The sequence below is a fragment of the Pseudomonas sp. 22072 genome, assembly GCF_052046095.1.
Classification (GTDB): domain Bacteria; phylum Pseudomonadota; class Gammaproteobacteria; order Pseudomonadales; family Pseudomonadaceae; genus Aquipseudomonas; species Aquipseudomonas paracarnis.
In genome coordinates this window covers 1-56,655 of the sequence record NZ_JBQEQE010000018.1, presented here as the reverse complement: position 1 = coordinate 56,655, position 56,655 = coordinate 1, and the positions used below count along the sequence as shown (strand labels likewise).

The window sequence follows — 56,655 nt, the reverse complement described above, 5'->3', positions numbered from 1 at the left end:
CGGCGGCCCCCCAAATCACTGGCGGATTACGGGCACACCGAGCCTAGGCGAGGTGCCGAGTGGTGGGGCAAGAGCCCTTTGGTTACTTTGGGGCTTTTCCAAAGTGACCCGCCGTCAGGGCGGAACCCTAAGTGGCCGTTACCGCAGGAATGGATATGTACACAATCCAGCTGCGTTGACTGTGAGGCCGCCTTCGCAGGCAAGCCAGCTCCCACAGTTGGAGCGTGGGGTGTCAGGTTAGCAGGCGTTGACTGTGAGGCCGTCATCGCAGGCAAGGCAGCTTCCACAGTTGGAGCGTGGGGTGTCAGGCCACGTGCTCAGAACGCCAACTTATAACCCACCGCCATCAACATCACCGCCAGGCACGGCCGCAGTACCCCGTCGGGAATCCTGCCGGTCATATGGCTGCCAACGTAGATCCCCGGCAGCGACCCCATCAGCAAAAAGCCCAGCAGATGCCAGTCCATGTTCCCCATGCTGGCATGGCCCAGGCCCGCCACCAAGGTCAGGGGCACGGCATGGGCGATCTCGGTGCCAACCAGGCGCCGCGTGGCCAGGAACGGGTACAGGATAAACAGCGCCACCGTGCCGAGGGCGCCGGCGCCGATCGAGGTCAGGGCCACCATGGTGCCAAGGATCGCACCTGTCACAACAGTGAGCGCATTCAGATTGCGCGGGCGCAGATGGTAGGAGTCGCCAGCATGACGCTGGGCAAAGGCCAACAGGCTTTTCTTGAACAGGATCGCCAGGGCCGTCAGCAGCAATACCACGCCAAGGGCCTGCTTGATCACCGCGTTCATCGCGCTGGGGTCGGTGTGCAGGCTGGCCAGGAACCATAACGTCAGCAACACCGCCGGCACGCTGCCCAGGGTGAGCCAGCCGGTGATGGTCCAGTCGATGTTCTTGTTCTTGCTGTGTACCAGCACACCACCGGACTTGGTGATCGCGGCGTACAGCAGGTCGGTGCCCACCGCAGTGGCTGGGTTGATGCCAAACCACAGCAGGATCGGGGTCATCAGCGAACCGCCGCCCACCCCCGTCATGCCCACGATAAAACCCACGATCAGGCCGGCAACCACGAAACCAATATTACCTACATCCATTCCAGCTACCCGAGGCCTTATAAATTTCTGGCCGCAGGATAGCGATTTTTCTTATAACCACTTATACCGATGCGATCTGAGTTTATGCTTTTTTGGAAATCTTCACTTTTTTCGCAAAGCCCTGCATCCAATGGGCGGGCCTGGGCCGTAGTCATCAACGTAACCCTGCTGTTCTACCCAATGGAGAAACACCATGAACGCTAAAACACTGCTGTGCCTGTCCAGCTTGCTCCTCGCCGCACCGTCGGCGTTTGCCCAGGCGGGCCTGCCGGACAGCATCAAGGTGCCGGATGGCCACAAGGTGGCGATGCAAACCACCGGGGTCGGCGAAATCACCTATGAATGCCGCGACAAGGCCAGCGCTGCCGGCCAGACCGAGTGGACCTTCGTCGGCCCCAAAGCCGTGTTGAACGACCGTAATGGTCAGCAGGTCGGCACCTACTTCGGCCCACCTGCCACGTGGCAGGCCAAGGACGGCTCGACCATCACCGGCACGCAATTGGCCGTGGCGCCGTCGAGCCCCGGTAACCTGCCCTATCAACTGGTCAAGGCCAACCCGGCCGAGGGCAAAGGTGCGATGAGTGGCGTGGCGTATATCCAGCGGGTTGCGCTCAAAGGCGGAGTCGCTCCCGCTACGCCATGCACCACCGCGAACAAAGGCGCAAAGGAAGTGGTGAAATACCAGGCGGACTACATCTTCTGGGCCGCCAACTGAGCAAACTCAGCTACGCTGGCCAGGTAGGCGCGAGCAACCTCGCGCCTACCACGCGTAGACGTCTCCTCAGTGGCAGGAATTCTGGTTTGGCTGAAATCATCTTTGATTATGAAGTGTGCCTGTTAGCCTGCGCCCGCGGCGATCATCGCGCCCTGCACCAACTCTATGAGCAGGACAGCAGCCGTTTGCTCGGTGTGGCGCTGCGCATTACCCGCAACAAGGCACTGGCCGAGGACATCGTGCATGACGCCTTTATCAAGATCTGGCACGGCGCACGCAGTTTCGACCCCCTGCGAGGCTCCGCACGGGGTTGGGTGTTCAGCGTGACTCGCCACCTGGCCCTGGACGTTGTACGCAGCGCCGGTCGTGACGTGCCACTGGACGATCAGTATGAACCGATGGCAGAGCCTGCCCAGACTTTTGAGTTTGCTGCACGCTCCGGGCAGATCCACCAGTGCCTGGAGCGGCTCGACCCGACACGCCGCACCTGCATCCTGCACGCCTATGTGGACGGTTACTCCCACAGCGAAATTGCGCAAAAACTCAGTACCCCTCTGGGTACCGTCAAAGCCTGGATCAAACGCAGCCTCGCCGCCTTGCGGGAGTGCATGGCATGAACGACAGCCTGGATGAACTGGCCAGTGAATACGTGCTGGGGACACTGCCCGCCGAACAGCGCGCTGAGGTGCAACAACGCCTGGCCCATGATGCGGCACTGCGTGCAGCGGTGGATGCCTGGGAGCAGCGTCTGTTGCCTCTGGTCGCGCTGGCACAACCGGTGCCGCCTTCGGCACAGCTGTGGCGGCGCATTGAACGCGGAATCAAAGCCCCCGAAACGAGCGTGGCGTGGTGGAACCTGCTGGCGTTCTGGCGCGGGCTTTCTGCCGCGGGCCTGATGGCAAGCGTGGTGCTGGCGGCTTTATTACTGACGCGCCCGCCCATCACCACACCCAGCTTCGTGGTGGTGCTGATGGCGCCGCAAAGCCAGGCACCGGGCTGGGTGGTGCAGGCCAGTGATAATCAGCAGATCCAGTTGATTCCACTAGGGGTGATCGAGATTCCTGCCGACAAAGCCCTGGAGTTCTGGACCAAGGGCGATGGCTGGCAGGGGCCCGTATCCCTGGGGCTGGTCAAGCCGGGGCAGACCTTGTCGGTGCCGCTGGACAAGCTGCCGCCGCTGGCGCCGAACCAGTTGTTTGAACTGACGCTGGAAGGGCCCAATGGCTCGCCCACCGGCAAACCCACCGGGCCGATCCACGGGATCGGCCGCGCAGTCAAAGTGCTTTGATCACGAAAGGTTAGGTAGCCACACACGAAACCGCGCCCCGCCCAAGGGAGACGCCAAGGCCGTCAAAGTGCCGCCCTGGGCCTCCAGGGCGCGCCGGCTGATCGCCAGGCCCAGGCCAAAGCCACCGGTTGCGCGATCGCGGCTACGGTCCAGGCGGTAGAACGGCTCGAAGATGCGCTCGCGCTGCTCCGCCGGTATGCCGATGCCATCGTCGTCCACCCAGATTTCACAGCCTTTGGGGCATACCCGCACGCCCACCTGGATGCGTTTGTCGCAGTAGCGCGTCGCATTGCGCAGCAGGTTCTGCAAGGCCCTGGCAGTCAGGCGCGGGTCGAGGCTGAAGCGCTCCACGGCACAATCGAGGACCACATCGATGACGATATCGGGGTTCTCCAGCTCATCGTCGACGCTGCCCAACACGCTGTCGATAAACTCGTCGAGCGCCACCTCTACCCGCTCGGGCAATTGCGCCGGGTTTTGCAGGCGGCTGTAAGACAGCAATTCCAGCACCAGCTCATCCAGCTCCCGAATATGCGCCACCAGGCTTTGCAGGCGCTCGCGGCTGGCCGGGGGCAAGTCTTCGGAAAGCGCCAGGGCCAGCCCGAAATCCAGGCGGGTGAGCGGTGTGCGCAGTTCATGGGAGACCGCATTGAGCAAATCGCGCTGCTGGTTCAAGAGGCGCTCGATATCGTCGGCCATGGTGTCGAATACCGCCGCCAGGCCGCCGATGCTGGAGCTGGGTGCGAGCCCCGTACGCGCCTCCAGATGGCCCTTGCCCAATAACGCGGCGGTACTTTTCAAACGCTCCAGGTCACGCCAGTGCGGACGCAGCCACACCAGCAGGCACGCCAGCAAGGCGGCACCGACCAGCACGTTCATCGACCAGTACAGCAGGTTCATGTCCAACGGGTCTGGCGGTACGGTCAGCTTGACCGCGAACTGCTGGTTGATCGGCGAACTGATTTCCTCCATCCAGCCCCATTCGCCCAGGCGGATCACTGGCTTGCCTTGCTCCAGCAGCTGTTCTTCCTCAGGGGTGTAGCGGGCGTCCTGGCGCAGCAACAGTTGCACTTTCAAGGGTGCAAAATCGCGGCTCAACTGGTCGGTCACCTGGGACCAGCGCTCCACCGGTGCGCGCTGGTACTGCTTGACCATGAGTTTTTGCAGGCCGCGGGACTGTTCGATGTTGTAGTCCATGTAGCGGTGTTCGAACAGCTGGATCACCAGCTTGGGAATCAGGTAAATCGCCGCACTGTAGGTGACGATGGTGATCAGGTAGAGGCGCAGCAGTACGCGAAACATGATTCAGCATTCCCACTCGGAACGGCTGAACAGATACCCCTTGCCCCACACTGTCTTGATCTTGCGCGCCTCGCCCGCATGGTCGTCGAACTTGCGTCGCAGCTTGGAGATAGCCACGTCCACCGAACGGTCGGTACCGTTGAACTCGATACCGCGCAGGCGTTGCAGGATCTGATCGCGGCTGAGCACTTCGCCGGCATGCCGGGCCAGCACCACCAGCAGGTTGTATTCACCACTGGACAGCTCGACCGCCTGTTCGCGCCAGGTCACGGTGCGTTCGGACAAATCAATGCAGAGGTTGCCCATGACGATCTGGTCGCTGGCCACCTGGGGTTCGGACAGGCTGCTGCGACGCAGCAATGTGCGCACCCGGGCCAGTAATACGCGCGGCTCGCAGGGTTTGGTCACGTAGTCGTCGGCGCCCATCTCAAGCCCCAGAACCTGATCGTGGCTGTCATCGCGGGCGGTCAGCATCAGGATCGGCAGCCCCGCCGAGTCGGCGCGCAGCAAACGGCACACCTGCAGGCCGTCGAGGCCCGGCAGCATCAGGTCGAGGATCACCAGGTCCGGCGGGCTAAGGCGTGCACGTTCGCGTACATGATCGCCGCGGCTGAGCACGCTGACGTGGTAGCCATTGCGTTCCAGGTAGCTGGCAATCAGCTCGGAGAGTGCGGCGTCGTCTTCCACCAGGAGGATGTTGGGCATGGTGTTTCCAAATAATGCTGTTTGTTGGTGTGTTGCAGGATTGTGCAAGGATATACGCCCCCGACGCCCTGCGCGCCGTACCTTACACTTCTTCACAGACCCGCTACACAGCTTCACAGCACCACGGCGCAGGTGCCCCTAGGATGCGCCAGTCAATATTGGGATAAGAGCATGTCGAAGAATCTATTTGCGCCGTTTTGCCTGTTGGCCCTCACACTGGCGCTGAGCGCGTGTGATCAGTCGGCAGACGAGGCGCCACAAATGCCCCTGGCCAAAGTGCGGATCGAAACCCTGCAGGCCAAGCCCCTCTCAATTACCAGCGAACTGAGCGGGCGCATCGCCGCACCGCGTATCGCCGAAGTACGCGCCCGGGTCGCCGGGGTGGTCATGCAGCGGGTGTTCAACGAAGGCCACGACGTCAAGCAAGGCGACGTGTTGTTCCGTATTGACCCGGCGCCGTTCAAGGCCGACCTGGACAGTGCCCAGGCCAACCTGAGCAAGGCCGAGGCCAATGCGTTCCAGGCGCGCCTGCAAGAACAGCGCTACAGCCAACTGGTCGAAGGCAACGCCATCAGCGGCCAGGAGTACGACAACGCCCGCGCCGCCCTGCGCCAGACCAACGCCGAAGTGGCCGCCAACAAGGCCGCCGTCGAGCGTGCCAGGCTGAACCTGGGCTATGCCACCGTGACCGCACCGATTTCCGGGCGCATTGGCCGCGCCCTGGTGACCGAAGGCGCGCTGGTCGGCCAGAACGAAGCCACGCCGCTGGCGATTATCCAGCAACTGGACCCGATCCACGCCGACCTCACCCAGTCCACCCGTGAGCTGAACGACCTGCGCCGCGCCTTTCGTGCCGGCAGCTTGAAGCAGGTCGGCCAGGACCAGGCCAAGGCCACCTTGATCCAGGACGACGGCAGCCTGTACCCGTTACCAGGCAAATTGCTCTTCGCTGACATCAGCGTCGACCCGGGCACCGGGCAGATCATCCTGCGCAGCGAGTTCCCCAACCCGGACCTCGACCTGTTGCCCGGCAGCTTTGTGCGGGTGCGCGTGGAACAGGCCGTGGACAAACAAGGTATCAGCGTGCCGCAACGCGCCATCACCCGTGACAGCGCCGGTATCCCGATGGTGTTGCTGCTGGACGCCGAGCAGACCGTCAGCCAGCAGCCGGTGGAGTTGGGTGCAGTGGTCGACAATCGCTGGATCGTCACCAGTGGCCTCAAACCCGGCGACCGCATCATCGTCGAGGGCGTGCAACACGCACGCCCCGGTGAAAAAGTTGAAGTGGACGACAGCCCGCTCGTAAAGGAATAACCCGTCATGCCGCAGTTCTTTATTGACCGCCCGATCTTCGCCTGGGTGGTGGCCCTGTTTATCCTGCTGGCGGGCTTCCTGGCGATCCCGCAATTGCCGGTGGCGCAATACCCCAACGTCGCGCCACCCAAGGTGGAAATCTACGCGGTGTATCCCGGCGCCTCGGCCCAGACCCTGGATGAGAGCGTGGTCAGCCTGATCGAGCAAGAGCTCAACGGCGCCGACCACCTGCTGTATTTCGAATCCCAGAGCAGCCTGGGCTCGGCGACCATTACCGCCACGTTCCAGCCGGGCACCGACCCGGAAATGGCCCAGGTGGATGTGCAGAACCGCCTCAAGGTCGTCGAGCCGCGCCTGCCCCAGGCCGTGACTCAGCAAGGCTTGCAGGTGGAAAAAGTCTCCGCCGGTTTCCTGCTGTTGGTCACATTGACGTCCAACGACGGCAAGCTTGACGACGTGGCGCTCAGTGATTACCTGGCGCGCAACGTGATGAACGAGCTCAAGCGCCTGGACGGGGTCGGCAAGGCCCAGTTGTATGGCGCCGAGCGAGCGATGCGTATTTGGATTGACCCGCAGAAGCTGATCGGTTTCAACCTCACGCCGGCCGACGTCAACGCCGCGATCAGCGCCCAGAACGCCCAGGTCTCAGCGGGCAGCATCGGTGACTTGCCGGGCACCCACACCCAGGAGATCACCGCGGCGGTGCTGGTCAAGGGGCAACTGTCCACTCCGGCGGAGTTTGCCGACATCGTGCTCAAGGCCAACCCCGACGGCTCCACCGTGCGCATCGGCGATGTGGCACGGGTGGAAGTCGGCAGCCAGGAATACCAGTTCTCCACCCGCCTGAACGGCAAGCCGTCTACCGCCGTCAGCGTGCAACTGTCGCCCGGCGCTAATGCATTGAGTACCGCAACGCTGGTGCGGGCGAAAATGGACGAGTTGTCGCGCTACTTCCCTGCCAATGTGGAATACAAGATTCCCTACGACACTTCGCCCTTTGTCAAAGTCTCGATCACCAAGGTGGTCTACACCTTGCTGGAGGCGATGGCGCTGGTATTCGCGGTGATGTTCCTGTTCCTGCAGAACGTGCGCTACACCTTGATTCCCACGCTGGTGGTGCCGATCGCGCTGATGGGCACCTTCGCCACCATGTTGCTGCTGGGCTTCTCGATCAACGTGCTGACCATGTTCGGCATGGTATTGGCTATCGGCATCCTGGTAGACGATGCCATCGTGGTGGTGGAAAACGTCGAGCGCATCATGGCCACCGAAGGCCTGTCGCCCAAAGAGGCGACGAAGAAAGCCATGGGCCAGATCACCGGGGCCATCATCGGTATCACCCTGGTGCTGGTGGCGGTGTTCCTGCCGATGGCCTTCATGCCGGGTTCGGTGGGCGTGATCTACCAGCAGTTCTCACTGTCGATGGCCACCTCGATCCTGTTCTCCGCTTTCCTGGCCCTGACCTTGACCCCGGCACTGTGCGCCACCTTGCTCAAGCCGATTGCCAAGGGCGAGCACCATGCCAAGGGTGGTTTCTTCGGCTGGTTCAACCAGCGCTTTGACCAACTCACCAACCGTTACGAAGGTTGGGTGGCCTATGCCCTCAAGCGCAGCGGCCGCTACCTGCTGATCTACCTGGTATTACTGGTGGGCATGGGCCTGTTGTTCAGCCGCCTGCCCTCCTCGTTCCTGCCGGTGGAAGACCAGGGCTACACCATCACTGATATCCAGTTGCCGCCGGGCGCCAGCAAGAACCGTACGGTGCAGGTGGCCGAACAGATCGAGGCACATAACGCAGGCGAGCCTGGGGTGGGTGATACCACCATGATCATGGGCTTCAGCTTCTCCGGTTCCGGGCAAAACGCCGCGCTGGCGTTTACCACGCTCAAGGACTGGTCAGAACGTGGCAGCGATGACTCCGCTTCCTCGATCGCCGATCGCGCGAACATAGCCTTCAGCGAGCTCAAGGACGCGATTGCCTATGCAATCCTGCCGCCACCGGTAGACGGCCTGGGCACTTCCAGTGGTTTCGAGTTCCGTTTGCAGGACCGCGGTGGCGTCGGCCACGCCGGGTTGATGGCCGCACGTACCGAATTGCTGGACGCTGCAGCGAAAAGCCCGATCCTGGCCAACGTGCGTGAAAGCGCCTTGGCTGAAGCACCACAAGTGCAGCTGGAAGTGGACCGCAAGCAGGCCAACGCCCTGGGGGTGTCGTTTGCCGACGTAGGCAACGTGCTGTCGTCGGCGATAGGTTCGGCGTATATCAACGACTTCCCCAACCAGGGCCGTATGCAGCGCGTGGTGGTGCAAGCCGAAGGCGACCAGCGCAGCCAGGTGGCCGACCTGATGAAAATCCACGTGCGCAACAACGCCGGGAAGATGGTGCCGCTCTCAGCCTTCGTCGAAGCCAAGTGGACCCAGGGCCCCACGCAGTTGACCCGTTACAACGGCTACCCGGCCATCGCCATCAGCGGCGAAGCGGCGCCGGGGCACAGCACTGGCGAGGCCATGAACGAAATCCAGCGTCTGGTCAGCCAACTGCCCGCCGGGCTGGGCCAGGAATGGACGGGCTTGTCGTTGCAGGAGCGCTTGTCCGGTTCCCAGGCCCCGCTGCTGTTGGGCCTGTCGCTGCTGATCGTGTTCCTGTGTCTGGCCGCGCTGTATGAAAGCTGGTCGATTCCCACCTCAGTGTTGCTGGTGGTGCCGCTGGGGGTACTGGGTGCGGTGTTGGCCGTGTCGCTACGCGGGATGCCCAACGACGTGTTCTTCAAGGTCGGCTTGATTACCATCATTGGCCTGTCGGCGAAGAACGCGATCCTGATCATCGAGTTCGCCAAGGACCTGTATGACCAGGGCGAGGATTTGATCGACGCCACCTTGAAAGCGGCACGGTTGCGACTGCGGCCGATCATCATGACGTCCCTGGCATTCATCCTCGGCGTGGTGCCATTGGCGATTGCTACGGGGGCCAGCTCGGCCAGCCAGCAGGCGATTGGCACCGGTGTGATTGGCGGAATGATCACGGCGACATTGGCGGTGGTGTTTGTGCCGGTATTCTTCGTGGTGGTGATGAAGCTGGTGCGCAAGCGCCATAAACCAGACTGATCAGTGGGAGCTGGCTTGCCTGCCATGACCGCGGCACAGGCGACATAAGTGTTGCCTGAACCAACGTTATCGCAGGCAAGCCAGCTCCCACAGGGTTATTGATTGCATTCGTGATCAGGTACACCCGAATAAGCTATGGTGCTCACAAATAGTTTATCTGTGAGCCACCATGCCCCTCCTCGCCCGCACCCACCCTCGCCTCTCATCCGCCGCCGTACTGGGCCTTGCGGTCGGCCTCCTGGTGCCGGCCGACACCCTTGCCAGCAAAATCCTGATCGGCTGGAACGCCGGGGTCTGGACCTACCTGATACTGATGCTCTGGTTGACCATTCGCGCCAAGGCCGAAGACGTCAAGCGCATCGCCGAAGTCGAAGACGAGAACGCCGGCCTGGTGCTGTTCATGGTGTGCATCGCCGCCATCGCCAGCCTGGCCACCATCACCTTCGAACTGGTAGGCAGCAAGGACCTGCCCACTTCCGAGCGTCTGCTGCATTACGCTTTTACCGGGCTGACCGTGATCGGCTCCTGGCTGCTGATCGGGGTGATTTTCAGCGTGCACTACGCCAGGCTCTATTACACCTGGCAAGGCAAGGAGCCGGCGCTGCGCTTTGCCGAGGGCTTGCTCACCCCCAACTATTGGGACTTCCTGTATTTCTCCTTCACCATCGGCGTGGCTGTGCAGACCTCGGACGTGGGTGTTGCCACCCGTAGCTTGCGTAAAGTGGTGCTGGGGCAATCGTTGATCGGGTTTCTGTTCAATACCGCGATCCTGGGGTTCTCAATCAATATTGCGGCAGGGTTGTTTGGCTAGGCCTGGCTAAGCGTATGGGTAAAGAAAACCGACGAATGGACCGGCAAACCTGTTAGTTCTGACAGTTGTGCAGCGCGTGCTTATGGCGCTGAATTGAATCGCTCACAACCAACCCATCCAAGGGCACGGGGCTGATCCATGTCAACACAACCAATGAACAGTAACTTGGTGCTCAATGGCAACTTCGCCCATCGTGAACGCTATTGGAACGTTACTGCCACCGCTCCAGGCCGAGTTGATTTTTCCCGCCAGCATTGCGTGATCACGGGGCGAGGCCGGGCGGAACAAGACATATCGGTTTCCGATACCGCCTCCTACTCCTTCAGCCTGTACACGTTGATTACCTATAACGGCGCCGGGTCAGCCCGTCTGGTATGGCAGCCCTCGGGGGCGACTGAAACAATCACGCTAACAGGGAACCATGGCTGGACCCATCATGTGAGCACCTTTCGCCCACCTACCGGCACCACCGGCCTGACGCTACAACTGATGGGTAATGCTGGCGACGTCTGGTTCGATAGCCTCCAACTGGTGGAAGACGGCGGCGTGGTCATCCCTGTCGAGTTGATCCGTAACGGTGATTTCGCCGACAACAGCGATCATTGGATAGCCAACCGGCCAGTGGGCTCCTCCGTGACATTTTCCGACAACGAGTGCCAGGCAAACCAGGGGGGATCCATCGAACAAAAGATCGCGGTCACACCCGGCCAGACCTATGATTTTTCCATCGATGCCATGACGCCAACCGGAGGGCACGGTTTCGCGATGTTCCATATTGCACCCGGTAACACGCCACAGATAGAACTTCGGGGGGGTGGCGACTGGGATAATTACACGTCGTCGCTGACCATCCCTGCAGGCGTGACTGAAATCACCTTAGAAGTGATAGGCACCACCTTCCTCGTGGTTGACAACCTGTCCCTGAAATCAGCCCCCGTGCCAACGATTAATCAAAACCGCCCTCATCGCACACACACGTACCGCCCATCGCAGGAGAACCGTACCATGAGCAATGCCAATGCCCGAAAAGCTGCCCGCCAGAAATCCGCAGAACGTTTTTTTCAAGGTTCGATCGGAAGCGAGAACTTCAAGGCGGACTTTCGCAAACATGAATTGAAAAACAACTTCTGGCTGGCGGAAGGCGCCATGAAGATACCGCCCACAGAAACGTCAAGACAGGTGGTCATTTTCAAGTACCCCACTACCACGGACTCCGGCCGTTATCAGTTGGAGAAAGACAGTGACGAACATCAGTTAGCCGTCATCCTGATGACCATTAATGAAACGCCCCTCCCGGCTTATCAAGCACATCGAGGCACCGTCGAATTCTTTCATAATTCCGACGACCATACGGTCACGGGCGCACTCGACGTCTATCTTATGGATGTCAACAACCAAGAACTGCGTGTGCAAATGCTGTTCAGCCTCGATAGAACCACGCGGCGCAGACCTACCCGTGTCAATACCGTTCAACCTCGATAAACCCCGGCATGAAAGTCAACGCCCCGAACCTCGGGGCGTTTTCAAGCATCGTTGAAATCCAGTGGCACTGCCTGATTACCAGCTATATCGCACGCCGAAATTTGCCCCCCATGGCTGATCCACGTGCTTGCCTTGGCCGTAGTCAAAATCTGCATGCAATTGCATATTTTGGGACAGTGTCAGGGCGACACCCACGCCGACCTCGACACGAGACCCCGACAGATTATTGTCAAATGTCTGGTTATTGACCGACACCTTGTTGCTCTTGGCAAATTCGTGGGCAACGCCACCACGCAAGTAAGGCTGAAGCATACTGCCGTCATCCAACATAAAGTCGCGGCCTACTGTCACCCCCAACTTGCCCTGCACGGAGTCGGTGTGGCTACCCTTGGCTTTGAGACCATTGTCCAGGCTATAGCTCTTGCCTTGTACTGTAACCACGGACGCTTGGGCGAAAGGCTCGATAAAGAAATCATTATCCAGCTTGATATGACGGCCCGCTTCCACAGACGCACCCAAGGCATTTGTACTGTATTTGCCCTTCGCTTGCCTGCCGTCGCTCAAACCGACAGTGGAATCATTGTTCAAGCGGTTGGCTTTGATGACGCCGTCAAAATAGTAACCACTCTCCTCATCCAACCAAGTGGCATACAGACCTGCGTAGTAACTCTGCACACTACCCGAAGTACCCCGACTGAGATCCAGATCAGAAGTACTATGGCCCGCCATTACCCCCAGCAGCCATTGGCCTTCTCCCAAGGGGGTATCCGCCCCCAAGGAGAACCCGCGCTGGCTTTGTTCATAGGCACCCGCATCACCACCACTGACCTCATATTTATTGCCATAGGCACGCAACCAACCACCGGCTGCGGCGCCGTTATGCCGAATCTCTCCCATGCGGCTACGCAAAGATGTCATCTCGCCATACCACACGGTTGGTGCAGTGTTGAACAAGGCCAATACCGACCGGGTGCCTGGGCTGACAGTGCGATTATTCGGGTCAAGGAACCAATCATTACCGTCTTGCCGGAGGCCATAGGACCAGGCCCCAACATCCACATTACCGCCTACCAGCGCAAACTGTGCGTCACCGCCACCCGTGTGAACGATATGCACATCACCTGGGTTTACCGGTTCTGTACCGCTGCTGGTAAGCAACAGGTCGTGATGGCCGGTTGCGTCACCCGTAATATTCAGGAAGTCCGTCAGGCCCTGAGCGAAATCAGTGCCCATGACAAAAGTGCCTTGGCCCGACAAGCTCTTGAGGTCAAGTTGATAGAACGCATCGCTATCCCCAAACTTGACCGTGCTATCGGCAAGGCGCAAATCACCCACCTGGCTATTGCCGGTCATGACCCACATGGATTGCTCGCCAAGACTCAACGACGAAACGTTTTCCAGGCGGCCAGTCAATGAGGCGAGATCAGTGAGCTGAAGGTGAGCCTGGCTACCACTGCTGACAACGACATCGCCCTTGAGCTGGCTATTGGCGATATTCATATTCGCCGTCGAGCCGCCTTTGACTTCCAGCAAGTTGCCATTACCACCGGTGAGCGTCGAACCGTTGCGTACCTCGATATTCGCCACCGCACCCTGGCCCCGAGCACCGTCTACGAGCAACGCAGCACCTGTGGTACCGGTGACATGAGAATCGTCCAGGATAAGGGTATTAGGCCCGGGCGCATGCCGGTCAAACGACATTTCAATACCGTTACGTCCGCCTGAAATATTGCTCCCAGACGCCCGTGCCGCCGAGCTCTCCAACCTCAACCCAAAGCTGTCGGCGCCCGTGCCGATTGACTGACTGCGCACCAACTCCAACGCACTGCCACCAGTAACAACTGCACCACCGGTTGCTCCCACCAGGACACTGCCATTGACCGTCGCGGTGGATATATCGGTTGAGTTTGTAAATTTGCTCACCAGTAAACCATGGTAATCGGCACTGGAAATCATACTGTCGTTGATCTGCGCAGTGCTGCTGAGCAGCGTTACGCCAGTTTCGTAAGCCCCGGAAGCAGTGACACGACTGTTATCGACAGCCACATTAGAGCCGTTCTGAGCGACAACCGTCCCCAGGATCGTACTGTCCGCGCTGACATTCAGGTTCGAGGCATTAGCATAAATGGCCTGCGTCCAGCCCCGTATGACGTTAAGCGTGGCATTTTGCAATTCAAAGGTATCGATATAATCATCGTGCCGGATGGTTTCGGTGCCATTTTCGATCAACCGAGCATGAGCATTTGGCGCCAGAAGCAACAAGGTCACAACAGATGGCACCTGCATCATTGCAACCAAGGGTTTTAATTTAAAGTACGAATTGATCTTCACAAGACACCACTCATTTAACAGGCATTCCAGAACGGAACTGTTCGGCCTATTTCCAGAGGGGTGGAGCCAGGCCATTCAAGGCCGCAAAGTTACAGATCAGGCTTACCCTAATATGTAGGATTAATCCGAACATAAGGGTAGAGATGGGGAGATTAGCTGTGTGAAAGTGCAAAGCGCGTGCAGTGCAACCGAAGGGTGCCGAAGCACCCCGCAGTCCGCAGTCTATTGTTCTACCAGGCCGTCTTCCAATGCAGTGGGTGGTTGCTCCTCGCAAAAAAACCCGTTCAAGTCGGTGAACCGTGTACGGGTCCAGGCTCTTACCGAAGGCTGCTCTCCTTCTCCCGGGATCGGCACAAAATAGTGAAAGTCCACCGAATTGCGCGCCGCTGGCCGAAGGGCCGTATAGGGGATCTTTATGTCGAAACCGTTGGAAACCATATCGGGCGTCAGCGGCAACGAGCTTAGGGCCAGTGTATTGCCCAACTGAGTGTCTCCGGTAATGTCACTGAATACGCGGAATTCGCATCGAACGACCATGTGCTCTTGGAAATACACTGTATTACCAGGAACCCTGACCGTCGCCTCGCGAGTCGCTCGATTGAGGTCGGTACACGCCAAAAATGCGGTCGCCTTGACGAACCTTGGCTCTTCCAATACGACTTTGTTGGCCGCCACAACTACATTCTGCGCAAGTGAGCGCTGGGTATTGTCATTAGTCGGCCATCCCAGCGTATAGAACACTGGGAGCGTTCTATTGCCGACTTCACGAATGATTGACCAAGGCACCGTTCGCGTAAGAGTGTCACCGCCCCCTTCGTTCGTCAGTGTCAACTCATCAAACTTGTGGGCCAGATCCCCCCAATACCATTTGATTATCGTACCCGGCGCGGGAAGAGGGGTGCTCCAAAGCACGGTCTCGATAGTCGCGTCCCTATTGAAGTCAGCGTCTGTGAGCTCATTTTCCTTAGTCGGGTCAACGCCGAAGACCCGCACGCGCGCGAGCAAACTGTTTTCCGGATCTTCACCCGGAGCAGGGCCAGGCGCAGAAAAATCGACATCAATAGTGTGAGTAGGCGCATCGGTTGATGTCCCATTGCGATCAACAAAATAGTCGATGGTCATGGGAATCTCGCCAGCACCTCCACCATAATGGGCCAAAAGAGTATCACTGCCGACAGGCAGCATTAACGGAAAAGGCAGATAAAGCTTAACGTCAAAACGTTCCGGAGCCTGCGTGCCGATGGTCAATTCGATCACGTCAATGTCGGTTAAATTATTTTCATATTCTGGAATAGCAATGAAAACCCCGTTCGGCTCATAAAGGTCTTGTAAATCAAGCAGCCCGTCACCAGGAAGAAGCGCCAACGGCACATAGGCTTCCTGCGGATCAGGGGCTGGTGTCAGGTTCAACTCAATTCGCGCAGGTACCGAGTCTTTGCTGACATTCCCTGCAAGATCCCACAGGCGGTAGAACAAGTAGTTCTGCCCTCCTTTATTACCAGTAATCAGGTTCCACGGCAGCGTAAAACTCAACGAGTCGTCCACAGGAAAGGTGTCAATAGGCTCAGACAGCTGTGAAGAAAATTCCGATGAAAAAAAGACTTCGATATCATCACCGGCGCGCCGAGAGATGGGATAGTCGCGAAATGTACATTCCATCCCGGCTGGGTGATCCTCCACATCCTGCTCAGTAATTTCACCTTTCGACTCCAAATAAGCAGGGAACAAGGGCGCTGCCGGGTGCCTGGGGTCTTCTGGCGGGGTAAGGTCGACCTCCAGGGGAGCACCTCTTAACAATCCCGTCTGCGAGTTACCTTCATGAATGACATAGCCGACCTCATGCTCCCCTTCCACCAAACGGGCCGCCGGAATATCACGGGTGAACGGTTGATCAATAGGCTCGTGGACAGGAGAAGCTGTATTGAAGTCTACCATGTGCATCGGCGCACCCCAGTTCGTTGCGCCTTTACCGCGCATATGCACTGCGAGTCTGGTGATTGCCGGGTCAATGCCTTCGTCATCTGCAAACTGCCCAATATCGAAGGTTACAGTAAGCGGTTTCTTCGACGCCTCCTTGGTAATCAACCCATCATTATTCAACGCATCAAACGTGGGCAGGGGCATCGCCAGCACACCCGCCCTGCGCTGGCACAGCAGTTCTTTATTGGCCTTGCGCGATGCAATGGCGGCCTTTTGTTTCTTACTCAACGTTGCCATCTGTATTCTCCTTTTGCACTGAGTAACACCAAGACAATCGAACAAACACATGCCTTCGAAAAAAGACACGTTTCAAATAGAACAACTGTTGCGCTGCCACTGCCAAACGCTGCAACTTACATCGACGACCAACTACTCAAGTCGGCTTATACCTCTAGTCTTCAGGGCCATCACCATTCGGCCCGCAATAGATATTGCCCACTCTTTTACGATCAATTTTTGCATAGCGTAATCTTGAGGAACCTATCACTCTGTTTTTGCGCCACAACGTATAGATAACCGACACCGAACTTCCCGGGCTCTGGGGATCTGGTGACTTGATGGGTTTAATCTTCTCGTCATAGTTGCGTTGTTCGAAGGTATAACCTTTTTTCGCCTCTTCTTCAGTCAGCCGATGCGTCAGGGTATCCGCAGTTGATGTAATCGCCTGTCCCCCTCCCGCAAACTCTTCATAGCCCTGCCACTCCACGACAAGATCGTCATCTTTGCGAAAGACCGTTTCCGGAAGAATCTGGACAGGTATGTGATCCCACATAGCCGGGTTAGCGTCACAGCCTATAAACATATTGCTATTGGCACTTGGAAACTCAACACGCCTTAATACCTGTGGAGGTACAACATCGACCATGACTTCAGTAAAATTGGAAAGCTGCTCATTAACGCCGTTGAATGTCGAGTAGTACACTCGTAGTTTTTCATCATTCCCTGCATCGACAATCACCTGCCAGGGAATATCACTGAACGTCACGCGTACGCCTTCAGCATCGCCACTACCGGTATCCACAATATAACTTGCCACCGGCTTATCCATACTGGGGAAGCCCCCCCAGAACAACTCCAACACCTCACCATCACGAGGCTGGTGATAAAGCAGGACGCTGGCATATACGCGCTGATCCTTATCACGTATATCAATATGGTTGTCCGTCTTCGAGCCCTCGCCAAACACAGTCACTGTTGGCAAGTCGAGGTTAAGCAACGCGGGGGCGTTGATATGGTCTTGCCCTGCCACCCTGAAGTCCCAACGGATTAACGTAGGGGGGCTGGGCAACGTGGGCGTATTGCTGCCGTACCGTGTAATGGTGTAGGTGGCCGAACCTTCTGCAAACCCCATGCCCATCGCTATCAACTTCGACCACGGGATACCGGCGCCGAACGGCATCTCGGTAACCTCCTGCGCATCAAGCAGGGTACTGCCCCACCGAATGGTGACAAGATCGCGAGCATTCCAGTTGTCATACTGAACGTTGGCCACCACACCAATCCGTGCATCGTGCCGATTGATCAAGCCACTTGCCATGGCAGGGATGACAAGAGGTTTGAGGTCTGAGGGTGCTTCCTTTAATCGGACTTCAACGGGCGACTGGTCGGACCTGGGGCCTCGATTACCGGAGCGATCTTGAAGGCGCAGGTGAACGTATTGAGTTCCGTTGCGGTACAGGCGAAACAAATCCACAAGAATGGGAATAACAAGTGGGCTATTTTCGTCGGGAAACTCTACATAGCCACTCGGAGCACTATCAGGTGGAGGACTTTGGTCCGAAATATAATAATAAACCCTGTCATAAGCCCGCCGGCCGAGGTAAGCAGACAATACCAAATCGACTGTGCGATGCCGGGCCGCGTAGTCCTCATCTATCGTACCCACCGGGAAGGCCGGCGTTGGCGGCGTAACGTTATTGTTTGGCGGCGTCCGGTCAATTACCAGGGTACGGAAGTCCGAGGTTGTGGGTATACCGGTTTCGTCGGTGATCCGATAAGCCAGCCGGACGGTACCGTCATTTTCCAGATAGTCGCGCGGCACGGTGACGGAAAAAGGGAAAGGCTTGGTAATGGGGCCATCCCACCGCTCCTTGAAAGGAGGGACACCTTCGCCTCCGCTGCGTGACCAAACGATTTCGACAATATTGAATTCACCGGCCTGCGCAGCGTCATCCCACAGTTGCGGAATGCGCACAACAAGATCGGTATCAAGATATTGATGAGGTATATAACCCTCAGGAATCGGCGGATTAGCATCATCCAGGATGGGCACCTCTATATCGACCAATCGGAAAATGCCGTTGCGTGAAAGTCTACTTCCAGTGGTTTTTTGAGCGCTCATCAGACTCTCCCGTCAGACCGCTTGTACCTACACCCCAAAGGCGTGCCTGTGACCAATTAAACGCGCAATCTGCGGTATCGAATACTGTCAGAACTAACAGGTAGGCACTGCCATTCGTCGCTTGGTAGCTGATTCCACCCACATCGGATGCTTGACGAAACGGTTGACTTGAGGTTTCCTGAAACCGGTTTCAGCCCGGGTATTCCCGACTGAGGCCCAGAAAACTCCAATAAAAAAGGCCCGCGACCGTGACTCCTTTTTCCGCCGCCCAGCGCACCCGTGTCACCATGCTCGACGTCGCCCAACGCGCCGGCGTGTCCAAAGCCAGCGTGTCGCGTTTTATCGGCGATGACCGCGCCCTGCTCTCCGACGCGATCGCGCTGCGCATCGAGCAAGCCATCGAACAGCTTGGCTACCGCCCCAACCAGATGGCCCGTGGTTTGAAACGTGGCCGCACCCGCCTGATCGGCATGCTGGTGGCCGATATCCGCAACCCCTATTCCATTGCCGTGATGCACGGCGTCGAAACCGCCTGCCGTCAGCACGGCTACAGCCTGGTGGTGTGCAACACCGACCGTGATGACGAGCAAGAGCGCCAACACCTGGCGGCGCTGCGCTCGTACAACATCGAAGGCTTGATCGTGAACACCCTGGGCCATCACCTCGACCAACTGCTGGAACTGCAGCGGGAAATGCCTCTGGTGCTGGTGGACCGCAAGGTCGAGCCGCTGCGCAGCGACCTGGTGGGCCTGGATAACCCGGCGGCGGTGCACATGGCGGTGGAACACCTTGAGCAGCAGGGTTACCGCGACTTGCTGCTCGTAAGCGAGACCACCGACGGCACCAGTTCACGTTTGGAGCGCCTGGAGAGTTTCAATCACGAAATTGCCAAGCGCCCGGCGTTGACAGGCGCCGTGGTTGAACTGGATGGCAACCTGGAAAAGCGTCTGCAAGCCTTTCTCGCCAAACCTGGCCCCAAGGCACTGTTTTGCGCCAACGGCGTGGCCGCACTGGCCTGCACCCGGGTGCTCAAGGCGCTGGGCTGCGACCTGTTCGGCGAGGTGGGCTTGATCGCCCTGGATGATCTGGACTGGTACCCGCTGGTGGGCAACGGCATCACCGCCCTCGCCCAACCGACGCAAGCGATTGGCGCCAGCGCCTTCGACTGTTTGCTCAAGCGCCTGCGCGGCGATACCGCCCCCACCCGCACCCTGGATTTTTTACCCGAGCTGATTATCCGCGGCTCGACGCCCCCTTATGACCCTGGCTTTACTGTGGCGAGGGAGCTTGCTCCCGCTGCGGTGCGAAGCGCCGCCAAGAGCCGGTGACTGCTGCGCAGTCAAACGGGAGCAAGCTCTCTCGCCACAAACAGTCAGTGTGTTCTTGTTGATAAAAATGAAACCGGTTTCAGAGGTAAACAACAATGCATAAATACCCCGTCTCCATCAGCCTTTCCAGCTACGGCGCCGACCTGGTTCGCCAGCAGGGCCAATTGAGTTTTGTCGCGCTGCTCTGCGCTGCCGGTGCCCAGCGCATTGAATGGCGTGAGGAGCTGCTGACCGAAGAACACCCCGCCACCCTGGCCCAGGCCGCTGCCGCGAAAGGCCTGGACAGCGTGTTTTCCTCGCCCCTGGAACTCTGGGTCGCCGGCCGAGCCCAGCCCAATGCCGAGCTGGCCGCTACCCTGGACCGCGCCCAGGCTTTTGGCTCGGGCTGGTTGAAGGTGTCCCTGGGTTATTTCACCGACACCAACGATCTGGAGAGCCTGCACGCCCTGCTCAATCGCCACCCGGTCAAGCTGCTGGTGGAAAACGACCAGACCCTGCACGGTGGGCGCATTGAACCGATGCAACGGTTTTTTGCCGAAGTCGAACGCCTGGGCCTGCCGGTGAAAATGACCTTCGATATCGGTAACTGGCAGTGGCAAGACCAGTCCGCGCTCACTGCTGCGCGGTTGCTGGGCCGGCATGTGGATTACCTGCACTGCAAGGCCGTGGCCCGTCGCGCCGATGGCAAGCTCGTCGCCTTGCCGCCGGGCGCCACCGACCTGCATCTGTGGGAACAACTGCTTAAACACATGACTCAAGGTATTACCCGGGCAGTGGAATTTCCGTTGCAGGGCGATGACCTGATCGAAGTCACCGCGCAACAGGTCGCGATCCTGGCCCGCCTTGGCCAACCCCATGTGGAGAACGCCCATGTCTGAGCTCGATATCCTGTCGTTTGGCGAAACCATGGCGATGTTTGTCGCCGAACAGACCGGCGACCTGGCGCAGGTCGGGCAGTTTCACAAACGCATTGCCGGCGCCGACAGCAACGTCGCCATCGGCCTGTCGCGCCTGGGGTTCAACGTGGCCTGGCTGAGCCGCGTGGGTAACGACTCCCTCGGGCGTTTTGTGGTCGATACCCTTAGCAAAGAGGGGCTCGATTGCCGCCATGTGGCCGTCGACCCACTGCACCCCACCGGCTTTCAACTCAAGTCTCGGGAAGAAGCCGGCGCCGACCCTCAAGTGGAGTATTTTCGCAAGGGCTCGGCGGCCAGCCACCTGTCCATCGATGCCATCCACCCGACGCTGCTGCAAGCCCGCCATCTGCACGCCACCGGCATTCCGCCAGCGCTGTCCGATGCCACTCGCGCACTGTCGTTCGAGCTGATGACCCAAATGCGCAAGGCCGGACGCAGTGTGTCGTTCGACCCGAACCTGCGCCCGTCCCTGTGGGCCAGCCAGGCGCAGATGATCCGCGAAATCAATGCGCTGGCTGCTTTGGCCGACTGGGTCCTGCCGGGCCTGGGCGAAGGTCGCCTGCTGACCGGTTTTGACGACCCGGAAGACATCGCCGCGTTCTATCTCGACCAGGGCGCCGAAGCCGTGGCGATCAAGCTCGGCGCCGAGGGCGCCTATTACCGCACCCATATGGACCAGGGTTTTGTCGCCGCCGTACCGGTGGCCAAGGTCGTGGATACCGTGGGCGCCGGCGATGGCTTTTCCGTGGGCATGATCAGCGCCCTGCTGGAAAACTTGAGCTTCCCCGAGGCCGTACAGCGCGGTAACTGGATCGGCAGCCGCGCCGTGCAGAGCCGTGGCGATATGGAAGGTTTGCCGACCCGCGCTGAATTACCCACCCGATCCGTTGCGTGACCCATTACCTGTTGCCACAACTACAACAAGCTCAGGAGCAACCCCATGGAAACCGTGAAACTCGCCACCCGTCGCTGGTGGTACATCATGCCTATCGTGTTTATCACCTACAGCCTGGCCTACCTCGACCGCGCCAACTACGGCTTCGCCGCCGCGTCCGGCATGGCCGCAGACCTGATGATCACGCCAGGCATGTCTTCGCTGCTCGGTGCGCTGTTTTTCCTTGGCTACTTTTTCTTCCAGGTGCCGGGGGCGATCTACGCGCAAAAGCGCAGCGTCAAGAAACTGATCTTCGTCAGCCTGATCCTCTGGGGCGGCTTGGCGACGCTGACTGGCGTGGTGTCCAACGCCTACATGCTGATCGTCATCCGCTTCATGCTCGGGGTGGTCGAGGCCGCCGTGATGCCGGCCATGCTGGTGTACCTGTGCCACTGGTTCACCCGTGCCGAACGCTCACGGGCCAACACTTTCCTGATCCTCGGCAACCCGGTCACCATGCTGTGGATGTCGGTGGTGTCGGGCTACCTGGTGCAGCATTTCAGCTGGCGCTGGATGTTCATCATCGAGGGCCTGCCGGCGGTGTTGTGGGCGTTTATCTGGTGGAAGCTGGCCGATGAGCGCCCCAAGGATGCCAAGTGGCTGAGCGACGCCGAAAAGCACAGCCTGGAAACCGCCCTCGCCGCCGAGCAGGTGGGGATCAAGGCCGTGAAAAACTACGCCGAGGCGTTCCGTTCGCCCAAGGTGATCATTCTCGCGTTGCAGTTTTTCTGCTGGAGCATTGGCGTGTACGGCTTCGTGCTGTGGTTGCCATCAATCCTCAAGGCCGGTTTGCAGATGGACATGGTCGAAGCCGGCTGGCTCTCGGCCCTGCCCTATCTGGCGGCGGTGATTGGCATGCTCGTGGTGTCCTGGGGTTCGGACAAGCTGCAGAAACGTAAGCGTTTTGTCTGGCCGCCGCTATTGATTGCGTCGATTGCCTTCTACGCGTCCTACGTGCTGGGCGCCGAACACTTCTGGTGGTCCTACACCCTGCTGGTGATCGCCGGGGCCTGCATGTATGCACCCTACGGCCCGTTTTTCGCCATCGTCCCGGAAATCCTCCCGGCCAACGTCGCCGGTGGTGCCATGGCGCTGATCAACAGCATGGGCGCCCTGGGCTCGTTCGGTGGCTCGTACCTGGTGGGCTACCTCAACAGCAGCACCGGCTCGCCCGGCGCTTCGTACCTGCTGATGAGCGGCGCGCTGCTGCTTTCCGTGGTGCTGACGATTTTCCTCAAGCCCGGCGCCAGTGACCGCTCGCCGACGCCAACCCTGGAGTTGAAGGTAAAAACCTCATGAAAAAATCTGTCGTGCTGTACAAAAAACTGTCCACGCCGCTCATGGCTCGCCTGCACGAACAGGTCGACGTCACGCTGATTGACGCACTGGATGAAACCGGCCTGGCCAAGCTGCGCGATGCCCTCCCCACCGCCCACGGCCTGCTGGGTGCAAGCCTGCGCCTGGATGCCCAGTTGCTCGACCTGGCACCCAAGCTGGAAGCAGTGGCCAGCGTCTCGGTGGGCGTCGACAACTACGATATCGATTACCTGACCCAACGCGGCATCCTGCTCAGCAACACCCCGGACGTACTCACCGAAACCACCGCCGACACCGGCTTTGCGCTGATCCTGGCCACCGCCCGGCGCGTGGTCGAGCTGGCCGACATGGTGCGCGCCGGCCAATGGAACAAAAATATCGGCCCGGCGCATTTTGGCAGCGATGTACATGGCAAGAGCCTGGGCATTATCGGCATGGGCCGCATCGGCGAAGCCCTGGCCCAACGCGGGCATTGTGGCTTCGGCATGCCAGTGATCTACCACAGCCACTCACCCAAGCCGGCGGTTGAAGCGCGCTTTGGCGCGCAGTACCGCAGCTTGCAGGACTTGCTCAAAGAGGCTGATTTTGTCTGCCTGACCCTGCCGTTGACCGCTGAGACCGAGAAGTTGATTGGCGCCGAGGAATTCGCGCTGATGGGGCCGGAGACGATTTTTATCAATATCTCCCGAGGCAAGGTGGTGGACGAGGCGGCGCTGGTGCAGGCGTTGCAGCAACGCACTATCCGCGCGGCGGGGTTGGATGTGTTTGAGAAGGAGCCGCTGGATCACGCGTCGCCGTTGTTGCGGTTGAACAATGTGGTAGCCACGCCGCATATTGGTTCGGCCACCCATGAGACGCGGGAGGCGATGGCCAAGTGTGCGGTGGAGAATCTCCTGACGGCATTGGCTGGCGAAAAGCCGGTAAACCTGGTGAATCCAGGGGCATGGCGGCACTGACACAACACAAGAGCAAAGGTGGAAGCTGGCTTGCCTGCGATAGCCATAGGTATCTACACAACTCTGAAGCGATCGACGGTAACCACGATGCTAAGCGAGCCGCTCTTGATCTGGCTTTTGATCTGAAGCGCCCCGTCAAACCACGCTGGCCGAACGCAGGCGAGGTGCCGAGTGGTGGGGCGAAGGCCTTTTGGTTACTTTTGGGCCTTTCCAAAAGTGACCCGCTGTAAGAGCGGAACCATCGGTGGCCGTTACCGCAGGAACGGATATGTACGCGGTCAGATCCAACATCCTGGTCGGCTGTAAGGCTGCCATCGCAGGCAAGCCAGCTCCCACATTTGGATTGCGGCGCGTCAGTTAGATCAGCGTCGGCTGTCAGTCCGTCACGGGAGCAAGCGCCCTCGCCACAGGTCCAGCACCGGCCCAAGTTGTGTAGATCCCTATGCTGCGATAGCGGTAAGCCAATCCATGATGTGCCGACTGTAAGATTGCTATCGCAGGCAAGCCAGCTCCCACAGGGTGTTGTGGCAGCAGTTAGACGACGAACCTGGCCACCATCCCATTCAAATCCACCGCCAGCCTCGACAGTTCATGGCTGGCCGCGCTGGTCTGGTTGGCGCCCGCCGCCGACTGGGTGGCCAGGTCGCGGATGTTGACCAGGTTGCGGTCCACCTCGCGGGAGACCTGGGCCTGTTCTTCCGAAGCGCTGGCAATCACCAGGTTGCGTTCGTTGATCAGGCTGATAGACGCAGTGATCTGCTCCAGTGAGGCGCCGGCTGCACGTGCCATTTCCAGGGTGCTCTGGCTGCGCTGGTTGCTCTGTTGCATGGACTGCACCGCCTCCCCGGTACCGTTCTGGATGCCGGCGACCATTTTCTCGATTTCCTGGGTCGACTGCGCGGTGCGATGGGCCAGGGCGCGCACTTCATCGGCGACCACCGCAAAGCCCCTTCCGGCCTCGCCGGCACGGGCGGCTTCAATCGCTGCGTTGAGCGCCAGCAGGTTGGTTTGCTCGGCAATCGCGCGGATCACATCCAGCACCTTGCCGATATCCCGGCCCTGAGCGGCCAGGCCCTCGATCATCGCGGAAGTGTTCTGCACGTCCTGAGTCATGGTCTGGATCGCGCCGACAGTTTCCATCACCCGATCACGGCCTTCCCGCGCCGCCTGGTTGGACTGCCCGGACGCCTCGGAGGTGGAAACCGCGTTACGCGCCACCTCCTCCACTGCCGCCGTCATCTCATTGACGGCCGTGGCGGCCTGGTCGATTTCATTGTTCTGCTGTTGCAGGCCACGGGAGGCCTCCTCGGTGACCGCGCTCAGCTCTTCCGCCGCCGAAGCCAGTTGCGTGGCCGAACCCGCGATGTGCTGGATAGTCTGGCGCAGGCTGGCTTGCATGGTCGACAGCGCACTGAGCAACCGCGCCGGTTCGTCCTTGCCATCGTCCTCGATGGTTTTGCTGAGGTTGCCGGCGGCGATGGTCTCGGCCACTTCCACGGCCTTGCGCAGCGGGGTCACGATGCTGCGGGTCAGCAACCAGGCCAGCAGCACGGTGAGCAATGCCGCCACCACGGAGACCGCCACCACGCCGGTGATCGCGCCCTCGTAGCTTTGCCCGGCATCCTCGTCGGCCTGCTTGGCGTCGGCCGCATTGATGGCGATCAGCTTGTTCAGTTGCTCGCCCATCTGGTCAGTGCCGTCCTTGATACGGCTGTTGATCAGAGCGCGCATCTCATCGACCTTGCCCTGCTTGGACAATGCCACCATCTCGGCCTGGGCTTTGAGGTAGTTGTCCAGGGTGACGCCGAAGGCTTTGTACAGCGCAGCCTCCTCCGCGCCCGCAGGCAGCGTGGCGTATTTGGCCTGGGCGGTCTTGACCTTGTCAGCCAGCACGCCAATGCGCGTCTCGGCTTCCTGCAGGGCGGCAGGCTCGCGGTTGACCAGCACGCGAAACGACAGGATGCGCATGCGCAGCACGTTTTCGGTGATGGTGCCCAGGTGAGTCATGCTGGGCAGCTGGTTCGCGCTCATGTCCTGGGAGGATTGGCGCATTTGCGTCATACGGTTGACCGCAAACACGCCCAACAGCACCACTAGAACCGCAATGAAGGCAAAACCGATAAACGCACGAGGGGCAATATTCAGGTGACGGAGGGACATAGGGCTGCTCTCAGAAGTAGTGTTTGCGAGCATCCTTGCCGCGAAACGATCCGTCAGCGTCAACGCGCTGCCCAGACCTTGGTCACCACTGTTGTCGTTGTAGTGTGGGCCTATGCTTGATATCGGCTGGGCCACGGCTTTAGCGCAGGGTTTTTATAAATATTTTTTTACACTTCAGGCGCCTGGCACTTTCTGGCATCCTGCGCCTCCATTTTCTGACCCGAGCCATCATTTTGTCTGACGCTCAAGCCCCCCGCCCGCGCTATAAATCCGACCTCATGTACGGCCTCGAAGACCGCCCGCACTTCACCGCCGCGATTTTTGCCGCGTTGCAGCATGTGTTGGCGAGTTTTGTCGGCATCATCACGCCCACCCTGATCGTCGGCGGCGTACTGGGGCTGGAAAGCGAAGTGCCGTACCTGGTGAGCATGGCGCTGTTTGTCTCGGGGCTTGGCACCTTTGTGCAGGCGCGCACTTTCGGGCCGGTGGGTTCGGGGCTGTTGTGCCTGCAAGGCACCAGTTTTTCCTTTATCAGCGTGATTTTGAGCGCTGGGTTCATGGTCAAGGCTCGGGGCGGCGGCACCGATGAAATCCTCTCGACGATCTTTGGCATCTGCTTTTTCGCGGCGTTTATCGAAGTGGTGCTCAGCCAGTTCATCGGCAAACTGCGCAAACTGATCACCCCGGTGGTGACCGGCACCATCATCACTTTGATGGGCTTGTCACTGATCAAGGTGGCAGTCACCGACATGGCTGGCGGCTATGGCGCCAGCGACCTGGGCGCCGCAGGCAACATGGGCCTGGCGGCCTTGGTGCTGCTGACCATCGTGGTACTCAACCGCTTCAACAACCCGTTCCTGCGCCTGGGTTCGATCGTGATCGGCCTGACCCTGGGCTTCGTAGTGGCGTGGCTGCTGGGTCGCATCGACATGGCCGCCCTGCCCCAGGTGCCGCTGATCAGCGTGCCGGTGCCGTTCAAGTATGGTTTCTCGTTCGACTGGGTGGCGTTTATCCCGGTGGCGGTGATCTTCCTGATTTCGCCCCTGGAAGCCGCCGGTGACCTGACCGCCAACTCGATGATTTCCCAGCAACCGGTCAAGGGCCCGCTGTATATCAAGCGCATCAAGTCCGGCCTGCTGGCCGACGGCCTCAACTCCGCGATGGCCGCCACCTTCAACAGCCTGCCGATGGTGACCTTTGCCCAGAACAACGGCGTGATCCAATTGACCGGCGTGGCCAGCCGCTACGTGGCGTACTTCATTGCTGGCCTGCTGGTGCTGCTGGGGTTGTTCCCGATGATCGGCGCGGTGCTGCAACTGATGCCCAAACCCGTACTCGGCGGTGCGACCCTGATCATGTTCGGCACCGTGGCCGTGGCCGGGATCAAGATCCTCGCCGAAGCGGGCCTGCATCGGCGTAATGTGCTGATCGTGGCAATTTCCCTAGGCATGGGCCTGGGCGTCGCCGCGGTGCCCGAAGTGCTGCGCGAGCTGCCCAAGGCGCTGCACAACATCTTCGAATCGCCGATCACCGTGGGTGCATTCTGTGCAATCCTGCTGAACATTTTCCTGCCCGAAGAGTTCATAGAGCTGGAAGAAGATGAATTCGAGCCGGAGTCCTCTACCCTCAAGGTCATGCAGGACCCGGACGTCACCCAAAAGTAGGAGCATTTCTTTATGCGCAAGCTCATGGTTCTATCGCTGTTGCTGCTGACCTTGAGCGCCTGTGCACTGTTTCCCAACCGCGACCCGGTGAACATCAATGTGGTGGGCATCGAGCCGCTGCAAAGCCAGGACCTGGAAGTGCGTTTTGCCGTGAAACTGCGGGTGCAAAACCCCAATGAAGCGGCAATCGACTACAACGGCGTGGCCCTGGACCTGGAGGTCAATGGCCGGCCACTCGCTTCTGGCGTCAGCGATCAGGCTGGCAGCATCCCACGCTTTTCTGAAACCGTACTGATGGTGCCGGTCAGCGTTTCGGCGTTTTCGGTGTTGCGCCAGACCCTGGGCCTGAGCCAGACCCAAAGCCTGAACAACCTGCCCTACGTGCTGCGCGGCAAACTGGCGGGAGGCCTGTTTGGCACCATGCGCTTTGTAGAGCGTGGCACCCTGGACTTGCCGAACACCGCCACCTGGTAAGTGGCTGAAAACCAAATGTGGGAGCTGGCTTGCCTGCGATGGCGGTGCGTCAGTAACTGATGAATTGAATGACACGCCGCTATCGCAGGCAAGTCAGCTCCCACAGGTTGATTGCGTTTAGTCAGTGATACAGCGAACGCCTGGCTTGGCGCGCTCGTCCACCACTAATTCAAAAATATCCGGCCGGGCGTAATGCCCCACTACGTCGTAGTCGTAGCGGGCCCGCACCAACTGATCAGTATCGATCTGCGCCGTCAACAACCCCGCCTCGCCCACTAACGGCCCCGCCAAAATATCGCCCATGGGCCCGACGATCACGCTGCCGCCGGCAATCAACGGACGGTCCACCGGCCAGTTGGCAACCTCCACACCCAAGGCCTCGGGCGATGCCTGCACCTGGCAGGCGCTGACCACAAAGCAACGCCCTTCATGGGCAATATGGCGCATGCTCACATGCCACATGTCGCGCTCGTCCACGGTGGGTGCACACCACACCTGAACGCCCTTGGCATACATCGCGGTGCGCAGCAACGGCATCATGTTTTCCCAGCACACCGCGCCGCCGATACGCCCCACCGCGGTGTCGATCACCGGCAGGGTCGAGCCGTCGCCCTTGCCCCAGATAAGCCGCTCGGTGCCGGTCGGCATCAGCTTGCGGTGCTTGGCCACCAGGCCGCCCGAGGGTTCGAAATACAACACCGTGCAGTACAGCGTGGTGCCACTGCGTTCGATCACGCCCAGCACCAGGCTGGCACCGGTACGCGCCGACATCCCGGCCAGCGCCTCGGTTTCTGGCCCCGGCACGTCAATGGCATTGGCAAAATACCGTGCAAAGGCTTCCCGGCCCTCGGGCAGGCGATAACCCAATTGCGTGCCAAAGCTTTCGCCCTTGGGATAGCCGCCCAGCAACGCCTCGGGCATGACCACCAAGTGCGCGCCACTGCGCTGGATTTGATCCTCATAGGCCAGGATCTGCGCCAGGGTTTCAGCCTTGCCGCCAGGCAAGGCGCCGATTTGCAGGGCTGCGACAGTCGATACGGGCATCAGGCTCACTCCGATAGATAGGGGTTGCCCATTCTCCGGCCAGACTCGATCATGAATAAAGCCCACCTCAGTGCTAAATGATATGAGCCAAATGAATATCGCCCAGGTTGACCTGAACCTGCTCAAAACCTTCGAAGCCCTGCACGACGAGTCCAGTGCCAGCCGTGCGGCGCTGCGTTTGGGCGTGACGCAGTCGGCGATCAGCGCGGGCTTGCGGCGTTTGCGCGAGCTGTATGGTGACCCTTTGTTCGTGCGCACCGGACGCGGCCTGGCGCCCACATTGCGTGCCAACCAGTTGAAACCGGTGATCAGTGAGGCATTGGATCGCTGCCGCCAGAGCCTGGCGATGATCAGCCCGCAAAACCTGCACTACGAGGGCCGCTCGGTGGTGCTGGGGCTGTCAGATGACTTCGAGATTGCCTATGGCCGAAGCCTGATGGAGGCCATCGCACTGCGCCTGCCCAAGCTACGGGTGATCTTTCGCCAGACCTACAGCCAGATCGTCGCCGCCGCCCTGCTCGACCGCACGCTGGACCTGGCCATTACCGCCGGCGGTTTTACCGAGCGCAGGCTGAGCCGACAGGTGCTGGGGGAAGGTGACTATCGTTGCCTGGTAGACCCCCATAGCCTGGCGCCGGGCGAGGAGACTATCGACCTGCAAGGGTTTGTCACACGGGAACATGTATTGGTGTCGTCAGGCGGGTTTATCGGCATTACCGATGAAGGCTTGGCGGCGCACGGGCTGCGCCGCCACGTGTGCGCGTCCACCAGCCACTTTGCCGCGTTGCCGTATCTGCTCAAAGGCAGCACCGCAGTAGCAACCATTCCCGGGCATGCGGCCCACGCCATTGCGCAAATGACCGGCCTGCGCGTGCTGCCCTGCCCGCTGGCGCTACCGCATTACCCGGTGGAGTTGGGCTGGCGCACCCAGGCTCAGTTGGACCCGTTGCTGCTCAAGGTGCGCGAAGCGATTGTGGCGTGCTTTACTTTGCCGCAGCCATCAGCTTGTTGACTTCACTGCGCACCATGTTGGAAAACTCCGGCGGCGACATGCCATCGAGTTCGGCACGTACCCATTCGGCCCACTTGCCCTTGCGTTTGGCGCGCTCACCGAACAAGCGCGCGGCTTCGCCTTTGGCCTTGCCCAGGTTGGTTTGCCACAGGTCGTAGAGGCGCGACTTTTCATCTTCCAGCTCGGCGCGTTCGGCGAGGGTCTTGTTGGCGAGATTGAAGCTCATGTTGAATTACCTGCTGCACAAATAGGTGACATCTTACACTGTAGGCCCAAAGTTCCCGATCCGGATTTTGCCTCGGATGAGCGCGCCGGCAAAAAAACTGCAACTTTTGCCACCGCCCGATACTCCATTGTTCACTGCCACATCCACCTGCAAGGAGTCACTCAATGGCCCGCAAAACCGCCGCCCAAGCTGTCGAAGATCAAATCAAGGACCAAGCGTTCAGCGAACTGAGCGCATTGATCGAAGAGTCGGACAAACTGCTTAAAAGCAGCGCATCCCTGGTGGGCGAGGAAGGTGAAACCCTGCGCGAGCAGGTTGCCATCAAACTCAAGCAAGCCCTGGAATCGGTGTCCAACGTGCGTGAACGCAGCAAGCCGGTTGTGGATGCCACCGAGACTTACATCGGTGGGCACCCATGGCAGACCGTGGCCATTTCCGCAGGCTTTGGCCTGGTGGTCGGCCTGTTGCTGGGTCGCCGTAACTGATCCATTTAGGCTGCGCATCGCGCAGCCTGTTTCACCCCGTCGCCAACGCCCTCAACTCGCGCAACGCCTGCGCGTCCAGTTCGATCCCGGTTTCCTGCGACTTCGCCCGCGTACGATGGCGTCGGTCCCCCGGCAATCGACGCAACCCCGCCGCATGCATCTGCCGCACCAGCTCCTGGCTGCGTTGGGCGAAGCTTTGCCCTGCGGTTTTACTCGGGTCGATCACGATCAGAAGCTGGCCTGTCCACGGCGTACGCGCGCCTGGGTGGTCCGTCCAATCGAATTCAAAAGAGAAGTTGCCGCCCGTCAACGCTGCCGCCAGCAACTCGACCATCATCGACAGTGCCGAACCCTTGTGCCCGCCAAATGGCAACAGTGCGCCGCCTTCCAGAATGGCTTTAGGGTCCTGGGTCGGCTGACCGAGGCTATCGACGCCCATGCCCGGTGGCAACCGCTCGCCTTTGCGTGCGGCGATTTGCACGTCGCCATGGGCCATGGCGCTGGTGGCCAGGTCAAACACAATCGGCGCACCGTCGGCCCGTGGTGCCGCAAACGCGATAGGGTTGGTGCCGAACAACGGGCGATCCGCGCCGTGGGGCACCACACAGGTCATGCTGTTGACCACGCTGAGTGCCACCAGCCCGTCCTCGGCAAACGGCTCGACGTCCGGCCACAGGGCTGCAAAGTGATGGGAGTTATGGATCGCCAGCAACGCGATGCCGGCGCTGCGTGCCTTCTCCACCAGCAACGGGCGCGCCGCTGCCAGGGCCGGCTGGGCAAAACCATTGCCCGCGTCGACGCGCACAAAGCCTGAGGCCACATCGGTCACGCTGGGGACGGCGGTGCCGTTGACCCATCCACTGGCCAGCGTCGAAAGGTAACCGGGGATGCGAAAAATACCGTGACTGTGGGCACCGTCACGCTCGGCACTTGCGCAGTTGTGCGCAAGAATCGCAGCAACCTGCGGCGATGTGCCGTGCCGGACGAAGACCTGTTGAAGTAACTCCACCAGTTCAGCAAAGCGGATCGAGGCACAAGCGGTGGCAACTGTCGACTGCGCAGACATTTGAAGCTCCGTTTTTATGATTGGAAGGGGCAACGAATGGGACATCCAGACCCTCGATTAAACACCACGCACGCTCTGCGTTGTCAACGTGCGCAGCGCTGAATATTTACCGCCTTGCACCACGGGCGCCTGCCTACCCTGTGCTTTTCCTGGCACGCCGGAGACAGGCTGTGGTTCGCTTAACCCCCCCGTATTTCTTCCCTGAGTTTCTCAAACCCCAAGGCAAAGCCTCGCCCACCGCTCGTGAACGCACGCTAGGGCTCACCGCCAAAGACCTTGACTGGCTGTACAACCTTTACCTGGCTACCGACGAGTCTCGGCAGGACACAAGCCGGCACGATCACCCCATGCGCGTTGAAAAGGTCCTGATCAACATTTCCGGCAAGCCCCCCATCCCCCTTGCCGGCGCGTTCGCGATCAGCCCGACACCCGACGCCGCCAAGGCGTTGCTCTACACCCCGGATAACGGCATACAGGTCTATGACAGCCACGCCGCCCTGCTGAGCGAGTTGATCGAGCAATTGGAAGACCCACTGCAGAGCGCCCCTTTGCTGAGCTACCTGTCGATGGACCAACGCAATGCGCTGGGCGCTGACACGCCCATGGTGTTGACCACTCAGCTCATCGAGGGTGAAGTCATGCCGGAGCAAGCACGCATGCTCCAGGCCTGCCAGCTGGATAACGTCAAGGCCATGCTCGACCACCTGCAAAAAACCCCGACCTTGCCTGACATGCTCGACACGCTGCTGAGCGTCATGGCCCGCCCCCATTTCAAACACCTGGATCAACGGGACACACGGGTCAATGTCTTCACCCGCGAAGCTGAGCAAGCAACGCCACGTTGGGTCAACTCGCTGACCTTGAGCGAAGCGCTGCTGCAATTTTATGTGCGCCATGGGTGGCCCAAAGGGCAGACACGCGAATACTCGAACCCAAAACATGACACCACTGGCTTCACTGCCTCCGAACGGGAAGAAGATCACCAGCGTTGGGAAGCCTTGATCGAACAAAGCTCCAGTACTTTCTCGAAGCTGTTGGAAAGCCTGCTGCAGACCTACTGGAATGAAGATATCGACAGCGGCACCTCGCGCGTGGATTTTTTTGCCCAGGTCGTGGCGCAGAAGTTTCGCCTCGATGTGTTGCTCAAGCGCCAGGGCGAGATTATTACCGCCGAGGAAAGCCACGCATTTCAGGCCCTGCTCCTCAGCGACCAAAGCGCCCGCAGCGCCCGCAGCGCCCATGCCGAAAACCTCAGCGTGGAAAAGGTGCGCCTTTATGCCCCCCATCAACATTACGTTGAACCGGCGAGCACCTTGATGATCACCGAGCACCACGCGTACCTCTACACCCAATCGCGCGGGTTACAGGTGCTGGAAAACCTCGACGACCTCAAAGACCTGTTATTGAGCATGCTCAAGGCCGAAGGCTACGAGGACGAATGGCTCAACTTCCTCTCATTGGATGAGCGCGACACGCTGCTCGGCCTGGACCCGATCGCCGTCGCGGCAAGGCCGATACCCGGCAATGTGTTCGTGACCTTGGTACAAGACATTGCGCGCAAGCAAACGGAGAACCTTAACCACGCCCTGGAAATCTACCGGCGCAGCGATGGCCAAGTGGACCTCGCAGCCCTGCTCGACAGTGCCCTGGACGTACGTGCCTTGCTGGACAATCAACTGGCCACACTGGAGACCAACGGGCGCTGGACCTTGCATCCGGTCACCCGCGGTAATGGCCGCCCTTCGACCGTCAAGGCCGAGCGCGCCCGGCTGCAGCTTCAGAACCTGCGGGCGATTGAGCGTGCGCTGGCGATGGAGCGCGCGCATCACCCGACCTTACGTAGCATCGTCGCTGACACGCTCAACGCTGAACTGCAACTGCAGCAACAGCCAGTCAAAGCCGAGGAGGTGTATATCAATACCTACGCCACGCGTGCCCAGGAGCGTGAAGAGCGTCCGGCAGTGCAGTCATTGAGCATGCTTGAGCACTTCATTGAACGCCTGGCCCAAGAGGCGCCTGCGGTGCCCTTCTCGTCCAGGACGAAGTTCTATACACGGGGCGAAGGCAATGTCTTCATGCAATTGCCAAGCATGACGCTCAAGACGTTCAACACCGTCATCGAGCGCGTCCTGCTGCTGTTTTCCAAGCACGCCATGCGCCAGCAACCCCATGAGTTTCTCGTCAAGACTCACGCCAAACACGCCCACTCGATGCTGGTAGGGTTACGCAGCGAAGCCGAGCTGAGGTCGCTGGATAAAACCCTGGCGCCCACAAGCCAGGCCATTCTCGACACGCTATTTCAGCCCGACAGTCTGTCGCGCTTGACACGCCATGGCCTTAACGGATTTTTGCCGGATGCCTATGGCTTGACGTTGGACTTGAACGCCGTCGATACGCCACAACCGCTGGCCAATACGTTCGTGATCACTGAGCGCGGCGGTATCGACCCGCAGCGCTCGGGCCAGGCGCTGCTCTGGACCCCGCGCCTGGGCTACGAAGTCTTTGCCTCGATCAACGCCCTGCGCGATGAAATCACCCAGCGCCTGGCGCACCCACTCAACAGCTTGAGCCTGCTGGAGAATCTGCCGTTCTGCTTGCGCGAGCCCCATCAGGCATTTAGCCAGGGCCCGCTGCAACGTATTGATCAGGACCTGTTGAATGACCGAGTAGACAGCTACAACGACGCGGTCATGGAAGGCGTGGATCACCTGCAATCCATGGGCCTGCGCGCCCGTGCCTTGCAGGACCGGTTGGACGCCGTCATCGAACAGCCTCCGCCCACTAACCTTGGCAGGGCAATCACACTGGCCGATGCCATGGTCAACCAGCAGGCACTGCCACTGTGGCTGGGGATGGCGCCGGCCCAGGACCAAATCCACCAGGCCGAGCTTCTGGAGCAATACTGCAACAACGCCGACGATGAACACGACTACCTGCATGACATCCAACCCCTGCGTGCTTATGCCTTCACCACGCTGATGGCGCTGCTTGAGGCGCGCTTTCCCGGCCAGGCGCTCAACCCCGATCACATCCTGATCCCCACCGGTGCAGTGCTCGATGTGAATGTCGACAACCTGACCGACTTTGCGTTGCGGCACTGGCCAGATCTGACCGTTCAACACATCCGCCCGCGTTCACGCACGGCAAAGCCATTACCGCAAGCCCTGGACGCAAGTGCCGTGATACAAATGGTGCGCCAGCTGGATCTCAAAAGCGCTTATCAGCAACAGGTGCGAAGCCACCTTGAGGCGCAAACCGATGATGCACGCCAACGCAGACGTCTGTTTTGCCGTCAGTTGCCGTGGCAAGCGCTGCAACACGCCCACGAGCAGAGGTTGCAGGAGCGGCTTTCCACGCGAGCCTTGAGCCTGGTCCAGCAGATTTTCGATATGCCGGACGCCGTGGCCCGAGCTTCACTCAGCGGGTCCACGGCGACGATTCGACCGCTGGAGCTGATCGCCACCGAAGGCGCCAGTACCGCCAAGGTGTTGGGCGTGTACCTGATCGGCCCGCAGCTTCCCGGCGAGGGTCCATGGGTGCTCTACGCGCCCTACAGCGAACAGCATGTGTTCAAGGAATACGCGGATGAAACGGCCTTGCTGGATGAGATACAAGGGCCAGGCGCCCTGCAGGACTGGGTGCTTATGCACCTGGAAGATCCGCACCAGGCCACTTACCGCCACTTGCTGAAAAACAACCAGCATAGCCCGCCCGATATCCGCCTGGCCGCTTCGGCAGTGACGGGCAATGTGCTGCATTACCTGTTCAGTGAAAACACATTGATGTTGCTCAAGGTGCTGGGCAGCCAATTCGAAGAAGGCGCCAAGACCCTGTGGGATCACGCAACGCGTCTGTTCGGCAAGGACATCCCGACGGCAGTGCAGTTCATGGCCGGCAAACTCGCCTACCCGCTGGTGGTATGGCGCAGCTACACCTTGTTCAAGCGCTCGGCCGAAGCCTTGCAGCTACACCAGTGGAAGGCTGCATTCAAGGATTTCGTCAGGGGCGTGGCGCAAATGGCCGCCCTGCGCAGTGCGTTGGACGGCACCGCCATTGCCCCACCCACTGAAAAGGAGCGCTCGCTGGCCGAGCTGACAGATGAGTCACTGCCCGCAGCCACCACCCTCGCCACCTGGCATGTCACCTGCCCTTCGCGCACCCGGCTGCAACCGTTCGAGGCACAGGACGTGGCGTTGCAAGACCTGAAAAAGAGCACGCTCAGCCAGGTGTATGAAGACCAGGAAAACTCGAAATACTACGTGCCGCTGGCCGGCAAGGTGTATAGCGTCAAGAAAGCCGCACAACACTGGCGCCTCGCCAACGACGAGCAGGTGGGGCCGTACATCGGCCGTAATGCGCAGAGCATATGGGTACTGGAGCTGGGCGGCCGGGAGCCGCGCTTCGGCAGGGCTCAGTCGTACCTCAAGACGTGGCGCAATGAAGTACGGGATATCAACATTGAAGCGGTCGGTATCCGCGATATTGGCGCGTTGACCTATTGGAAAGCCCAAGCCATCACTGAAGCGTTGAACTTTGCGACTTATTACGCGCTGAACTGCCGCCGCAACGTTGCGCAATTTGCTGTACAACGCGACCCCGACAGCCGGGTTGGGCGATTTTTAGGGGAAATGTTTGGTGTCGTCACACTGACCCCGGACCAGGTCTTGAGAGTCACAAAAATAATCGACGAGATCATCGATGAACTCACCGACCCCAGCTTGACCGGTCCGAACTCCATGCGCTTTGTCGCGGGCACCAGCCGACAGGATCCGGCGTCGGATTATGCATTCATGATTCCCGCCGACAGAGAACGCAAGCTGTATCTGCTGAGCCGATTCTTCGACCCCAATCTGGACGTCTACCAGAACCGTCTGCTGGAGAATGTGGCGTTCAACATATCGACGCACGCCAGGGCCAGCACGCTGATTCACGAATTATCGCACTTGAAGCTCGACACCGTGGACATTGCCTACCTGGACAGCATGCGACCCTTCCCAGACTTGATCAATGTCGCAAGGCCCGGCGCCGAAGTGCTTAAAACCACCCTGGAAGATTTGCGCAGCACCGCGTTATCGACGATGACGCCTGCAACGATGCTGTTCAAGACTCAAGACAGCCTCACCGAATTGTGGGAAGACTTTAAGCCTGGTTCTGCAATTGAAAAGAAAATTTTCAAGGCTACTGGCGCCAAGACCCTGCAGGACGCGAGGATCATTTTCATGTCAGTCCCTGATAAGCGTATTGACACCATCCTGGCCAACGCCGACTCGGTGACGTACCTGATCACCCATCTTGGCCGCCAGTTGGAGCCGGCGGCCTGAACGGCCCCCGGCGAGTGCATCAGTCTTTCTGGTCACGCAGCACGTTACCGGAAGCGCCGTCGATGCGCGCCTCATACACGATGCCATCGGACTTGCGACCTTTGACTTCCCAATAGCCATTGTCATCCGCTTCAGCGGCGTAGACCTCAATGTAGCCGGCCTTGGTTTTCGCCACCTCGATGGCTTTCTCAATGGTGATCCAGCCTGCACCCGGCTTGTCGGCCATGGCGGCGCCAGCGCTCAACAGCGCGGAAGTAGCACACAGGGCGATCAAGGTTTTCTTGAACATTTTCGTACTCCATAGTGGACGACAGGTTAATTCCTGATTTTTTAGGCGCACACAAACAAGAATAAGTTCCAATTGATGTGCAATCGCCATGATGCGGTTCTCGCCGTCTACCTTGGGAGGTTAGAATGTGGGAAATCAGGATGAGTTAATGAGCGAAAAGCCCCTTTCAGAAACCGAATATGACGCCATCACCGACGCCGCCGCGCATTGGTGCATGCGCCTGCATGCTGCAGATTGCACGGCGGACGAACGTCAGGCTTTTACCCAGTGGCACGATGGCCATCCGCTGCACGCCTTCGAATATGCAGCCATGCTCGAAATCTGGGACGTGGCCGACCACCTGCCCCGCGACAAGCCTGAGGCGGTGGTGGTCCCAATCAAGAAGCCGGCCCGCCGCTTGCGCACCTACGCGGTGGCCGCAGCGGTGTGCCTGGCGGCATTGCCGCTTGCCGCCTTCACCGGCTGGGAAGCGGGCTGGTTGCCCAGCTCATATGAACGGTTCGAAGCAGCCAATGGCTTGAAAAAAGTCACCTTGGGCGATGGCAGCCAAGTGGAGTTGAACCTGGGTACCGAATTGGTCTACAGCCATTACAAGGACCAGCGCCGTGTCACCCTGAAAAAGGGCGAAGCGTTCTTCAACGTCACGCACGACAGCAACCACCCGTTTATCGTGCGGGCCGGCGAAGGCCAGGTGCGAGTGACCGGCACGCAGTTCAATGTCTGGGAATATGAAGATCAGGTGCGGGTGATGTTACTGGAGGGCTCGGTGCAAATCTCCAGCGACGGCGAGCATGCCAGTGTGCCGCTTAGCCCAGGCATGCAAGCCAGTTTCCGCCAGGGTGACGCCACCCCGCAGGTCGCCGCTATCAATCCCGATGACACCGCGCTGGCATGGCGCCAGGGCAAGCTGGTGCTCGACAACCTGACCCTCACGGACGCCTTGCCCCTGATCAACCGCTACCTGAAAAAGCCGGTGATGCTTGCAGACGCCAGTACCGGTGCGATTCGCGTCGGCGGTATCTATAACATCAACGAGGTCAACAACCTCGTGCCCTCCCTGCCCAAGGTGTTGCCGGTCTACCTGACCCAAAACCAGGACGGCAACCCCGTGCTCAATTCCATTCCGCGTAAAACCCCCAAGGGCTGAGCCCGCTCGCGCCAAGCGGTACGTTTGGGCCGCGGGTGTCCATTTTTGAAACACCTCCCTCACCTGCATCGCCCGCCGTATGCGGATTCATGGTTCTGTCACAGGCAGTGTTACATGGCTGAGACGGCGTGAGGCGAGCACAGGCATATCTCAAGCGCTCAGGACTGTTTCAACGCTGAAACAGAGTTGCCATCACTTTGCCCCGACTTAATCCCAACCCCTTGAATATCAACATCTAATAAAAAGCGGCACGCCTTCTGCTCTTTCCCTGACAACGCTGTTTAGGGTCAGCGTTAAGAATAAGGACTGCCGCCGTGAACACACTCACACACACCTCGTCGATAAACGTACTGCTGATCGGTTGCGTGCTCAGTGCAGGTGTCAGCCTGACGAGCCAGGCGGGTGACGGTGTGATCGTGACCGGGCGTACGGTGCAGGGCCACATGTACGGGCGCACCTCCCTGCCCGACCCCTACCCCAATACCGCCAACGCCAACCCCAGCAAAGAGATCAACAGCGCCCTGACCGGCGAACTCAGTGACAGGGACATCGGCGGCATCAGCAGTGGTTCCAGCCTCGCCCGCACCCTTCAGCCCAATGGCAGCTTGTCGGGCCTGGGCGCCACCCAAAACAGCATGTCGACACTTGGCGCTGGCGCAGCGGCCGGCCACGGTGCGGGCAGCGGCGGCGGCATGGGCGGGCAGATCAGCGACTCGGTCCAGCGTGGCATGGCGCCGCTCAACAACCTCGGCAGCATGATGGGGGGCAAGTGATGAAGCGCGCCCTGTTGATATTCGCCCTGCTGGGCAGCGCCTCGGCAATGGCCGACAACACTGCCGTGATCAACCACAGCGGCCAGCAGTACGACGGTGTGCTGTCGATCAACCAGGCCGCCGGCACGGGGCAGCAAATGTCCAACAGCCGCGCCATCGCGCTCGGTGGCCAGGCCACCAACCTCGACATCCAGCGCGTCGACGGCAAGGTCGACCCGTCCCTGAACGCCAAGGCCGCGATCCAGGGCAACTCATTCAGCAGTGGCAACGGTGTGCTGGGCATCAACCAGTCTGCCGGGGCCAATAACCAATCCATCAACGCTGTGCGGATCAGCCTCAACCCTGGCCCGCAGAGCATCGATGACAGCGTCCTGTTGCAACAGAACACGACGACGCTGGCAACCGACTCAGGGCTCACCCCCACCACTGGCAGCCGCCAGGTCGTGACCAGCGACCAGGCCTTCACCGGCAGCCGAGGAGTGACACAGGTGAACCAGAGTGCCGGGGTGGGGAACCGAGTGGCTAACACCCTGGGCATCACTATCAAGTAACCGCTTGGTAGACGTTCGTTAGACCGTACCAACACTTAACCAACTAATTAGAAGCAAGGAGAAACACCATGAAACCTCAAATGGCTCTGAAACCAATGGTTTTCGCTCTCGCCGCACTCATGGCTGCTGCTGCTCAAGCGGGTGGCTGGCATCCAACCCCACAACCCACCGGTACCGTGGCCGCTGTCGTCACCGATGTGCAAAAAAGCGAACACAACAAATTCGATGACACCAACACCGAGAACAATGCATCAGCCGACAACTCGGTAAATAGCAACAGCGGTAATGTCGGGGTCAACGCACAATCAGGTTCCGGAAACCAGGCTGACAACGCCGGCGCCATCTCCAGTGCCAAAGGCGACTTCGCCACCGTGTTTGCCGTGATTGATGTCGACCAAGGCAGCTCGCATAACAACTTCGTCAACAAAGGCACGCAAAATAACGCCTCTCTGGACGGCTCCATCACCGGCAACTCCGGCAACGTGGGTTACAACGGCCAGGCCGGCCAGGGCAACCAGGGTAAAAACAACCTGGCCATCACCACCGCTGACGGCAAGAACATCGCAGCGGCCTCCAACACCGAGCAGAACTCGCTCAACAACAGCTACCTGAACACGGCCGCCAGCAGCCATGGTTATGGCAAGCCTCAGTACGTGTCCAACAACGCAAGCCTCGACAACTCGGTTAACCGCAACTCCGGCAACGTAGGTGTCAACCTGCAATCCGGTGCGGGCAACCAAGGCAGCAACAGCCTGTCGATCGGCCAAGGTTGCAGCGTCTGCGCCAGCGGCGTGCGCTTCTGATCCAACGGGGCCTTGGCGACAAGGCCCTTTTTTATTCCAGTGTCCAACAGGTCATTCGATCATGCGTATCGCGACCCTCACCCTCCTGATGTTACTCACCGGCACGACCTGGGCAGGCACCATGGCGATTTCCGCCATGCCCGGCGGTGCGGTGATTTTCAAGAAGGTGGAGAGCATTCGCGAGCGCCGGTTCGCCAACCTGGTGGAACAGAAAACCGATTTCAGCTGCGGTGCCGCGGCACTTGCCACCATCCTGCGCCAGGCCTATTGGCTGGACGTCGACGAAGCACACATCATCAAAGGCATGCTGGTCACTGCCGACCAGGACCTGGTACGAACCCAGGGCTTTTCCATGCTGGATATGAAGCGCTACCTCGAAAGCATCGGCATGCGTGCCCGGGGCTACAAGATCGCGCCCGAGACCCTGTTGACCGTGAAAATCCCCGTGGTGGTGCTGCTGGAAATCCGCGGCTACAAGCACTTCGTGGTGTTGCAACGGGCCGACAAGGACTGGGTGTACATCGGTGACCCCGTATTGGGCCACAAGCGCTATTCCCATGACGATTTCGTCAAAGGCTGGAATGGCATTGTCTTCGCCGTACTGGGCGAGGGTTACGACAAGGCCAACGTCTTGCTCGACCCGCCCCTGCCGCTGACCGCCAAGAGCCAGATGAATGAGTTCCGGCCTGTGGGCGATGCCGAGCTGATGGATTTCGGTTTTATCCAGAGCGACTTCTTCTAGAAGCGCAATAAGGGGCAGGACGCCCCAGGAGCAGCAGATGAACACTTCCCGTTGGCTGACGGTCTTGTGTCTGGCCGCCTCAATGCCTGCTTATGCGTCCTCGGGGTTCAAGCCCATCGAACTCAAGGACGCCGAAATGGCCGAGCTGCGTGGCCGTTACGTGATGCCGGGGCGCATCATCAGCTTTGGCATTGTCATGAGCAGCACCTGGACCAATGCCGTCGGTGACAACATCACCGGCACGGCCAACATGCACATCGACAAGACCACCATTACCCCACAGTTCTACGTGCAAACCACCGGCTCGACCGGTACCGGCACGCGCCCCAACATGGGCACCGGAAATGTGGTCGGTGGTGCCGGCCTCGGCAGCGGCCAGGGCGTGACCCAAAGTGTACGCGCCGCCGGCGATGGCAACGCCGCCTACAACAATGTGGGCATCAACGTCGAAAATGGGGTTACCCCCGCCAATAACCTGCAGTCCGGCCAGGTGCTGGTGGCGGGCGGCACAGTGACCGGGGACAGCGCCGCGGGCCGTGTCAGCGTATCGGCCAACAGTGGCGGCGTGCAGATGGCCATCCAGGCCAATCACAACCAGGGCAACAGCCTGCAACAGATCGGCGCGGGGAATGTGCTGCAGGGCACGGTATTGACCGGCGATAGCAACCTTGTCAGAAACATCACCCAGATCAATGTCGTGATGAACAATAACGGGCTGAATAACGCCGCGTTGAACTGCAATCTGGATCAACTCAAAGGCCTACGCACGCTCGGTTATTGAACTACGCTGACCCTCGACACTTACGCATTAGAAAAGGACGGCTTATTTCATGCATCGATCGTTATCGCTACGTGCGGTGGTTTGTTTGAGTACGCTCTTGCCCGCATCCGTGCTGTATGCCGCGCCAGACGCTGACATCGAAACCCTGAAGAAGGAACTCCTGGAACTCAAGCAACGCTACGACGTGCAGCAAAAAGCCTTGGCCGTGCTGGAGCAGCGTGTGCGCCAGGTCGAGGACCAACCGGCAACGCCCGCCCCCAGACGCCTGGCCAAATCACCGGCTGACTTCAAGAACGGCGCTAACACTGTCGCGGCTAGTGGTACGGGCGCAGCCGCGGCATCCGGTGGCGCTGGCGGGGGTGGCAGCTCCTACGGCCAGTCCCTCAAGGACGACTCGGCCCCTGCGCAAAGTGTGAGCAACCTGTACAACGAGGCCAGCGGCTTTTTCGGCAATGGCAAGTTCAGCGTGGAAACCGGCATCACCTATGCCCGTTATGACGCGCGCCAGTTGACGCTCAATGGTTTCCTGGCGCTGGACTCGATTTTTCTCGGCAACATCAACCTGGACCGGATCAAATCCGACAGCTGGACCCTGGACCTTACCGGGCGCTACAACGTCGACAACCGCTGGCAGTTCGACCTGAACGTGCCGGTGGTGTACCGCGAGTCCACCTACCAGTCGGGCGGCGCCGGCAACGACGCCACCGCCACCTCCGAAGGTTCCGTGACCCGTGACCCGACCATCGGCGATGTCAACTTTGGCGTGGCGTACAAGTTCCTCGACGAAACCTCGACCTTGCCGGACGCGGTGGTATCCGTGCGCGTCAAGGCACCGACGGGCAAGGAGCCTTTTGGTATCAAACTGGTCCAGCAACCGAACAACGACAACCTCTACGTGCCCGAAAGCCTGCCCACGGGCAACGGGGTCTGGTCGGTCACACCGGGCATTTCCCTGGTCAAGACCTTCGACCCGGCCGTGCTGTTCGGTTCGTTGTCGTACACCCACAACTTTGAAGACTCGTTCGATGACATCAGCAGTCAAGTCAATCAGAAGGTGGGAGGCAAGGTGCGCCTGGGCGACAGCTTCCAATTCGGGGTCGGCGTCGCCTTTGCCCTGAACGAGAAGATGAGCATGTCGTTCTCGGTTTCCGACCTGGTGCAGCGCAAGAGCAAACTCAAGCCGGATGGCGGCGACTGGCAATCGGTGGTGTCCAGCGATGCCAACGCGGGCTACTTCAACGTGGGTATGACGATTGCCGCCTCGGATAACCTGACCATCGTGCCGAACCTGGCGATTGGGATGACCGATGATGCACCGGACTTTACGTTCAGCCTGAAATTCCCGTATTACTTCTGATTGGTTTGCCTGCGGGCGGTATGTCAGTTGCTGCATCGGTGACTGCACTCCCGCCCTCGCAGGCAAGCCAGCTCCCACATTGGCCCTGTATTGCCCACAGAATCAACGCCTGGCACAGATCACCTGTGGGAGCGGGCTTGCCCGCGAAGGCGGTGTGTCAGTCACTGAATCTCTAACTGAACCACCGCTTTCCCAGGCAAGCCAGCTCCCACATTGGCCCTGTATTGCCCACAGAATCAACGCCTGGCACAGATCACCTGTAGGAGCGGGCTTGCCCGCGAAAGCGGAGTGTCAGTCACTGAATCTCTAGCTGAACCACCGCCTTCGCAGGCAAGCCAGTTCCCACATTAGGTTTACCCGCCCTAGCGGATCTGGTGTTTGTGCAGCAACCGGTAGAACGTCGGCCGGGAAATCCCCAGCACGCGGGCCGCGACACTGAGGTTGTCGCTGTGCCGGTTGAGCACATCGCACAGCGCCTGACGTTCGGCACGGTGCTTGTAGTCTTCCAATGTCGCCATCGGCGCCGAAATGACTTGCTGGCCTTGCAGCCCCAGGTCAACCGCTTCGATCTGCCGCCCTTCGGCCAGCACCAGGCCGCGCCGCACGCGGTTGGCCAGTTCACGCACATTGCCCGGCCACGGGTGTTGCCCCATCGCCACCAAAGCCTCTTCGCTGAAACTGCGCGGGCGCCGTCCGGTTTCCTGGCTGTAGAAACGTGAAAAGTGGTTGGCCAGCATCGCCACGTCGCCATGGCGTTCGCGCAACGGCGCGGTGACCACTTGCAGCACATTCAGGCGGTAATACAGGTCTTCGCGAAAAGCGCCCTTCTCCACCGCGGCCTCGAGGTTGACGTGGGTGGCAGCCAACACGCGTACATCCACCGGGATCGGCTGGCTGCCGCCAACGCGTTCGATGTGTTTTTCCTGAAGAAAGCGCAACAGGTTGGCTTGCAGCTCCATCGGCAGATCGCCAATTTCATCGAGGAACAGGGTGCCGCCGTTGGCCGCTTCAATACGTCCGATCTTGCGCTGGTGGGCGCCGGTGAACGCGCCTTTTTCGTGGCCGAACAACTCGGACTGGATCAGGTGTTCAGGGATGGCGCCGCAATTGATCGCGACAAACGGCTTGGCGTGCCGCTGGGATTGGCGGTGCAAAGTCTTGGCCACTAACTCTTTGCCCGTACCGCTGTCACCGCGGATCAACACCGGGGACTCAGTAGGCGCCAACTTGGACAACAATTTGCGCAACTCTCGGATGGGACGGCTTTCGCCCAGCAATTCATGGGGCTCATCCACCGGGGCGTAGCCCTTGCCACGCAGGCGCGCCATGCCGAACGCACGGCCCAGGGTCACCTGCACCCGGGATACATCGAAGGGCAAGGTGTGAAAGTCGAAAAACCATTCGCAGACAAAATCGCCGACGTTCTGCAAACGCAGTACATCCTGGCTGAGCACGGCGATCCACTCGGTGCCGCTGCGACCAATCAACTCCTTGACCGCTTCAGGGCGTTCCAAGTGATCGCGTTGCAAACGCAGCAGGCCCACATCGCAGGAGCGCTCACCTACCGCCTCCAAGGCACAGCTGTCCACTTCCCAGCCGGCGGTGCGTAAGCCGGGTAATAACCCGTGGCAATCGTCACAGGGGTCGACCACCAGTAAGCGGCGTTGGGCGGGTGTCGCAACCATGACTGTTCCTTGGCGCCAATATTGTTAAAGTTATTTAGAAACAACAGTTTGTGTCGACTGTTGGTAACCCTAGCAAGATCTTGACGCTTACCTTGTACCCTTTCGCTATAAGCGTGGGCAAAAAGCCATGCCTGTTTCGTAGCGCGCCAGAAGTTGCTCGCCAGTCAAAGGTTTATTGCGCTTTCAAAACAGCCGCTTACATGACGTCAATCAGGGAACGTTAAAATTTCTTGCCCTAGCATGTGACCCGCACCCCACCATCGTGCATCAGTACAAGTAACCCACCGCACGGTCCGCCCAACCGCCGGTACTCACTTGAATGGGCATACAGAGAGAAGACCCAAATGAACGCTCCGCTGCGCATCAACGAAGCTCTTTTGATTGCAGACCGTGCCTTCCAGCCTTTTCAATGCGTGGCCTGGCACGATGGCGTTGGCGCCCTCAGCCTGAGCGTCATCGACCGCACCAACACCCGCATCGGCAGCAAACAGTTGCCGTCGACTGCCTATACCGACCCGGCCCAACTTGAAAACCTGCTATTGCAGGCCCGTGCCGAGCTCGATAAAGATGGCCACCAGTTGCAACACTGGGCGATGCCAAAGTAATGCAATGCAGCAACTTCCAGCCCAAGTAAAACTTGAGCTGGAAGTTGTACAGTCATACTTGCACGCTTAACGTGCGGCGAGAATAAAGCGTTCGAACGCCTCGGCAGCGCCGTCCTCGACATTGCTGCCGGTCACCACATTGGCCTGGCGCTTGACGGTTTCTTCGGCCTGGCCCATGGCGATCGACAACCCCGCCACATGAAACATCGCCGGGTCATTGCCACCGTCTCCAATCGCAGCCGTTTGTGCAAGCGGTACGCCCAGGTGTTCAGCCAGGGTTTTCAAGGCTTCGCCTTTGTTGGCCAGCATCGCGGTCACGTCCAGATACACCGGCTGCGAACGCGACACCTGGGCCAACCCCTGCACTTTCGGCTGCAATTGCGCTTCCAGCTCCACCAACAACTGGGTGTTGTTGCTGGCGGCGACGATCTTGTCGACCCTGTCCAGGTAAGGCTCGAAACTCTCCACCACTACCGGCCCATAGCCCAAGCCATCGGCTTCGCGCTGCACCATGGGCCCGGGCGGATCACGGCGCAGCCAGTCGCCATAGGCAAACACCCAGACTTCCACGTCCGGCTCGGCGGAAAACAGCGCCAGGGTGATGAGTGCAGCTTCCGCCGGCAGATGATGAGCAACCAGGATGCTGCCATCCGGGTTGACCAACGTACCGCCATTAAAGCCAGCCACCGGCACATCGATGCCAAAGGTCTCGATCAAATGCCGCATGGCCTTGGGCGGACGCCCGCTGGCCAGGCTGAAAATCACCCCAGCCTCGCGCATAGCGCGAATGGCATCGGCGGTGCGTTGGCTGAGGCTGTGGTCGGGATGCAATAGCGTCCCGTCCACATCACTGAGGACAAACCGGACGGGATGAATCGTCACGTCACTCATCCGAGGCTATGCCAGGCGCGGCCATCGCGGGCCAGCAAGGCATCGGCCGCCGCCGGGCCATCTTCACCGGCCTTGTAGGCCTGGATACCATCATCTTGCTTCCACGCATCCAGGAACGGCTGCACCGCACGCCAACCGTTCTCGATGTTGTCGGCGCGCTGGAACAGGGTCTGATCGCCGGTCATGCAGTCGTAGATCAGGGTTTCGTAACCCGTCGACGGCTGCATCTCGAAGAAGTCCTTGTAGTCAAAGCCCAATTCGATATTGGCCATCTCCAGGGTCGGCCCAGGCTGCTTGGCCAACAGGTCGAACCACATGCCTTCGTTAGGCTGGATCTGGATTTTCAGGTAAGTGGGCTTGAGTTCATCGACTTCGGTATCGCGAAATTGTGCATAAGGCGCCTGCTTGAAGCAGATCACGATCTCGGTGTCGCGGATGCTCATGCGCTTGCCGGTACGCAGGTAAAACGGCACACCGACCCAACGCCAGTTATCAATCATCACTTTTAGCGCGACGAACGTCTCGGTGCTGCTGTCCGGCGCGACGTTGGCTTCTTCGCGATAGCCGGGCAATGGCTTGCCGGCGATTTCTCCGGCGGTGTATTGGCCGCGCACGGAGTTGGCCCGCGCATCTTCCAGCGACCAGGGGCGGATCGCACCGACCACTTTGGCCTTCTCACCCCTAACCGCGTCGGCACCAAAGGCTGCCGGCGGCTCCATGGCGACCATTGCCAGCAGTTGGAACAGATGGTTGGGCACCATGTCCCGCAGTGTGCCGGTCTTCTCGAAGAAGTTGCCCCGGGTTTCAACGCCGACGGTTTCAGCGGCAGTAATTTGCACGTGATCGATGTAGTGGTTGTTCCAGAACGCTTCGAACAGCACGTTGGAGAAACGGCTGACCAGGATGTTCTGCACCGTCTCCTTGCCCAGGTAATGGTCAATGCGGTAGATCTGCTTCTCGCTCATCACTTTGAGCAGGCAGGCGTTGAGCGCCTCGGCGGTGGCCAGGTCGGAGCCGAACGGCTTCTCGATAACCACGCGCCGAAAGCCCTCGTCCGTTTCATTCAACAAACCGGCACTGCCCAGGCGCTGCACCACTTCACTGAAGAAGCGCGGTGCAGTGGCGAGATAGAACACCGCATTGCCGGTGCCGCTGTCAGCGATCTTGCTGGCGATATCGGCATAGGTGCTGTCGTCGAGGAAATCGCCCTCGACGTAGCTGATGCCCTTGGCCAGTTGCGCCCACAACGCGGGGTCGAGGGCGTTCTCGGCATTGCCCCTGACTTTGCTGGAGGCTTCGGTACGAATGAAGTCCTCGAGTTTCTTGGCAAAGTCCGCATCGCTGATGGCGTTGTGATCAACGCCGACGATACGCAGGCCATCACCGAGCAACCCGTCACGGCTGAGGTTGTACAGCGCCGGCATGAGCAAGCGCTTGACCAGGTCGCCATGGGCGCCAAACAGAAACAATGTGGTGGGTGGAGCAGGTTCGGCCTTGGGTTTCTTGCCGTTGGCGGTCATTTTTTGGAAGTCTCCACATGGCCGCCAAAGCCGAAGCGCATGGCAGACAGCATTTTGTCACCGTAGGTGCTCTGCTGGCGGGAACGGAAACGCGCGAACAGCGAGGTCGACAACACCGGAACCGGCACCGCCTGCTCCATGGCTGCTTCGATGGTCCAACGGCCTTCACCGCTGTCGGCCACGGAGCCCGAGTAGCCGTCGAGTTTCGGGTCGGTGGCCAGGGCGTCGGCGGTCAGGTCCAACAGCCAGGACGACACCACGCTGCCACGACGCCAGACTTCGGCGATGTCGCCAACGTTGAGGTCAAAGCGCTGGTCTTCCGGCAGGTTTTCCGAGTTCTTGGTCTTGAGGATGTCAAAACCTTCGGCAAACGCCTGCATCATCCCGTACTCGATGCCGTTGTGGATCATCTTGACGAAGTGCCCGGAACCCGCTGGGCCGGCGTGAATGTAGCCCTGCTCGGCACGTGGGTCGGCAGAGGCCGAACGGTCCTTGGTGCGCGGAATGTTACCCAGGCCCGGCGCGAGGCTTTTGAAGATCGGGTCGAGGCGATTCACGGTCTCGGTGTCGCCACCGATCATCATGCAATAGCCACGCTCCAGGCCCCAGACGCCGCCCGAGGTGCCCACGTCCACATAGTGCAGGCCCTTTTCAGCCAGGGCCTTGCCGCGACGCACGTCGTCCTTGTAGTTGGTGTTGCCGCCGTCGATGATCACATCGCCGTCTTCCAGCAGTTCGCTCAGTGCGTTGATAGTGTCTTCGGTGGGCGCGCCCGCCGGCAACATGACCCAGACAGCACGGGGCTTTTGCAGGCCGGCCACCAGCGCTTTCAAGTCGGCGACGCCGGTGGCGCCCTCCTCGCTCAAGGCTTTGACGAAGGCTTCGTTACGGTCGTATACAACGGTGGTATGCCCATTGAGCATCAGGCGCCGCGCAATGTTACCGCCCATGCGGCCTAGTCCGATAATCCCCAGTTGCATGTGCTGATGCTCCTAACTTCTAAAAAATGTGTGACATAGTTTATAGCGCAATGAGGCTAATGAGGGTTAGTCCAGAGCGGATCCGTGTAGTTTCATGGCAAAAAAGTTGCCATCGTTTCACCATCACCCCGGCAAAAGTCACAAGACCACCAAAAATAAAAAAGTTCCCTTGCTGCGAAAAAGAATTCAAACTTGCTTCCGACTGTTGCCAGAAACCTGTTTTGGCACCGCGATCTACCGGCTATTTGCGAGGTAAGCAATGAGCACAGCACAGATGACCCGTCCGCCACAGACCCTCTACGTCACCCTCCGTCGCGATGAACTGCGCCAGTTGAAAGACGAGCGCGATCAGTTGCAACAGGAAGTCCTGCGCCTGCGCTTGCACCTTCAAGCCCATCTCGATCAGCCGTCGGATGCCAAGCCAGCCCTGTGCTGATGCCCGTGCCGAACGCGTTGTAAGGCAATACCTACAGAAAACTCACAAAGTTTTCACATTCCCCTCTTGATACTCCCGTTCCGCGATGCCGCTCACTTCCTGGGCGGCCCGATGTTGCGCGCCTGCGCGCGACAATCTTTTTCTGATGGGGCGCTGGATGGCGATGTTCAAACGCAGCACGACGACTGCGAAAGGCTTTGATTGGGCCGGCTTTGGCTGGTTATTCCTGTTTTTCTGGTATTTCTCGGGTATTACCCAACTTCTTATCCAACTGACCGGCACCTCCGGCTTCAGTGGCTTCCGCCAGGCCTTCTTCATGAGTGCGCTGTGGCTGGCGCCGATGCTGCTGTTCCCGCGTCGTACGCGCCTGCTCGCCGCCTTGATCGGCGTGGTGCTGTGGGCTTGCTCCATGGCGAGCCTGGGTTATTTCTTCATTTACCAGCAGGAATTCTCCCAGAGCGTCATCTTCATCATGTTCGAGTCGAACATCTCTGAAGCCGGCGAATACGCCACCCAATACTTTGCCTGGTGGATCGTGCTGGCGTTCATTGCCCACACCGCCTTCGCCATCTTCCTGTGGACGCGCTTGCGCCCGGTGTATCTGCCTCGCGGCCAGTCCATCGTGGCAGCCATTGCCATCGTCCTGGCGGTGGTGGGCTACCCACTGGTCAAGCAGATCGCCACCAGCGAAACCATGGAATTGGCCATCGATCGTTTCGAAACCCGCATCGAGCCTGCCGTGCCTTGGCAGATGATCGTCGCCTATCGTCGCTACACCGAGCAGTTGGACAACATGCAAGGCATGCTCACCAGTGCAAGCAAGATCCCGCCCTTGAACAACCTCAAGGACAGCATGGCCGGCCAGCCGTCCACACTTGTCTTGGTCATCGGCGAGTCGACCAACCGCCAGCGCATGAGCCTCTACGGCTACCCGCGCAACACCACGCCGGAGCTGGACAAGCTGCGCGACCAACTGGCCGTGTTCGATAACGTCATCACCCCGCGCCCCTACACCATTGAAGCGCTGCAACAGGTGCTGACCTTCGCTGACGAAGAAAACCCGGACCTGTACCTCAAGACACCGTCGATTGTCAGCGTGATGAAACAGGCTGGCTACAAGACCTTCTGGATCACCAACCAGCAGACCATGACCAAACGCAACACCATGCTCACGACCTTTTCCGAACAGGCCGACGAGCAGGTGTACCTGAACAACAACCGCAACCAGAACGCCCGTCAGTACGACGGCGATGTACTGGCGCCGTTTTCCAAGGCCCTGGCCGATACCGCCGAACGCAAGTTCATCGTGGTGCACCTGCTGGGCACCCACATGAGCTACCAGTACCGCTACCCGCAGACCTTCGACAAGTTCACCGACCGCCAGGGCGTGCCGGCGGGTGTCAGCGATGCGCAGTTGCCGACCTATAACAGCTATGACAACGCGGTGCTGTACAACGACTTCGTAGTCTCCAGCCTGATCAAGGACTACGCAAAGACCGACCCCAACGGCTTTTTGCTGTACCTCTCGGACCACGGCGAAGACGTGTTCGACTCGGCCGGCCACGACACTTTGGGCCGTAACGAAGGCAAGCCGACCGCGCCGATGTACACCATCCCGTTCATGGCCTACGCCTCGCCAAAATGGCGCGAAAGTCACGACTGGAGCTTCGCCGGCGACTTGCAGCGGCCTTACAGCAGTTCGCAGTTGATCCACACCTGGGCCGACATGGCAGGCTTGAGTTTCGATGAGCTGGACCACAGCAAGAGCCTGGTGAGCGACAGCTTCAAGCCACGCCCCCTGTTGATCGGCAACCCTTACGAGACCAAGCAGAAGGCACTGATCGACTTCAGCCTGATCAAGCCCAAGAAGGCCGACGGCGCCGAAGTGGTGGCCAAGTAAGCCAGGGCCTTGTAACAGAAAGATAACAATCATTCTCGTTTGAGCCTAAAGTTCCGCAGTTCCTTTCGTCTTTGAACCAAGCCCTCCCCGCCTGGGGAGGTATCAAAGACGACAAGGAGTCTGCAGCGATGTTTGCGCCCTTCACCCGTTCCATGACCTTCACCCTCGGCCTGTTCAGCCTGGCGCTGAGCCCGGATTCGCGGGCCGACCCCGCCCCCGATACAGCCCCCGCCAAAGCCCTGGAACTGGGCGCGACCACCATCAGCGCCGACGGCCTGGGCGCCACCACCGAGCACACCGGCGCCTACACTACTGGCTCGATGAGCACCGCCACGCGGCTGAACCTCTCCGTCAAGGAAACCCCGCAATCGATCTCGGTGATCACACGCCAGCAGATGGACGACTTCAATCTCAATACCCTGACGGATGTGTTGCGCCAGACCACGGGCGTCAACGTTCAGCATTACGACTCCGATCGTGTCTACTACTCCGCCCGAGGCTATGGCATCAGCAACTTCCAGGTTGACGGGATGCTCAACACTTTCGGCTACATGAAGACCGACGCCGACACCATCATCTACGACCGCATCGAAGTAGTGCGCGGCGCGACGGGCCTGACCACGGGCGCAGGCGACCCTTCGGCCACCGTCAACATGGTGCGCAAGCGCCCTACCGCCCAGTGGCAGGCCAAGACCGGCATCAGTGGCGCCAGCCATGACAACTACTACAGCTACGTTGACGTGGGCGGCCCGCTGGCGTTCGACGGCAAACTGCGCGGGCGTAGCGTGCTGGCTTACCGCGACAGCAAGTCTTTTCGTGACAACTATGGGCTGCAGCGGGCGGTGGGCTACGGCATTCTCGAGGCTGACCTTTCCGACGATACCGTGCTGGCCGCAGGCTTTGATTACCAGGACAAACAGGTGCAAGGCACGTCTTGGGGCACCGTGCCCTACTGGAACAGCCAGGGCGGCAAGGCCAGGCTACCCCGCTCCACCAACATGGCGGCGCACTGGAGTTCCTGGCCGCTGACCGACAAGACCACCTTCGCCACCCTCGACCATCGGCTCGGCGGCGACTGGCACCTGAAGGCCGCCTATACCCATCGCCAGAGCGACACCGATGGCAAGGTGTATTACGGCGGCGCCGGTTTCCCCAACCCCGACCGCAGCGGCATGACGGCTTGGGCCAGCCATATGCGCGGCACTTCGCGCATGGAGGCCATCGACCTCAACCTGGCCGGCAGCTACACGCTGCTGGGCCGCGAACACGCGCTGATGATGGGCTATGGCGAAGCCGCACAACGGGATGTCTCGCCCTTCATGCGCAGCGACCTGCCAGCCAGCTACTACCCCATTCAGGACTGGAAGCATATGGGCGGCATCAGCAAGTTCACCGACCAGGTGACCGATCTGAAAGGCGAGCACAGCAAGAAACAACAGAAAGCCGGTTACCTGGCCACAAGGCTGAGCCTCACGGACCGCTTGCACGCCGTACTGGGCAGCCGTTACGGCAGTTGGGAGCTGGAAAGCGCAGAGCCCAAATACGATGCCAACGACCAACTGACCGCTTCGGGCAAAACCAGCCAGACCCACAATGATATGTGGACGCCCTACGCCGGCCTGCTCTACGACATCACGCCGCAGTACACCGTCTACGCCAGCTATACCGACATCTTCAAACCCCAGGACTACCGTGATGCCAACAAGAAGTACCTGGAGCCCGTGGTCGGCAGTAACTACGAAGTGGGCCTCAAGGGCAGTGTGCTGAACGAGCGTTTGAACCTGGCCGCCGCGTACTTCTGGAGTACCCAGGACAACGTCGCCGAGCGGGATGACTCAGTCCCGCCCAACCCAGTCACGGGAGAGGAGTACTACAAATCCGGCGGCAAAGGTAACAAGGTCAACGGCTTCGAGCTGGAAGCCGCCGGTGAAATCACGCCGGACTGGAACCTGTCCGCCGGCTACACCTACACCCATTCGGTCAATGGCTCTGACAAACGCAACAACACCAGCCAACCCTTGAACCTGGTGAAGATCTCCAGCGCCTATCGCCTGCCGGGCGCCTGGCGCAAACTGACGGTGGGCGGCGCCGTGAACTGGCAGAGCGAAACCTACGACTTCAGCAACCGCCCGACCGGGCAGCGCAACAGCGAAGGCCGGCCAATAACCACACGGGCGAAAATCACGCAACAGGGCTACACCGTGGTCAACCTGATGTCGCGCTACCAATTCGACGAACAGGTTTCGGCGTCGGTCAACGTGAATAATCTCTTTGATAAGAAATATTACGAGCGCGTTGGTTTTTATAACGGGGTGTATTGGGGCGAGCCGCGTTCCGTCACGCTGGCGTTGGATTGGAAGTTATAGCCTCGCACGTGGAAGTTAACAAAACTGTTAACTTCAACGGCCTCTCCCGTTAATTCCCACTTAATAAGATAACGCCATAGTCGCTCCATGATCTGATCACGAAGCGACCAGACACCTATCACTTTAATGGGAATACAACTATGAAACTCTCGACCTTGATGCTGGCCAGCCTGATGACCCTGACCTCTGCCGCTGCCTTTGCAGAGGGCGGCGCAGAGCGCTCCAAGGAGTTCTACAACAACTTCAGCTTCATTCAGGAAAAAACCCACGGCAAGGCTGAGCAACAAGTTGCCAGCGCCGATGGCAAGTCGGTCAAGGCCGACACGGTTGAACAGGCGCAACCGAACAGCTGAGTTAATGCTTACTTAATCCGTAGCACCCTGCGCCATTCTGCTCCGTTGGCAAAGGTTTATTGGGCGCCATTTAATGGCGCCTTTTTTTTGCCGGTTATTTATTACAACGGTTTATTCCAGAACAACATCCGCCCATGGGCCGGATCAAACACTGAGTCGTCAAAACCAAACTTGCGGTACGCCGCCTGCGCCAGAGTATTGCCTTCCAGCACTTCGAGGGTAATCTTGCAGCAACCGCGCTGCCGGGCGATTTCCTCGACCTTTTGCAGCATCTTCTGACTCAACCCCAACCCCCGAAACTGCTCTTTCACCACCACATCATGGACGTTGACCAAGGGCCGGCAGGCGAAGGTCGAAAAGCCCTCGAAACAATTGACCAATCCCGCTGGCTCCCCCCCGACGAACGCCAGCACACTGAACGCGTGTGGGCGCTTGGCCAGTTCGGCTGGCAACTGCTGCAAGAGATCGGCTGGCAGGCTGTGGCCGCCGCCCATCGGATCTTCAGCGTAATGGTTGAGCAACAGGCCAATGGCGTCGGCGTGCACGGCGTTGGTATAGCTGGCTTGCAGCACCAGGATGTCTGGGGTGTCCATTTCCTTCCTCGATAGCGACAACCAGGGAATCGTTTCCCTTTGAGAGCTGCGATTGTAAGCGTGGAGTCGGCAGTAGATGAAGGAGATAAGCGACAAATCGCTGACAGAAAATGCGAAGGTTGCGCGCATCAAAGCGTGCAAAGAGCTTTGGAGCGGCGATTTTTCCTAGGTGGCGAAGCGTTCCAACTGCATCTCTTGCAGACGGCTCAGGGTGCGGCGGAAAGGAAACTCCAGGTAGCCTTCGGTGTACAGGCTGTGCAACGGCACCTCGGCGTCGATAAAGAGTGGCACTTTGCGGTCGTAGCATTCGTCCACTAACGCGATAAAACGCCGTACGCTGTCGTCATGCACCGACAACTGTGGCAACTCTCGATCCCCGGCTACTACGCGCTCGGCGCTGTCCTCAGTGCCACGCGCAATCCGGCCCGGGCGTTTCTGTGCACTGAGGTTGGGGACGTTTCCTAGCAGGATGGCGTGGAAGCGATCACATAACAGCATGAAATCCATCGCGGCCAGGGGCTGCTCACACAGGTCGGCATAGCGACACCAAAGCACGGTGTCACTGGCCTGCACCGTCATGATGGTGCGGTACCCTACGCTTACCACCCCGCTGGTCACGGTTTGGCCTTGGCTCAACTGTCGGAACACCGCCGCCAGTGCCTCGGGCTGATTCACCCAATAGCGCTGCATGCCCACGCCGGGATGCAAGCGATGATCTTCGCCACCGTCCACGGCCACCACCTGCATATGCTGCTTGAGCGCGTCGATACCCGGCAGGAAACGCTCACGGTTGAAGCCACCGGCATACAACTGGTCGGGCGGCTGGTTGGACGTGCACACCATCACCACACCCTCTTCGAACATCACTTGGAACAGGCGGCCGAGAATGATCGCGTCACCGATATCATTCACAAACAATTCATCGAAGCACAGCACGCGCACCGCCTGGCTCAGCTCCCTGGCCAACGCCTGCAAGGGGTCCTGGGTCCCCGTGAGCTGGAATAAGCGCTGGTGCACCCACGCCATGAAGTGGTGAAAATGCTGGCGCCGCGCAGGCACGCGCAAGCTTTGGTAGAACTGGTCCATCAACCAGGTCTTGCCACGCCCCACCGGCCCCCAGAGGTAAACGCCGGCAATCGACGAACGCCCTTGATGCAAGGCCTCGTGACAGGTTTGCAAGGCTTGTACCGCCCGGCGCTGGGCGTCGTCGGCGACGAAACCTGGCTGGGCGATGGCATGTTGGTAAGCGGCGAGAGGCGAGTCGAAAGTCATGCTTGCCAGTATGACGGACGCAGAGCTGTCCAGGCGCGAAATCTTGGCCTGTTTGCCTGAGGCGAGGATGAGTATTTGCACAACGCTATAGCGGTAGACGGTAACCACGATGCGAAGCGAGCCGCTCTTGATCTTGCTCTTGATCTGCTTTTGATCTTAAGCGCCCCGTTAAACCACGCTGGCCGGAATTCGACAGGGATTTGGGGGGTAAACCGGCAGGGATGCCGGTT

At 59.6% G+C, this 56,655-nt stretch carries 46 protein-coding genes; 29 read left to right on the top strand and 17 right to left on the bottom strand.

Translation table 11 applies throughout. The annotated features are described in order from the left end of the window. Positions 1-317: 317 nt before the first annotated feature. A complete protein-coding gene (locus tag ACTJLA_RS18820) occupies positions 318-1,103 on the bottom strand; it encodes a sulfite exporter TauE/SafE family protein (protein WP_054921460.1) in 786 nt (261 codons plus the stop codon). A gap of 193 nt (positions 1,104-1,296) precedes the next feature. On the opposite strand from ACTJLA_RS18820, the gene ACTJLA_RS18815 reads away from it, so the two are divergent. From ACTJLA_RS18815 to ACTJLA_RS18805, 3 genes are all read left to right on the top strand, one after another. Beyond that, positions 1,297-1,818, top strand: coding sequence for a DUF3455 domain-containing protein (locus ACTJLA_RS18815; protein ID WP_054897462.1), 522 nt, complete (start codon positions 1,297-1,299; stop codon positions 1,816-1,818). An 86-nt stretch (positions 1,819-1,904) separates the two neighbouring features. Then, positions 1,905-2,435 (top strand): sigma-70 family RNA polymerase sigma factor, encoded by a 531-nt coding sequence (locus ACTJLA_RS18810; RefSeq protein WP_072447839.1) that lies wholly within the window; start codon positions 1,905-1,907, stop codon positions 2,433-2,435. Then, positions 2,432-3,106: an anti-sigma factor gene (locus ACTJLA_RS18805; RefSeq protein ID WP_057977202.1), complete on the top strand. Its 675-nt coding sequence runs from the start codon at positions 2,432-2,434 to the stop codon at positions 3,104-3,106. The genes ACTJLA_RS18810 and ACTJLA_RS18805 overlap by 4 nt, the downstream gene beginning before the upstream one ends. Here the strand turns inward: ACTJLA_RS18805 and ACTJLA_RS18800 are convergent, their stop codons facing one another. After that, on the bottom strand, positions 3,107-4,408 hold the full coding sequence (locus ACTJLA_RS18800; protein ID WP_072447837.1) for an ATP-binding protein: 1,302 nt from the start codon (positions 4,406-4,408) through the stop codon (positions 3,107-3,109). Between the two features lie 3 nt (positions 4,409-4,411). Beyond that, positions 4,412-5,113 (bottom strand): response regulator transcription factor, encoded by a 702-nt coding sequence (locus tag ACTJLA_RS18795; protein WP_054897465.1) that lies wholly within the window; start codon positions 5,111-5,113, stop codon positions 4,412-4,414. 171 nt (positions 5,114-5,284) lie between these two features. Here ACTJLA_RS18795 and ACTJLA_RS18790 point away from each other — a divergent pair, with 171 nt between their 5' ends. The 4 genes from ACTJLA_RS18790 to ACTJLA_RS18775 all read left to right on the top strand — a co-directional run bounded on the left by ACTJLA_RS18790 (position 5,285) and on the right by ACTJLA_RS18775 (position 11,825). Next, the gene (locus ACTJLA_RS18790) at positions 5,285-6,427 is read left to right on the top strand and encodes an efflux RND transporter periplasmic adaptor subunit (protein ID WP_314543939.1); all 1,143 of its coding nucleotides are present in this window, start codon (positions 5,285-5,287) and stop codon (positions 6,425-6,427) included. Positions 6,428-6,433: 6 nt separating this feature from the next. Further along, on the top strand, positions 6,434-9,532 hold the full coding sequence (locus tag ACTJLA_RS18785) for an efflux RND transporter permease subunit (protein WP_057977198.1): 3,099 nt from the start codon (positions 6,434-6,436) through the stop codon (positions 9,530-9,532). 169 nt (positions 9,533-9,701) lie between these two features. Beyond that, on the top strand, positions 9,702-10,343 hold the full coding sequence (locus ACTJLA_RS18780) for a DUF1345 domain-containing protein (protein WP_314543943.1): 642 nt from the start codon (positions 9,702-9,704) through the stop codon (positions 10,341-10,343). Between the two features lie 138 nt (positions 10,344-10,481). Then, the gene (locus ACTJLA_RS18775; protein ID WP_140915203.1) at positions 10,482-11,825 is read left to right on the top strand and encodes a hypothetical protein; all 1,344 of its coding nucleotides are present in this window, start codon (positions 10,482-10,484) and stop codon (positions 11,823-11,825) included. Positions 11,826-11,900: 75 nt separating this feature from the next. On the opposite strand, the gene ACTJLA_RS18770 is transcribed toward ACTJLA_RS18775, so the two are convergent. The 3 genes from ACTJLA_RS18770 to ACTJLA_RS18760 all read right to left on the bottom strand — a co-directional run bounded on the left by ACTJLA_RS18770 (position 11,901) and on the right by ACTJLA_RS18760 (position 18,477). Further along, complete coding sequence (locus ACTJLA_RS18770; RefSeq protein ID WP_314543949.1) at positions 11,901-14,156, bottom strand: autotransporter outer membrane beta-barrel domain-containing protein; 2,256 nt, start codon at positions 14,154-14,156, stop codon at positions 11,901-11,903. Positions 14,157-14,378: 222 nt separating this feature from the next. Further along, complete coding sequence (locus tag ACTJLA_RS18765; protein ID WP_200582857.1) at positions 14,379-16,373, bottom strand: hypothetical protein; 1,995 nt, start codon at positions 16,371-16,373, stop codon at positions 14,379-14,381. A gap of 154 nt (positions 16,374-16,527) precedes the next feature. Continuing rightward, positions 16,528-18,477, bottom strand: coding sequence for a hypothetical protein (locus ACTJLA_RS18760; protein WP_054897471.1), 1,950 nt, complete (start codon positions 18,475-18,477; stop codon positions 16,528-16,530). A 248-nt stretch (positions 18,478-18,725) separates the two neighbouring features. Between ACTJLA_RS18760 and ACTJLA_RS18755 the strand changes: the two genes are divergently transcribed. The 5 genes from ACTJLA_RS18755 (at position 18,726) to ACTJLA_RS18735 (ending at position 23,929) form a co-directional block, all read left to right on the top strand. Then, a complete protein-coding gene (locus tag ACTJLA_RS18755; RefSeq protein ID WP_314543955.1) occupies positions 18,726-19,805 on the top strand; it encodes a LacI family DNA-binding transcriptional regulator in 1,080 nt (359 codons plus the stop codon). A gap of 95 nt (positions 19,806-19,900) precedes the next feature. Further along, entirely contained in the window at positions 19,901-20,683 is a 783-nt protein-coding gene (locus tag ACTJLA_RS18750) for an AP endonuclease (RefSeq protein ID WP_314543957.1), read from the top strand. Next, positions 20,676-21,617: a sugar kinase gene (locus tag ACTJLA_RS18745; RefSeq protein WP_440841844.1), complete on the top strand. Its 942-nt coding sequence runs from the start codon at positions 20,676-20,678 to the stop codon at positions 21,615-21,617. The genes ACTJLA_RS18750 and ACTJLA_RS18745 overlap by 8 nt, the downstream gene beginning before the upstream one ends. A gap of 45 nt (positions 21,618-21,662) precedes the next feature. Then, on the top strand, positions 21,663-22,955 hold the full coding sequence (locus tag ACTJLA_RS18740) for an MFS transporter (RefSeq protein WP_054897474.1): 1,293 nt from the start codon (positions 21,663-21,665) through the stop codon (positions 22,953-22,955). Further along, positions 22,952-23,929: a D-glycerate dehydrogenase gene (locus tag ACTJLA_RS18735; protein ID WP_314543966.1), complete on the top strand. Its 978-nt coding sequence runs from the start codon at positions 22,952-22,954 to the stop codon at positions 23,927-23,929. The genes ACTJLA_RS18740 and ACTJLA_RS18735 overlap by 4 nt, the downstream gene beginning before the upstream one ends. 534 nt (positions 23,930-24,463) lie before the next feature. On the opposite strand, the gene ACTJLA_RS18730 is transcribed toward ACTJLA_RS18735, so the two are convergent. Then, a complete protein-coding gene (locus ACTJLA_RS18730; RefSeq protein WP_034127704.1) occupies positions 24,464-26,089 on the bottom strand; it encodes a methyl-accepting chemotaxis protein in 1,626 nt (541 codons plus the stop codon). Positions 26,090-26,322: 233 nt separating this feature from the next. On the opposite strand from ACTJLA_RS18730, the gene ACTJLA_RS18725 reads away from it, so the two are divergent. Continuing rightward, positions 26,323-27,753, top strand: a complete 1,431-nt coding sequence (locus ACTJLA_RS18725; RefSeq protein ID WP_440841842.1) for a nucleobase:cation symporter-2 family protein — start codon at positions 26,323-26,325, stop codon at positions 27,751-27,753. 12 nt (positions 27,754-27,765) lie between these two features. Continuing rightward, entirely contained in the window at positions 27,766-28,227 is a 462-nt protein-coding gene (locus tag ACTJLA_RS18720; protein ID WP_003190908.1) for an LEA type 2 family protein, read from the top strand. Positions 28,228-28,344: 117 nt separating this feature from the next. Here the strand turns inward: ACTJLA_RS18720 and ACTJLA_RS18715 are convergent, their stop codons facing one another. After that, entirely contained in the window at positions 28,345-29,271 is a 927-nt protein-coding gene (locus ACTJLA_RS18715) for a carbon-nitrogen hydrolase family protein (RefSeq protein ID WP_314543971.1), read from the bottom strand. Between the two features lie 91 nt (positions 29,272-29,362). Between ACTJLA_RS18715 and ACTJLA_RS18710 the strand changes: the two genes are divergently transcribed. Further along, positions 29,363-30,283 carry a LysR family transcriptional regulator gene (locus ACTJLA_RS18710; protein WP_127881344.1) on the top strand — a complete coding sequence of 307 codons (921 nt, stop codon included), beginning with the start codon at positions 29,363-29,365 and terminating at the stop codon, positions 30,281-30,283. Here ACTJLA_RS18710 and ACTJLA_RS18705 read toward each other — a convergent pair. Then, positions 30,255-30,509, bottom strand: coding sequence for a hypothetical protein (locus tag ACTJLA_RS18705; protein ID WP_003190904.1), 255 nt, complete (start codon positions 30,507-30,509; stop codon positions 30,255-30,257). The two genes, ACTJLA_RS18710 and ACTJLA_RS18705, sit on opposite strands and share 29 nt — an antisense overlap. Positions 30,510-30,673: 164 nt before the next feature. Here ACTJLA_RS18705 and ACTJLA_RS18700 point away from each other — a divergent pair, with 164 nt between their 5' ends. Further along, positions 30,674-30,994 (top strand): DUF883 family protein, encoded by a 321-nt coding sequence (locus ACTJLA_RS18700; RefSeq protein WP_019817806.1) that lies wholly within the window; start codon positions 30,674-30,676, stop codon positions 30,992-30,994. Between the two features lie 31 nt (positions 30,995-31,025). Here the strand turns inward: ACTJLA_RS18700 and ACTJLA_RS18695 are convergent, their stop codons facing one another. Continuing rightward, complete coding sequence (locus ACTJLA_RS18695) at positions 31,026-32,060, bottom strand: Ldh family oxidoreductase (protein WP_054897479.1); 1,035 nt, start codon at positions 32,058-32,060, stop codon at positions 31,026-31,028. Between the two features lie 170 nt (positions 32,061-32,230). Between ACTJLA_RS18695 and ACTJLA_RS18690 the strand changes: the two genes are divergently transcribed. Next, positions 32,231-37,381, top strand: a complete 5,151-nt coding sequence (locus ACTJLA_RS18690) for a dermonecrotic toxin domain-containing protein (RefSeq protein WP_440841838.1) — start codon at positions 32,231-32,233, stop codon at positions 37,379-37,381. 19 nt (positions 37,382-37,400) lie between these two features. Here the strand turns inward: ACTJLA_RS18690 and ACTJLA_RS18685 are convergent, their stop codons facing one another. Further along, positions 37,401-37,670: a PepSY domain-containing protein gene (locus tag ACTJLA_RS18685; RefSeq protein WP_034127711.1), complete on the bottom strand. Its 270-nt coding sequence runs from the start codon at positions 37,668-37,670 to the stop codon at positions 37,401-37,403. A 148-nt stretch (positions 37,671-37,818) separates the two neighbouring features. Between ACTJLA_RS18685 and ACTJLA_RS18680 the strand changes: the two genes are divergently transcribed. From ACTJLA_RS18680 to ACTJLA_RS18650, 7 genes are all read left to right on the top strand, one after another. After that, positions 37,819-38,817: a FecR family protein gene (locus tag ACTJLA_RS18680; protein WP_054897481.1), complete on the top strand. Its 999-nt coding sequence runs from the start codon at positions 37,819-37,821 to the stop codon at positions 38,815-38,817. A gap of 314 nt (positions 38,818-39,131) precedes the next feature. After that, the gene (locus tag ACTJLA_RS18675; RefSeq protein WP_034127713.1) at positions 39,132-39,590 is read left to right on the top strand and encodes a hypothetical protein; all 459 of its coding nucleotides are present in this window, start codon (positions 39,132-39,134) and stop codon (positions 39,588-39,590) included. Beyond that, complete coding sequence (locus ACTJLA_RS18670) at positions 39,590-40,141, top strand: adhesin (RefSeq protein ID WP_314543985.1); 552 nt, start codon at positions 39,590-39,592, stop codon at positions 40,139-40,141. The genes ACTJLA_RS18675 and ACTJLA_RS18670 overlap by 1 nt, the downstream gene beginning before the upstream one ends. A 68-nt stretch (positions 40,142-40,209) precedes the next feature. After that, on the top strand, positions 40,210-40,944 hold the full coding sequence (locus tag ACTJLA_RS18665) for a hypothetical protein (protein ID WP_003190893.1): 735 nt from the start codon (positions 40,210-40,212) through the stop codon (positions 40,942-40,944). Between the two features lie 61 nt (positions 40,945-41,005). Next, positions 41,006-41,686, top strand: a complete 681-nt coding sequence (locus ACTJLA_RS18660) for a C39 family peptidase (protein ID WP_019817800.1) — start codon at positions 41,006-41,008, stop codon at positions 41,684-41,686. Between the two features lie 37 nt (positions 41,687-41,723). Next, on the top strand, positions 41,724-42,467 hold the full coding sequence (locus tag ACTJLA_RS18655) for a hypothetical protein (protein ID WP_314543988.1): 744 nt from the start codon (positions 41,724-41,726) through the stop codon (positions 42,465-42,467). A 49-nt stretch (positions 42,468-42,516) separates the two neighbouring features. Next, positions 42,517-43,824 carry a hypothetical protein gene (locus tag ACTJLA_RS18650; protein ID WP_034127716.1) on the top strand — a complete coding sequence of 436 codons (1,308 nt, stop codon included), beginning with the start codon at positions 42,517-42,519 and terminating at the stop codon, positions 43,822-43,824. Between the two features lie 362 nt (positions 43,825-44,186). On the opposite strand, the gene ACTJLA_RS18645 is transcribed toward ACTJLA_RS18650, so the two are convergent. Continuing rightward, complete coding sequence (locus tag ACTJLA_RS18645) at positions 44,187-45,509, bottom strand: sigma-54 dependent transcriptional regulator (protein WP_034127717.1); 1,323 nt, start codon at positions 45,507-45,509, stop codon at positions 44,187-44,189. Between the two features lie 344 nt (positions 45,510-45,853). Here ACTJLA_RS18645 and ACTJLA_RS18640 point away from each other — a divergent pair, with 344 nt between their 5' ends. Beyond that, positions 45,854-46,114: a hypothetical protein gene (locus ACTJLA_RS18640; RefSeq protein WP_034127718.1), complete on the top strand. Its 261-nt coding sequence runs from the start codon at positions 45,854-45,856 to the stop codon at positions 46,112-46,114. A 66-nt stretch (positions 46,115-46,180) separates the two neighbouring features. Here the strand turns inward: ACTJLA_RS18640 and ACTJLA_RS18635 are convergent, their stop codons facing one another. From ACTJLA_RS18635 to gnd, 3 genes are read right to left on the bottom strand one after another with little or no spacing between them, the layout of a single operon-like run. Further along, a complete protein-coding gene (locus tag ACTJLA_RS18635; RefSeq protein ID WP_314543992.1) occupies positions 46,181-47,005 on the bottom strand; it encodes an HAD family hydrolase in 825 nt (274 codons plus the stop codon). Continuing rightward, complete coding sequence (zwf, locus tag ACTJLA_RS18630) at positions 47,002-48,525, bottom strand: glucose-6-phosphate dehydrogenase (RefSeq protein ID WP_032892093.1); 1,524 nt, start codon at positions 48,523-48,525, stop codon at positions 47,002-47,004. Before zwf ends, ACTJLA_RS18635 begins: the two co-directional genes overlap by 4 nt. After that, complete coding sequence (gnd, locus tag ACTJLA_RS18625) at positions 48,522-49,505, bottom strand: phosphogluconate dehydrogenase (NAD(+)-dependent, decarboxylating) (RefSeq protein ID WP_019817573.1); 984 nt, start codon at positions 49,503-49,505, stop codon at positions 48,522-48,524. Before gnd ends, zwf begins: the two co-directional genes overlap by 4 nt. A gap of 259 nt (positions 49,506-49,764) precedes the next feature. Between gnd and ACTJLA_RS18620 the strand changes: the two genes are divergently transcribed. The 4 genes from ACTJLA_RS18620 to ACTJLA_RS18605 all read left to right on the top strand — a co-directional run bounded on the left by ACTJLA_RS18620 (position 49,765) and on the right by ACTJLA_RS18605 (position 54,560). Continuing rightward, positions 49,765-49,941 carry a DUF6026 family protein gene (locus ACTJLA_RS18620; protein WP_254914296.1) on the top strand — a complete coding sequence of 59 codons (177 nt, stop codon included), beginning with the start codon at positions 49,765-49,767 and terminating at the stop codon, positions 49,939-49,941. A 157-nt stretch (positions 49,942-50,098) separates the two neighbouring features. Continuing rightward, the gene (locus ACTJLA_RS18615; RefSeq protein ID WP_314544004.1) at positions 50,099-51,841 is read left to right on the top strand and encodes a phosphoethanolamine transferase CptA; all 1,743 of its coding nucleotides are present in this window, start codon (positions 50,099-50,101) and stop codon (positions 51,839-51,841) included. A gap of 128 nt (positions 51,842-51,969) precedes the next feature. Then, positions 51,970-54,207: a TonB-dependent siderophore receptor gene (locus ACTJLA_RS18610; RefSeq protein ID WP_054897792.1), complete on the top strand. Its 2,238-nt coding sequence runs from the start codon at positions 51,970-51,972 to the stop codon at positions 54,205-54,207. Between the two features lie 140 nt (positions 54,208-54,347). After that, entirely contained in the window at positions 54,348-54,560 is a 213-nt protein-coding gene (locus tag ACTJLA_RS18605; RefSeq protein ID WP_034127722.1) for a hypothetical protein, read from the top strand. Positions 54,561-54,661: 101 nt separating this feature from the next. Here ACTJLA_RS18605 and ACTJLA_RS18600 read toward each other — a convergent pair whose 3' ends face one another. Continuing rightward, on the bottom strand, positions 54,662-55,153 hold the full coding sequence (locus tag ACTJLA_RS18600) for a GNAT family N-acetyltransferase (protein ID WP_034127723.1): 492 nt from the start codon (positions 55,151-55,153) through the stop codon (positions 54,662-54,664). 165 nt (positions 55,154-55,318) lie between these two features. Beyond that, entirely contained in the window at positions 55,319-56,425 is a 1,107-nt protein-coding gene (zapE, locus tag ACTJLA_RS18595) for a cell division protein ZapE (protein ID WP_314544010.1), read from the bottom strand. Positions 56,426-56,655: the final 230 nt, after the last annotated feature.

Excerpts from the sequence above, each read along its gene's own strand:
- ACTJLA_RS18820 (WP_054921460.1), bottom strand. The coding sequence starts at position 1,103 with ATGGATGTAGGTAATATTGGTTTCGTGGTTGCCGGCCTGATCGTGGGT.
- ACTJLA_RS18815 (WP_054897462.1), top strand. The coding sequence starts at position 1,297 with ATGAACGCTAAAACACTGCTGTGCCTGTCCAGCTTGCTCCTCGCCGCA.
- ACTJLA_RS18805 (WP_057977202.1), top strand. The coding sequence starts at position 2,432 with ATGAACGACAGCCTGGATGAACTGGCCAGTGAATACGTGCTGGGGACA.
- ACTJLA_RS18800 (WP_072447837.1), bottom strand. The coding sequence starts at position 4,408 with ATGTTTCGCGTACTGCTGCGCCTCTACCTGATCACCATCGTCACCTAC.
- ACTJLA_RS18795 (WP_054897465.1), bottom strand. The coding sequence starts at position 5,113 with ATGCCCAACATCCTCCTGGTGGAAGACGACGCCGCACTCTCCGAGCTG.
- ACTJLA_RS18790 (WP_314543939.1), top strand. The coding sequence starts at position 5,285 with ATGTCGAAGAATCTATTTGCGCCGTTTTGCCTGTTGGCCCTCACACTG.
- ACTJLA_RS18785 (WP_057977198.1), top strand. The coding sequence starts at position 6,434 with ATGCCGCAGTTCTTTATTGACCGCCCGATCTTCGCCTGGGTGGTGGCC.
- ACTJLA_RS18780 (WP_314543943.1), top strand. The coding sequence starts at position 9,702 with ATGCCCCTCCTCGCCCGCACCCACCCTCGCCTCTCATCCGCCGCCGTA.
- ACTJLA_RS18775 (WP_140915203.1), top strand. The coding sequence starts at position 10,482 with ATGTCAACACAACCAATGAACAGTAACTTGGTGCTCAATGGCAACTTC.
- ACTJLA_RS18765 (WP_200582857.1), bottom strand. The coding sequence starts at position 16,373 with ATGGCAACGTTGAGTAAGAAACAAAAGGCCGCCATTGCATCGCGCAAG.
- ACTJLA_RS18760 (WP_054897471.1), bottom strand. The coding sequence starts at position 18,477 with ATGAGCGCTCAAAAAACCACTGGAAGTAGACTTTCACGCAACGGCATT.
- ACTJLA_RS18750 (WP_314543957.1), top strand. The coding sequence starts at position 19,901 with ATGCATAAATACCCCGTCTCCATCAGCCTTTCCAGCTACGGCGCCGAC.
- ACTJLA_RS18745 (WP_440841844.1), top strand. The coding sequence starts at position 20,676 with ATGTCTGAGCTCGATATCCTGTCGTTTGGCGAAACCATGGCGATGTTT.
- ACTJLA_RS18740 (WP_054897474.1), top strand. The coding sequence starts at position 21,663 with ATGGAAACCGTGAAACTCGCCACCCGTCGCTGGTGGTACATCATGCCT.
- ACTJLA_RS18735 (WP_314543966.1), top strand. The coding sequence starts at position 22,952 with ATGAAAAAATCTGTCGTGCTGTACAAAAAACTGTCCACGCCGCTCATG.
- ACTJLA_RS18730 (WP_034127704.1), bottom strand. The coding sequence starts at position 26,089 with ATGTCCCTCCGTCACCTGAATATTGCCCCTCGTGCGTTTATCGGTTTT.
- ACTJLA_RS18720 (WP_003190908.1), top strand. The coding sequence starts at position 27,766 with ATGCGCAAGCTCATGGTTCTATCGCTGTTGCTGCTGACCTTGAGCGCC.
- ACTJLA_RS18715 (WP_314543971.1), bottom strand. The coding sequence starts at position 29,271 with ATGCCCGTATCGACTGTCGCAGCCCTGCAAATCGGCGCCTTGCCTGGC.
- ACTJLA_RS18710 (WP_127881344.1), top strand. The coding sequence starts at position 29,363 with ATGAATATCGCCCAGGTTGACCTGAACCTGCTCAAAACCTTCGAAGCC.
- ACTJLA_RS18705 (WP_003190904.1), bottom strand. The coding sequence starts at position 30,509 with ATGAGCTTCAATCTCGCCAACAAGACCCTCGCCGAACGCGCCGAGCTG.
- ACTJLA_RS18700 (WP_019817806.1), top strand. The coding sequence starts at position 30,674 with ATGGCCCGCAAAACCGCCGCCCAAGCTGTCGAAGATCAAATCAAGGAC.
- ACTJLA_RS18695 (WP_054897479.1), bottom strand. The coding sequence starts at position 32,060 with ATGTCTGCGCAGTCGACAGTTGCCACCGCTTGTGCCTCGATCCGCTTT.
- ACTJLA_RS18685 (WP_034127711.1), bottom strand. The coding sequence starts at position 37,670 with ATGTTCAAGAAAACCTTGATCGCCCTGTGTGCTACTTCCGCGCTGTTG.
- ACTJLA_RS18680 (WP_054897481.1), top strand. The coding sequence starts at position 37,819 with ATGAGCGAAAAGCCCCTTTCAGAAACCGAATATGACGCCATCACCGAC.
- ACTJLA_RS18670 (WP_314543985.1), top strand. The coding sequence starts at position 39,590 with ATGAAGCGCGCCCTGTTGATATTCGCCCTGCTGGGCAGCGCCTCGGCA.
- ACTJLA_RS18665 (WP_003190893.1), top strand. The coding sequence starts at position 40,210 with ATGAAACCTCAAATGGCTCTGAAACCAATGGTTTTCGCTCTCGCCGCA.
- ACTJLA_RS18660 (WP_019817800.1), top strand. The coding sequence starts at position 41,006 with ATGCGTATCGCGACCCTCACCCTCCTGATGTTACTCACCGGCACGACC.
- ACTJLA_RS18655 (WP_314543988.1), top strand. The coding sequence starts at position 41,724 with ATGAACACTTCCCGTTGGCTGACGGTCTTGTGTCTGGCCGCCTCAATG.
- ACTJLA_RS18650 (WP_034127716.1), top strand. The coding sequence starts at position 42,517 with ATGCATCGATCGTTATCGCTACGTGCGGTGGTTTGTTTGAGTACGCTC.
- ACTJLA_RS18645 (WP_034127717.1), bottom strand. The coding sequence starts at position 45,509 with ATGGTTGCGACACCCGCCCAACGCCGCTTACTGGTGGTCGACCCCTGT.
- ACTJLA_RS18640 (WP_034127718.1), top strand. The coding sequence starts at position 45,854 with ATGAACGCTCCGCTGCGCATCAACGAAGCTCTTTTGATTGCAGACCGT.
- ACTJLA_RS18635 (WP_314543992.1), bottom strand. The coding sequence starts at position 47,005 with ATGAGTGACGTGACGATTCATCCCGTCCGGTTTGTCCTCAGTGATGTG.
- zwf (WP_032892093.1), bottom strand. The coding sequence starts at position 48,525 with ATGACCGCCAACGGCAAGAAACCCAAGGCCGAACCTGCTCCACCCACC.
- gnd (WP_019817573.1), bottom strand. The coding sequence starts at position 49,505 with ATGCAACTGGGGATTATCGGACTAGGCCGCATGGGCGGTAACATTGCG.
- ACTJLA_RS18620 (WP_254914296.1), top strand. The coding sequence starts at position 49,765 with ATGAGCACAGCACAGATGACCCGTCCGCCACAGACCCTCTACGTCACC.
- ACTJLA_RS18615 (WP_314544004.1), top strand. The coding sequence starts at position 50,099 with ATGGCGATGTTCAAACGCAGCACGACGACTGCGAAAGGCTTTGATTGG.
- ACTJLA_RS18610 (WP_054897792.1), top strand. The coding sequence starts at position 51,970 with ATGTTTGCGCCCTTCACCCGTTCCATGACCTTCACCCTCGGCCTGTTC.
- ACTJLA_RS18605 (WP_034127722.1), top strand. The coding sequence starts at position 54,348 with ATGAAACTCTCGACCTTGATGCTGGCCAGCCTGATGACCCTGACCTCT.
- ACTJLA_RS18600 (WP_034127723.1), bottom strand. The coding sequence starts at position 55,153 with ATGGACACCCCAGACATCCTGGTGCTGCAAGCCAGCTATACCAACGCC.
- zapE (WP_314544010.1), bottom strand. The coding sequence starts at position 56,425 with ATGACTTTCGACTCGCCTCTCGCCGCTTACCAACATGCCATCGCCCAG.